Source organism: Erythrobacter sp. CCH5-A1 (genome assembly GCF_001557115.1).
Taxonomy (GTDB): Bacteria; Pseudomonadota; Alphaproteobacteria; order Sphingomonadales; family Sphingomonadaceae; genus Erythrobacter.
In genome coordinates this window covers 1-49,571 of the sequence record NZ_LSKQ01000272.1, presented here as the reverse complement: position 1 = coordinate 49,571, position 49,571 = coordinate 1, and the positions used below count along the sequence as shown (strand labels likewise).

Here is a 49,571-nt window from a genome sequence, read left to right as displayed (position 1 = left end):
TGCGACTAGGCGGCAAAGCCGCCAAGTCTCGCTCCCCTCCCGCTTGCGGGAGGGGTTGGGGTTGGGAATGCGGTCAAGCACCGGCGGTGGCCCGTGCGGCGGCCATCTCTGCGGCCATCCGCAGTGAGGCTGCCATCGCTCCGGGGTCGGCCAGCCCCTGCCCCGCGATGTCGTAGGCGGTGCCGTGGTCGGGCGAGGTGCGGATGATCGGCAGGCCGAGGGTGACGTTGACCCCCTCGTCGAACTCCAATGCCTTGATCGGGATGAGCGCCTGGTCATGGTACATGCACAGTGCCACATCGTAGGTCTGGCGGGCGCGGGGGGTGAACAGGGCGTCGCCGGGGACGGGGCCGGTGGCGGCGATGCCCTCGGCCTGGAGGCTGGCGATGGCAGGGGCGATGATGCGCGCCTCCTCGTCGCCGAACTGGCCGCCCTCGCCCGCGTGGGGGTTGAGCGCGGCGATGGCGAGGCGGGGCTGCGCGATGCCGAAGTCGCGCTTGAGGCCGGCGGCGACGATGCGGGCCTTGTGGGTAATGAGCTCGGCCGAGAGCAGCGTGGGCACCTCGGCGAGCGCGACGTGGACGGTGAGCGGCACGGTGCGCAGGGATGGTCCGGCGAGCATCATCACCGCGTCGCGGTAGGGCCTGCCGCAGGCGTCAGCGAGAAACTCGGTCTGGCCGGGGTAGTCCCAGCCGATCGCGGCGAGCGCGCCCTTGGAGACGGGTGCGGTGACCAGCCCGCTCGCGACGCCCGCCAGCGCGCACTTGGCGGCCAGCTGGAGCGAGGTCAGCGCGAGGCGCGCACCCTCGGGCGAGGGGCGGGCGGGGTGCCACGGCCCGTCGATCAGCGCGAGCACCGGCAGCCCTACGGCGCTGGCGAAGAGCGCCTCGGAAGGGTCGGCGATGGGCACGATCGGGCAGTCGATCCCGAGGCCCTCGGCGCAGGCCCTGAGCAGCTCCGGCCCGCCGACCACGAAGGCCGGCGGGGCACGGCGCTCGGCCCTCAGCCGCGCCCAGGCGCCGAGGATCACCTCGGGGCCGATGCCGGCCGGGTCACCGAGCGATATCGCAAGGGGCGTGGACGATGCGGTCAATTGTACTCGATATAGGCATCGTTGCGCAGGTCGCGCAGCAGACGCTGGGCCTGCTTGTTGACCCGGTCATCCTCGATCTGCTTCATCACCGCCTGGAAGGTCGGCGCTCCCGCATCGGGCGGATCGTCGCGCCCGCACAGCATCAGCACGCGCACGCCTTCCTGCAGCCCGCCGAAGGGCGGGGTGGCCTGACCGATCTGGAGCTGGAGGACGAGGTCGCGCAGCTGCGGCGGCAGGTTCGCCGCCTTGACCTGATCGTTCGCAATCACCTCGGCGCCGATCTTCGCCGCGCCTGCCTCGACATCGGCGCAGCCGCGCAGACTGCCCAGAAACTGGCTGAACTGCTCCACCTTGGCTTCGGCCTCGGCCTGCGTCACCCCGGGCGCGAAGGCGATCGAGATCTGCTTCAGACTGAGCACGGCCTCGGCCGGATCGGCCATCAGGACCTGACGCTTGTTGATGAGGTAGATGATCGAAAAGCCGCCGGGGATCTCGATCGGGCCGTTGAGCTGGCCGGGCTGCATGTTGCGCACCGCCGCGGCAAGCTGCGGCGGCAGCTGCCCGATCCGCACCCAGCCCAGATCGCCGCCGACATAGGCGGTCGAGGCCTCGGAATACTGGCGCGCATAGGCAACGAAGCTTCCGCCCTGCTGCAATTGCTGCATGATCGTCTGCGCGTTCTTGAGCACCGCGGCGCGGTTCTCGGTCGTGGCGGAAAGATAGATTTCGCCGATGCGGTATTCGTCGGTCCCCTTGGCCGCCTTCATCCGCTCGAGCGTTTCGTTGACCTCTTCGGCCGAGACATTAACGCGCGGCATGACGTTGCGGCGCAGGAGGTTGTCCCACGCCACTTCGCCCTCGATCTGGCGCTTGAGCGAGGCTGCCGAGGAACCGATCGATTCCAGATAGGCGTCCATCTTCTTGGGATCGCCGCCGAAATTCTGCGCGGCGAGTTGCTGGTAGGTCTCTTCGACCTCCTCGCGCTTGACCTCGATCTCGTCGGCCTCGGCGGCCTGGATCTTGAGCGTTTCGTCGATCAGGTTGCGCAGCACCTGGACGCGCAGGCGCAGCATCTCCTCTTCGGGGACCGGCGCATCGGAGGCCGCCGTCACCAGCGCGAGACGCTGGTCGATATCGGTGCCGGTGATGACGAAGCCGTTGACGATCGCGGTCGCGGTGCGCTTGTCAGGGTCGGCCTTGCCGAACAGGGTGATATCCGCGGGCAGGCCGAAGGGATTGTCTGCGGTCGGCACGGCGACGGTCTGCGCGCCTGCCGCCATGGGCGCGGCGGCAAGGCCGAGCATGGCCGCACCCGCCAGCGCGGTTCCGGCCCTGGCAAAAAGCGTCTTGGAAAACTGCTTCACACTCACTCGTTCAATCCCGCCTTATGGCTAATGCACCCGGGTGCGGATCGCACCCGGTGCTGCGCCGATGCCCTGCACCGGCTGAATGGAAGCTGAGTCCGTGCCCGATCCCGGTGAGCGCAGCCAGCCTGCCGCCGCGCTCCTTAACGCCATTTGCGCGCCCTGCCAAATCTTGCAGGCGTCTGATCGGGGGTCAGCGGAAACCCAGGTTCCGAAGGGCGAAGAACAGCTGGAAGGCATTGCCGCGCCGCGCATCGCCCGCGTCGATGAAGTCGCGCCGCCAGGTCGCGCCGAATTCGATGCAGTCGTCCGCATAGGCGACCCCCAGCCGGGTGCGGATCGGCTGGAAACCGTCGGGCTGGAACACCGGGTCCTCGTCGCGGTCGGTGAGGTTGAACACCCCCGAGCCGAACACCGACCACCTGCGCCCGATCGCCACGCGCGCGGCGGCGCGCAGCTCCTCGCGGTCGCGCAGGTCTTCCACGGTGGCGATGTCGCGGTTCAGGCGCAGATAGCCGACCTCGACATAGGTCCGGCGCGAGCCGATGGTCGCGTCGACTTCATTGCGGCGGATCGCGAGGTTGTCCTTGTCGAGCCGGAAGCGGTGGGTAAACTGCACGAGATTGCGGAACCGCACCTCGGTGCGGCCGACGAAATCGGTGACGCGCTCCGACAGGCCCGTGCCCTCGGGGAACAGGCCGTCGCGCGGCGCTTCCACCCGGAAGGACTGGCCGATGGTGGTCTTGATCCGCCAGCCGGGGCGCTGAAGCTCCCAGTCGACGCCCCAGGTGACGCGGGTGCCGTCTTCCACCCGGTCATAGCCGGGGAAGCGATTGAGGGCGAAGAGGTTCGAATCCTCGAGATCGATCGCGCGCGCGTCCTCGTTGGGAACGGCGAGGTTGCGAATGCGGGGGCTGGCGACGAGCTGCAGGCGCGGCTTGAAGACCTGCGTGCCGCCGAAAGCCTCGCCCACGAAGGGCCATTCGATGTCGATGGCGGCAGTGGCGATCCCGCGCGTGGTCCAGCCTTCGGTCCCGCGATAGGCGAGGGTCGTGGTGGCGAGCGAATTGTTGGTGTTGTACACATCGCCCCGCACCAGCGCCGTGAAGGTCACGACCTGGCCGAGGCCGGTGAGGCGCTTGAGATCCCACTGCGCGCCCGCGAAGGCCCGCTGGGTGTCCTGCCCCTCGTTGCGCAGCAGCGCGAGGGAGTTCGCCTGGAACATCAGATTGCCGCCCAGCACCGGATCGGCGATCTTCTGGCGGTAATCGATCGCGGGCAGTGCCAGCGGGACCTGCCCCTGATCGGCGTTCAGCCGCAGCGTCTGGGTCGCCCAGCCGGCGATCGAGAAATAGGAATTGTCGGTGATCCGCTCGAGATTGATGGTCGAGCGCAGCCGGTCGTCGCGGCTGATGTCGTAGCGCCTGAGGAAGGTGCGGTCGCTGGCGAGGCGGATCGATCCGGTCAGGCTCCAGTCGGGCGAGAACTGGAAGCGGCCGTTCGTGTCGAGGTATCCGCGCGGGTCGTTGCGTAAGGACTGCCCGCCGGTGAAGTCCGTGGCGCGGTCGGAGAAGGTGGCGTAGCCGGTGACCTGATAGGCCCCCTTTTCGGTGAGGTGCCGCCACTTGGCGCTCGCCATCGGGGCGGTGTTGGAGAAGACATAGGCGCCCAGCGTCAGATCGGCATTGTCGGCCATGCGCCAGTAATATTCGCCCGAAAGCTCGAGCCCGTTGACCTGCGTCAGGCGGACATCGGGCACCAGAAAACCGCTTTCGGACTTGCCGTCAGTTCGTACCGCAAGGCCCGGCATGGGCAGGAGCGGCTGGCCGAACAGCTCAAGCATGGCGCCCTCGAAGCGCACCCGGCTCGCCTTCTGGTCATAGATCACGCGGCGCGCGGTGATGCGCCAGCTGGGGTTCTTCGGGCAGCCCTCCGCATCGGTCACCGCGCAGGCGGTGTAGGCGGCATCGGTCAGCACCGCGACGCCGTTTTCCCCGCGCGTCGCCGAGCGCGCCGCGAGGCGGCCCCCGGCGCGCAGGGCGATGAGGAGCTCGCTCATCGCGCCGGTATCGAATTCCTCGGTGAGCTCGACCTGATCGGTGAACAGCTGGTTGCCGGCCTCGTCCACCAGCCGGATGTTGCCGGTGGCGATGATCTTGCCCGAATTGCGGTCCCACACGACTTCGTCGGCGCGCACCGAGCGGTCTTCCGAGCGCAGGATCACATCGCCGCGCGCGGTGACGGTGTCGGTCTGGTCGTTGTAGCTGAGTTCCCGCGCCTCGAAGTCGATCTGGCGGGGGGCTTCGGTGCTGGCAGAGGGTGCGGTTGCTGTCGAGGGAGGGGCTTCCTGCGCGGCGAGCGGCGCGGCCACGACGGCGAGGGCCAGCCCGAGCGCGATGCGCGACACCGACCCGCGCGCCGGGAAGCGCGGGGCATGGCGCGCGGCCACGCGCGGTGCGTCTTGCAAGCCTCCCGACATGGCCTTGCCTATTGCACCGCTCGCGCTTAATCGCAATCGCCATTGCGCCCCCCTCTGCGCGCGGCCTGCCGCAGCCTCGGGGCGCCCCGACATTTCCCCGCGTCCCGTGTCTTTCGGAGTACCCATGCAGATCCATCTCACCGCCGCCCCGCCCGCCGACATCCGCCTGCATGCGCGGGTGGTGAATCAGGGGCAGGCGCTGGCCGGACTCGATGCCGCGCTGGTCGAGGGCGCGGCCGCGAGCCGCTTCTCGGGCCGCGCGGGCCAGGTGTTCGAGGGCTTTGCCAGCGTCGATGGCGGGGTGAAGCGCATCGCTTTCGCGGGGTTGGGCGAGCCCGGGTCGGCCGACCGCCGCCACCATTGCGAGCGCGCCGGCGCGGCGCTGACCGCCAAGTATCTCGTCTCGGGCGAGACCGCGATGGTGCTCGACCTTGGCGGGGCGGGGCTCTCAGCCGAGGATGCCGCCGCCGTGCTGCTCGCGCTGCGCCTGCGCGCCTGGCGGCATGACGCCTACCGCACCCGCCTTCCCGCCGACAAGCGCCCCTCGCTGGCCGCTGTCCACGTCGTGAACGCGCCCGAGGGTACGGCTGCCGCATGGGAGCGCGAGGCAGCGCTCGCCAAGGGGGTGGAGTTCACCCGCGGCCTCGTTACCGAGCCGGCCAACATCATCTACCCCGAAACCTTCGTCGCCGCCTGCCGCGAGGCTTTCGCAGGCACGGGGGTCGAGATCACCGTGCTCGGCGAGGCGGAAATGAAGGCGCTCGGCATGGGCGCGCTGATCGGCGTCGGGCAGGGCTCGGCACGCGAATCGCAGTTGCTCGCGATCCGCTGGAACGGCGGGGCGGCGGGCGAGAAGCCGACGGTCTTCGTAGGCAAGGGCGTCACCTTCGATACCGGCGGCATCTCGCTGAAGCCGCCGCCGGGGATGGAGGACATGAAGTGGGACATGGGCGGGGCAGGGGCCGTCGCGGGCGCGATGCTGGCGCTCGCCACGCGCAAGGCCAAGGCGAACGTGATCGGCGTCATGGGCCTCGTCGAGAACATGCCTGACGCCGCTGCCCAGCGCCCGGGCGATGTCGTCACCACCATGAGCGGCCAGACGGTCGAGGTGCTCAACACCGACGCGGAAGGCCGGCTGGTGCTGTGCGATGCGCTCCACTGGGCGCAGGAGCAGTATGCGCCCGCCCGCATCGTCGACCTCGCCACGCTCACCGGCGCGATGATCATCAGCCTCGGCAACGAATATGGCGGGATGTTCGCCAATGACGACACGCTCGCCGCGCAGCTTTCGGCCGCGGGTCTTGCGAGCGGCGACAAGCTGTGGCGGATGCCGCTCGGCCCCAATTACGACAAGCTGATCGACTCGCCGATCGCCGACATCAAGAATGTCGGCCCGCGCGAGGCCGGTTCGATCACCGCCGCGCAGTTTCTCCAGCGATTCATCAAGGACGGCACCCCCTGGGCGCACCTCGATATCGCCGGGATGGTCTGGTCGCAGAAGCCCGGCCACACCTGGGAGAAGGGTGCCACGGGCTACGGCGTGCGCCTGCTCGACCAGTTCGTGCGGGATGTGGTCGAGGGCTAAGGGGGGAGACTTCCCATCCCCAAGATGCGGAAAAAGTCGGATTTACCCACGAAAACCTGCCTCGCCTGCGGGCTGCCCTTCGCGTGGCGCAAGAAGTGGGAGCGGGACTGGGACAATGTGAAATATTGTTCCGACCGCTGCCGCAGGACGAAGCCAGCATCATGAAACTCGATTTCTGGCAGGTCACCGACGATCCGGTCGAGAAGGTCGTCGCGCTCATCGCCCGCCGCGCGCTGGGCGAGGGCGAGCGGGTGCTGGTGGTCGCCGCCGATGCCGGGCAGCGCGCAGCCATTTCGAATGCCTTGTGGCAGGCGGGGCCGGAGAGTTTTCTGGCGAACGGCGAGGCCGATGCCCCCGGCGCCGATCGCCAGCCGATCCTGCTCGCGGCCGAACCTGCCGCCGCCAACGGCGCGACCCACGTGATCCTCGCCGACGGCACCTTCCGCGAGACCGAGGGCTTTGCGCGCGTCTTCCTGCTCTTCCCCCCCGATCTTGCCCCGGCAGCGCGGCAGGCGTGGCGCGCGGTCGACGGGCGCGAAGGGCTGGAGCGCGCCTATTTCGCGCAGGAGAACGGTCGCTGGGTCAAGAAGGGCTGAGGGCTTGCGTCCGCCCTCGCGATAGGTGATGTTTCCGCTCGTGATGGCGAGGGGGGACAAGGCGATGAAGCAGGCAGCAATCCTGATGGCAGGCGGCGCGGCGCTGATGCTGGCGGCGTGCGGATCGGAAACCTCGGGCGAGTTCGAAACCGCGGACGGCAAGAACGCCGAATACACCGTCGACAAGGAAACCGGCGAGACCAGCATGACGATCACCGGCAAGGATGGCGAGGCGACCCTGCGCGCCGGCGCGGACGTGCCGGTCAGCCTGCCCGCCGGGTTCACCTTGTTTCCCGGGACCAAGGTCATCAACAATGCGGTGGTCAGCCAGCCCGACGGGCAGGGGACGATGATCACCTTCGAATCCGCCGCCCCTGCCGACGAGGTTGTCGCCCATTACCGCGATGCCGCCAAGGCCGCCGGCTTCGACATCCAGCTCGAGATGAACACCAACGGCACCCAGATGGTCGCCGGCGAGCGCAAGTCGGACAGCGCGACCGTGTCGGTCACCGCCAGTCCGGGCGAGGGTCAGGACGGGGGCGGGAAGGTCACCACCGGCCAGATCATCATCGCCACCAAGAAGGCCGGCTGAGCCCGCCTCGGCGCCGTTTCGGCTCACGCCTGCGCGTCGCACATCGGCGCGCGCGCACGCTTGCCATTTTGCAGCGCAGCAACTAGGGGCGCGGCCAAAGATCCCCCACAACGAAAAAACGTTTACAGGAGCATACCCATGGCGGTCACCCGCACTTTCTCGATCATCAAGCCCGACGCCACCCGCCGCAACCTCACCGGTGCGGTCACCAAGATGCTCGAGGAAGCCGGCCTGCGCGTCGTCGCTTCGAAGCGCATCCACATGACCCGCGAGCAGGCCGAAGGCTTCTACGCCGTCCACAAGGAGCGCCCCTTCTTCGGTGAACTCGTCGAATTCATGATGAGCGAGCCGGTGGTCGTGCAGGTGCTCGAGGGTGAGGACGCCGTGACCCGCAACCGCGACATCATGGGCGCGACCAACCCCGAGAACGCCGAACCCGGCACGATCCGCAAGGAACTGGCGCTGTCGATCGGCGAGAACACCGTCCACGGTTCGGACAGCGAAGAAAACGCCGCGATCGAAATCGCGTTCTTCTTCAAGCCGGAAGAAATCGTCGGCTGATTTCTATCGGCCGAGTCAAGAAAAGGGCCGCTCCCGGCGGGGGCGGCCCTTTTCGTGTGCCGTGGTCAGTCGCCAAAATCGACATAGACGATGCATTCGGTCCACTGGCCCTTGCACTTGCGCCGGCCCGAACCTGTCGTCTCGTTGCGATATCTCCACTGTCCGTAGTAAGCCGATGCAAGCACCGGTCTGCCCGGATTGGCCGCGATCGTGGCGTTGACCCAGGCTTGAGCAACCGGACGGGCAGCGGCGTGCGCACGCTCCGCGCTGTTACAACTCCTGACACCCCTCCATGACGGAATTTGGCCAGCGATATTGGCCTGAACCCTTTCGCTCACCGATGCCGCTTCCGCAGCAGCAGCACTTCCCTCGATCACGACCGCATCTTCGGACATATCGACATCTTCGTCGATAGTGCAGGCCTCTCCTTCGAGTTCGTCGTACTCGGCCTCTTCTCCGGCGAATTCGTTTTGCGTCGTCATTTTGTCTCCCCCACAACAAGTCGAGGCGATTTCAGTAAGAAATTGCGGAGATAAGTTAAAGAGCCGATTTACCCCGCGCCCGCAAACCGCGCCAACTGCGCCGCATGCGCATGGTGGTGGCCGTCCTCGCTCGCGGCCATGACCTTGCGCATCGCCGTGCGCGCCTCCGGGGTGAGCGCAAGGCCGAGATCGGAATAGATGCGCGCGATCGCCGCCTCCCAGTCGGCGTTCAGCGCATCGAAGCAGGCGCGCGCGACGGGGCCCTGCCAGCCTTCCAGCGCCTCGGCCATGCGCGCCTCGCGCAGCGCGATCTTGTGCCGCCAGCGGGCTTCGATCCGCTCGAGACAGCACCTGTCCGACTGCATCGCCATCTGGTTGGCCGCAAGGCTGATCGCGCTCTTGAGCACCGCCTCGTGCTCGCGCTCCGCCAGCACGAGGCGGGCGTCAGGGAACAGCGCGAGGAGCGTCGATAAATCCTCGGCGAAGGCGGGGACTTTTAGAACGCGGGGCTTGTCCGCGAGGCCCCGGTGGGCAGCATCGGTCTGGAGAATGCGCCGGAATTCTCGGTAGATAGGGGCCGCGTTCCGCGCCTCGCTCCACGCCGAATAGGCCGGGATGTGCCACTGCGATTCGTAGATCGAATGGTGGAGCGCGGCGGAGATCCAAGCCAGCTCCTCCTCGACCGCAGCCGGGGCCATGGGGTGGATCGCCTGCATCCACGGGTTGAGCAGCCCGAGCATCGCCAACTCCATCGCCGCCTTCACCCGGTTCATGCCGAACGGCGCGGGGACGGGGTGATAGGCGTCGCAGTAGCGGGTGTGCGCGTGCGCGGGATCGGCGGCGAGCAGGGTGTGGATGCGGGTGGTGCCGCTGCGCATATGGCCGATGATGATGATCGGCGGCGCGAGCGGCGTCTCCAGCAGCTCGGGCCGCTCCAGCCACAGCGCGCCGAAGGCGAGGCGGTTCTTCACCACCCGCGCGAGCTGCCCCCAGGCCATCGCGCGGCCGAGCGGGTTGAGATCGGCTTGCGTCTCGATGCTGGCGATCAGCCGGGCGAGCCGCTCGCGGAAATCGGCAACGTCCTCCTCGCTGCGACTGCCATGCTCCACTGTCTCCGCCCGCGCGCCATAGGGCCTGGCGGCAAGCTCCCACAAGGCATCTGGGCCGAGTTCGGGCGGAGGCAACCACCCGCGCTCCCACGCCTTGCCGAGGAAGGCGTTGGCTCGTTCCGCCAGCGGCCCGCGGGCCAGCAGGTGATCGCGGGTGGGCGGGGCCATCAGAATGCGTCCGCCACGTCCATCAGCCGCGTCAGCCGCTTGGGTGCCGCGCTTCGCCAGCTGCGGGTCAGCCATTCGCCGACCGCGTCCCAGTCCACTCCCGGACGGTTGAGGATGATCCCCACCCACCCGCTCGCGCCGTAATAGGCGGGTTTGAAATAGACCTCGGGCTGATTTTCCACGAGGCTCAGCAACTCATCCATGCCGCCAGTGCGCACCAGCAGCGCGATGTGCGGCGTGCCGTGGTGCTGGTCGGCGAAATAGGCGAAATACTTGCCGGACTTGTCGCCGCCTACGCGGAAGCCCGGGCTGCCGTGGCTCTCGCGCTCGTCGGTTTCGGGGAGGGCGAGGGCGAGGGCACGCACCCGCGCCAGCAGGGCCGCCGGATCGCGCCAGCGGCTGACGTAGTCGGCCACCGCGCGGGGGTAGAGCTGGTGCTCGGCGAATTTGACGCGGGCGGCGAGGCTCTCCGGGGTGCCCTCGGGCGTGATCGGCACCGCGATCTGCGCCAGCACTTCGCCCGAGTCCAGTTCGGGCGTCACCAGATGGACGCTCGTGCCTGCGTGGCTGTCACCCGCTTCGATGGCGCGGGCATGGGTGCCCGTGCCCTTGTAGAGCGGCAGCAGCGAGGGGTGGATGTTGAGCATCCGCCCTGCCCAACGCTCGACGAACCCGTCCGAGAGGATGCGCATATAGCCCGCGAGCACGATATAGTCCGCGCCCGCCTCCAGCACTGCGGCCTCCATCGCGGCGTCGTGCGCTTCGCGGGCCAGGCCCTTGTGGGGCAGGGCGAAGGTCGCGATCCCCTCGGCCTGCGCGAGCGCCAGCCCGTCCGCGTCGGGGTTGTTGGAGGCGACCAGCACCACCTCGTAGGGGCATTCCGGCATGCGGCTGGCATAGACCAGCGCGGCCATGTTGGTGCCCGCGCCCGAGATGAGGACGGCGATTCTGGCTTTCTCAGCCAAGGTGCGTCGCGCTCCAGTCGCTTTTCGCCGCCCATGTCTCGACCGAACCGCGCACGGTGCAGCCCTTCTCGCCCGCTTCGATCCGGCCCACGGGGAAGACCGTCTCGCCCGCCGCCTCAAGCTTGGCAGTGACCTCGGCGACATTCGCCTCGCTCACGGCGAGCACCATGCCGACCCCGCAGTTGAAGGTGCGGGCCATTTCCTCGGGCTCGATATTCCCCTGCGCCTGCAGGAAAGCCATCAGGCGCGGCTGGGGCCACAGGTCGGCATCGACCACCGCGTGGGCGCCATCGGGCAAGATGCGCGGGATGTTCTCGAGCAGCCCGCCGCCGGTGATGTGGGCGAGCGCATTGATGGCGCCAGCGCGGATCAACGGCAGGAGGCTCGCCACATAAATTCGGGTCGGCGCAATCAGCGCGTCGATCAGCAATTGCTCCTGATCGAACAGGGCAGGGCGGTTGAGCTTCCAGCCCTTGTCCGCCGCCAGCCTGCGGACCAGCGAATAGCCGTTGGAGTGGACGCCGGACGACGCAAGTCCCAGCAGCACATCGCCGGGCGCGACCTTGTCCCCCGTCAGCTGCTGCCCACGCTCCACCGCGCCGACGCAGAAGCCCGCGAGGTCGTAGTCGCCGGGCGCATACATCCCCGGCATCTCCGCCGTCTCGCCGCCGATGAGCGCGCAGCCCGCGATCTTGCAGCCCTCGGCGATCCCTGCGATCACCCGCTCGGCGACCCCGTTCTCGAGCTTGCCGGTGGCGAAATAGTCGAGGAAAAACAGGGGCTCCGCGCCCTGCACGATGAGGTCGTTGACGCACATCGCGACGAGATCGATGCCCACAGTGTCATGGCGGTCATGCTCGATTGCCAGCTTCAGCTTGGTGCCCACGCCGTCGTTCGCGGCGACCAGCAGCGGATCGGTGTAGCCTGCCGCCTTGGGGTCGAAAAACCCGCCGAACCCGCCCAGCTCGCTCGTCGCCCCGGGCCGCGCGGTGGCCTTGGCGAGCGGCGCGATCGCCTTCACGAGGCGGTTGCCCGCCGCGATCGACACCCCCGCATCGGCATAGGTGTAGCCCGAGCCCTGCGGCTTGCTCTCGTTTGTCCCCGAAGTCATGCACGCCGCCATAGCTGTTCGCGCTTGGAATTCCACTCGCCATTGGGCAAAGGAGACGCGATTTTCCCCATGAGCGCGTCGCTTTCCCTTCCTGGCCCGGTGGCCGCACCCTCCCGCGCCGCCGGTCGTCGCTGGCTCGCGGGCGTGCTGCTGATGCTCGCAGTGCTCGGCGGCGGATATGCCGTGATCGCGCAGGTCGCGGGCGAGCGCGGGATCGCGCCCACCGCCGCCAGCGCCGACATCGAGGTCAAGGGCATCGCGGTCGACGTCCAGGGCAAAAGCGCCGAGGACGCGCGCACCCAGGGCTGGCGCGAGGCGCAGAGGAAGGCGTGGGAGAAGCTGAAGGGCCCCAAGCTGTCCGACAGCCAGCTCGAAGGCCTCGTCTCGGCGATCGTGATCGAAAAGGAGCGGCTCGGCCCACGGCGCTACATCGCCACGCTGGGCGTGGTGTTCGATCGCCAACGCGCCAGCGGCTTCCTCGGCGGGGCGCAGCAGGCCGCGCGCTCGGCACCGCTGCTGCTGATCCCGGTGCAGGAGAGCGGCGGGGCCTACATCACCTTCGAGCAGCGCAACCCCTGGCAGCGCGCCTGGGCCGAGTTCAACCCGGGCGCGAGCCGGATCGATTACGTGCGCCTCAACGGCGGCGGGGGCGATTCGCTGCTGGTCAATTTCGGCCAGACCGGGCGGCACAGCCGCGGCTGGTGGCGCTCGACGCTCGACCAGTACGGCGCGACCGATGTGCTGATGGCCTTCGCCCGGCTCGACCACCAGTTTCCGGGCGGGCCGGTGAGCGGCACTTTCACCGCGCGCTTCGGGCCGGACAGCCGCCCGCTCGAGACCTTCACTCTCAAGGCCGACAATCCCGAAGCGGTCCCCGCCATGCTCGCCGAGGCGGTGGAGCGGATGGACCAGATCTTCACCGGCGCGCTGGCTTCGGGCAAACTGCGCCCCGATCCGAGCATCAGGCTGGGGGCGGGCGGCGCGATCGATCCGGCGATCCAGCGCCTGATCGAGATCGGCCGCGCCGCGCAGGCGAGGAAGTCGGCCGCGGCGGCTGCGGCGGCGGGCGAGGTGCCGCGGATCGAGGCCCAGCCCGTTACCGGGATCGAGCCGGGCGAGGCTCCGGTGCGCAACATCACCGTCCAGTTCGCGAGCCCTGACGCGGGCGCCTTCGATGCCGCGATCGGCGCGGTGCGCACCACCGGCGGTGTGCGCGGGATCGGCGTCACCAGCACCGCGATCGGCGGCACTTCGGTGATGAGTGTGAGCTTCGCGGGATCGCTCGACGAGCTCGCGGCGGCCCTCGAAGCGCGCGGGTTCAATGTGCGGCGCGGGGCGAACGCGCTCGCCATCAGCCGCTAGGGCCTGCGCGCCGCGATGGGCGAGCCGTCCCAGATAGCCCTTCCCCTGTCCGCCCGCGGCACCGTGCAGCGGATCGTGGTGGGCGAGGCCAACGCCGCGGTGATCGAGGCCTTGCAGCAGCCGGAGCGTTGGCCGTTCCACGTCGCCGTGCTCACCGGGCCCGAGCGCTCGGGCAAGAGCCTGCTCGCACGCTGGGCGGCAGGGCTGCATGGCGATGCCCTCGAGGTCATCGACGATGCACAAGGCATGGACGAGACCGCGCTGTTCCACCGCTGGAACGCCGTCCAGCAGGGCGGCACGCGGGAGGGCGGGGCGCTGCTGCTGGTTGCCGATGCTGGCTCTGAAGGTTGGCAGATCAGGCTCCCGGATCTCGCCTCGCGCATCGGCGGATCGCTTCAACTCGCAATCGGCGCGCCGGACGACGCGATGGCGGGCGAGCTGATCATGGCCCATGCGGAAGGCCGCGGCCTTTCGCTGCCCGAGGGCGCAGCCGACTACCTCGTCCCGCGCACGGTGCGCAGCTTCGCAGCGATCGAGGCGCTGGTGGCGACAATCGACCGCATCTCCCTTGAACGCCAGACGCCCGCCACCATGTCTGTGTGGCGCGCCGCGCTCGAGGCCCTGCACGGGCCCGAACAGCAGCGCCTGCTCTGAAGGTCACGCCGTCACCGATTGCATCGGCGGCGTAATGGTGGGAAAAGCGAGGGGCCATGTTCGAGCGTCTTGTCAGCTATCTGGACTCCGTGCGCGCCCGCGACCCCGCGCCGCGCTCGCGCTGGGAGATCCTGCTCTATCCCGGGGTCTGGGCGCTGGGCTTCCACCGCATCGCGAACTGGCTGTTCGAGGCGCGGATGTATTTCCTCGCGCGGTTCGTGAACCACTTCTCGCGGCTCCTGACCGCGATCGACATTCACCCGGGCGCGCGCATCGGCAAGAACTTCTTCATCGACCACGGCTTCGTAGTGATCGGCGAGACCTGCGAGATCGGCGACAACGTCACGATCTACCAATGCGTCACGCTGGGGGGCACCAACCCGACCAACGGCAAGGGCGGCAAGCGCCACCCGACTTTGCAGGACAATGTCATCATCGGCTCGGGCGCGCAGATCATCGGCCCGATCGTGGTGGGCGAGCGCGCTCGTGTCGGAGCAAACGCGGTGGTGACCGACGATGTGCCCGCCGGTGCGACGATGATCGGCCTCAAGGCCCGCTCGACGCTGGTCCCGGCCGAGGAGTGGATCAAGGAATTCATCCCCTACGGCACGCCCTGCGACGATCCGCCCTGCGACGACAAGGGCCGCCCGCGCGGCGATTGCGTCGAGAAGCTCGAAGCCGAGATGGCGGCGATGCGCGAGGAACTGGCGCTGCTGAAGGCGATGCTCGCCGAGCGCGAGGCTCCGGCTCCGTCGCCCGCGCCTGCGCGGCTACGCAAGAGCGGCACCAAGGACTGAGGGCGGGCATGGCCGCACCACAATCGCCGGGCGGGATGCCCGGACAGGTGGTTCCCTTTCCCGGCCGCAGCGCGGATCAGGTCGGCTTCGAGCGGCCCGAGCTGATGCGCATTCTCGATCTCTACGGCCGGATGGTCGCGGCCGGAGAATGGCGCGACTACGCGATGGACTTCACCCGCCACGCCGCCACCTTCGCCGCCTTCCGCCGCGCTGCCGAGCGCCCGCAGGCGAGGGTGGAGAAACGCCCGGCGCTGCGCGGCAAGCAGGGGATGTGGACGCTGTTCGGCGAACACGGGCAGGTGCTGAAGCGCGGGCATGATCTGGCGAATGTCCTCGCGCCGATGGAGCGGCGGCTGCTGAAGGCGGTCGAGGAGTAAGGGCGGCGAGGTGCGCCGTAGCTTTATGATCGGGAGTGGTTGGTTTTCTGCCTCCCGACCCGCACCGTCACCCCGTGCTTGACACGGGGCTTGGCTTTTCTTCCTCCGCGATCGCTGCGATACTCTGCCGATGGAGAGGGGTGGCTGGGTCTACATCATGGCGAACCGCTATCGCGGGGGCATGTATGTCGGAATGACAGCGGACGCTCTCGCCCGCGTGTATCAGCACCGCGATGGGACGGGGTCTCGCCATGTCAGGGACTTCGGGAAGACCCGCCTCGTTTACGTCGAACACCACGACACCATCGAGGGCGCCATCGCTCGCGAGAAGCTCGTCAAGAAGTGGCGGCGCGAATGGAAGTTTGCGCTGATCGAGGCGGCCAACCCCGATTGGGACGATCTGTGGGAACAATGGTTCGCAGCCGAGGCGGGGCAGAAGTAGCCAGGCCCCGTGTCAAGCACGGGGTGACGAAGAGGGGAACGACCGCTCCGGGGTCGTGTCCCGAATGTCGGCTTTTGGCGAACGACCGGCGATTGCCGCCGTTTTCCTACACGCCCGCAAGTCGCTACAATCCGCCCCGGTTCTTTCCCATCGTTGTGCCCGGCCTGCGAGGCCGTTGGATCGTCAGGGCGCGAAACAAGGCCCCGCTCCCCTGTCCGTCCGCTTCGCGAAAGCGGGCGCAGGCAATTGAACCGATTGAAATATTCGTGAACGTCCAAAGCGGACAGGGTGTCCGCTTTGTCCGCTTCAAAGCGAAGGCCCGCCCCCTTGCGGGGACGGGCCTCCTGAATTCCGGTAGCGGAAAGCCGGATCAGCCGCGCGCCGAGCTCGGCCCGGTGCCGGTGACCTTCTGCATCGCCTTCAGGATGTTGCCCGACTGCTCAGAGCCCGATTGCGGGGCGATGAGGTTGGTGAAGGAGTTGATCTCCTCCCAGCGCGCGGCGAAGCCTTCGAGGGTGCGCTCGCCTTCCGGCAGCCACACGGCGTCGTTCATCACGGTCCACGAGGAGTGGTAGCCGCCCGCACCCGCGCCGACGATGGCGTTGGTCGGCGCGTCCTCGGAGACGAGGAACAGCGCGGCCGGGACCACGTTCTCCGGCGCGAAGAGCTTGAAGGCTTCCTCGGGGAAGAGGTCTTCGGTCATGCGGGTGCCCGCGACCGGCGAGAGGGTGTTGACGCGCACGTTGTACTTCGCGCCTTCCAGCGCCAGCGTCTTGGTGAGGCCTGCAAGGCCGAGCTTGGCCGCGCCGTAGTTCGCTTGGCCGAAATTGCCGAACAGCCCGGTCGAGGAGGCGGTCATCAGGATGCGGCCATAGCCCTGCTCGCGCATCGTCTCCCACGCGGCCTTGGTGGCGAAGGCCGAGCCGGTGAGGTGGACCTTCACGACGAATTCGAAATCGGCGGGCTCCATCTTGGCAAAGGTCTTGTCGCGCAGCACGCCCGCATTGTTGATGAGGACATGGACGCCGCCCCACTTCTGCTTGGCGTCGGCGATCATCTTTTCCATCTGCTCGAATTCGGTGACCGAAGCGCCGTTGGCGATCGCCTCGCCGCCCATCGCCTCGATCTCGGCGACGACCTGCGCGGCGGCGTCCGAGGTGCCGGTGCCGTCACGCGAGCCGCCGAGGTCGTTGACGACGACCTTCGCGCCGCGGCGGGCGAGTTCGAGCGCATAGGCCTTGCCGAGCCCGCCGCCCGCACCGGTGACGATGGCGACCTTGTCCTTGAAGCTGATGGTCATGGGTGTTCTCCTGTCCAAATCTGCGGCGCGCTTTACGCCTGCGTAAAGTGATCTGCGGCGCGCTGCGTGGCACTTTCGCGCGCCCCTTGCAACTGCCGAACTGACAGCGCGCTGTGCCGTAGGGTCAGGCGGGTTTGCGAAGCGCCTCGAGCGCCGGAATCAGGCCCCCAAACGAATCGATCACCGCCGCCGCGCCCATTGCCTCCACCGGTGCGTCGCAATAGCCATAGGCTGCTGCCACGAAGGGCACGCCCGCTTCTTTCGCAGCGCGCGCGTCATAGGTGGAATCGCCGAGGAAGACGAAAGAGCCGCCGCCCAGCACTTCGCGCGCCTTCAAGACCGGCGCAGGGTGGGGCTTGGCGAGGAACTGGCCGTCGGGGCCCTTGCCCATCGAGTCCCCGCCGATGACAGTCTCGAAGGTGTCGATCAGGTCGAGTTGCGTCAGGACATTGCGGGCGAAGGCCTCGAACTTGTTGGTTACCACCGCCATGCGCACGCCCTGCGCGGCCAATGCCGCAAGCGTCTCGCGCACGCCGGGGTAGGGGACGGTGTGGACCGCGTTGTGGGCTTCGTAATAGCCGAGCATCGCCTTGTAGAGCCGCTTGAACTCGGCCTCGGGCAAGCCTCCCTGCGCCTCGACCGCGCGGGCGAGCATGATTTTCGCGCCCCCGCCGATCAGGTCCTTGGAGGTCTCGACCGACACCTCGGCAAAGCCGCCCAGCACCAGCGCATGGTTCACCGCTGCGCCAAGGTCGCGAAAAGTGTCGAGCAGGGTGCCGTCAAGGTCGAAGCCGATGGCGCTGAAGGGGATATCGGTCATGCGCGCGGCGGTGGCGCAAGCTACTTCAATCTGCAAGCATTTGCTGGCAAGCGCGCCTTTCCCTAAGGACATGCGCATGACCACGACGACGACCCACCCCTTCGCCGCCATCATCCTTGCCGCGGGCAAGGGCACCCGCATGAAGAGCGATCTGCACAAGGTGCTCCACACCATCGCGGGCAAGCCGATGCTGCTGCACCTGCTCGATAGCTTGGCCGAGGCCGATCTGGCGCGCACCGTGGTGGTCGCGGGCGACCGGCACGAGCAGCTGGCCAAGGCGCTGGCGGGGCGCGAGGTGACGGTGGCCTTGCAGGAGCCGCAGCTCGGCACGGCGCACGCGGCGCTTCAGGCCAAGGCGGCGCTCGCCGATTTCAGGGGCCTCGTGCTGGTGTGCTTCGGCGATTGCCCAATGGTGCAGGCAGACACCGTGCGTCGCCTGTTCGCCGCGCTCGAGGGCGGGGCCAAGGTCGCGGTGCTCGGCTTCCGCCCGGCCGACCCGCTCGCATATGGACGGATCATTGCGGACGCCGACGGCACCGTGCGCAAGATGGTCGAGTTCAAGGACGCTTCGCCGGAAGAGCGCGCGGTGGGCCTGTGCAACTCCGGGCTCATCGTGGCCCATTCGGACGACATGTGGCCGCTGCTCGAAGGCGTCGGCAACGACAACGCGCAAGGCGAGTATTACCTTCCCGACGTCGCCACCAATGCCATCGCGCACGGCGACCGGGTAGTTGTGATCGAGACCGATGCCGACGAGGTCGCCGGCATCAATAGCCGCGCCGAACTCGCCGCCGCCGAGGCCCGCTGGCAGGCGGCGCGGCGAGTGAGGGCGATGAACGAGGGCGCGACCCTGATCGCTCCCGAGACGGTGTTCTTCGCCCACGACACGGTGCTCGGTCGCGATGTCACCATCGAGCCCAATGTCTTCTTCGGCCCCGGCGTTCGCGTCGCCGATAACGTCCTGATCCGCGCCAACAGCCATATCGAGGGCGCTTCGCTGGCGAGCGGCGTCAAGGTCGGGCCCTTTGCCCGTCTGCGCCCCGGCGCGGTGCTCGAGGAGGACAGCTTCGTCGGCAATTTCGTCGAAGTGAAGAACGCCGTGCTCCACCAAGGCGCCAAGGCGAGCCATCTCACCTATCTCGGCGACGCGACCATCGGCGCGGGTGCCAATATCGGCGCGGGCACCATCACCTGCAATTACGACGGCTATTTCAAATACAGGACCGTGATCGGCGAGCGCGCCTTCATCGGCTCGAACTCGGCGCTGGTCGCGCCGGTCACCATCGGGGCGGATGCCATCGTCGCGGCAGGATCAACCGTCAGCCGCGATGTCGCGCCGGGAGAGCTGCGGATGGTGCGCGCCGAGCAACTGGTGAAGGACGGCTGGGCCGACCGCTTCCACGACACGATGAAGAAGAAGAAGGCGGCGGAGAAGAAGGGGTGAGCGAGGATCTGACCTGCTGGCTGTGCGGGCGCCCCATGGGCGACATCGTCCAGTGGCATCACCCGGTCCCCAAGGCCAAGAAGGGCAAGGTCAAGGTCCCGATCCACCCGATCTGCCACAAGACGATCCACGCCAATTTCACCAACAACGAATTGGCGCGCATCGGCGAGGATGCGGAAAAAATCCGCGAGAACGCCGCAATCGCCAAATTCGTCGCCTGGATCGCGAACAAGCCCGCCGATTTCGACGCGCCGACGCGCTAGGCCGACGAACGCCGGAACGTTGAAACGCTCTGTAACGTAGATAGGGCAGTACCCTCGCGAAGGAGAAAGCCCATGAAAACCGCCCGCTGGATCGCCGCAGGCGCCGGCCTTGCCGCCGTGGGTGCGGCGGCGGCCTATGCCCAGTATCGTCAGACCGAGCAGCCGGACTACACGCTGGTCCGCGCCGACGAAGACTTCGAACTGCGCGATTACCCCGCGCTGGTGGTCGCCGAGGTCAGCAATGCCGGCACCCGCGAAAGCGCCAGCGGGGCGAGCTTCCGGCGCCTTGCCGCCTATATCTTCGCGCAGGACCGGCCCGAGGGCGGCGAGAAGATCGCCATGACCGCGCCGGTGCTGCAGGATGAGACCCGGCCCGGCCAGTGGCGGATGCGCTTCGTGATGCCCGCGAAATACACCCTCGACACGCTCCCGCCCGCGCCGGACGACATCACGCTCACGCAAACGCCCGCGCGGCGGATGGCGGCGGTGCGCTTCTCGGGCAATGCCTCGGGCCGCGACCTTGCCCTTATGGAGGCGCGCCTGCGCGAATGGATGCGCGAGGCGCGCCTAATGCCAGCGGGCGAGGCCGAGTTCGCCTTCTACGATGCGCCGATGATCCCCGGCCCGCTGCGCCGCAACGAGGTGCTGATCCCGGTCGCGGAGCGCTAGGCGTCCTGCATCCCGGTGGTTTCGCCGCCGCCGGTGGCGAGGTAATCCGCCTCCCACTGGTCGAACTCGGCGCGGCTCAGCAGGTAGCGTTCGCGCGCCTCGTGGAAGCTGATCTGGCGCTCGCGGACCGCGCGCACGACTTCGTCCTTGCGGGCCTTGGACCAGTGGACGCGGTGGTGCTTGGGAAGCCGGTTGTAGCTCTTGATCGCATCGGCGATCGAGATGTTGGGATCATAGGCCATCGGTGATGCTCCTCATCATCAAGTCATCGCCCCCGATGGCCTGACTGTTGACGCGGGGCCCTAACCGGACCTTGTCGGACATGGTTACCAGTGCGTTGATGAAACGCTCCGTGCATTGCGCAAGCCGAACCGAGTTCGCGGTGTCGGAGATGCTTACAGGGAGCCGCGTTGCCCCGCGGGTTGACGCGAAAAGGGGCGGCGCCACCCGTGTGACGCCGCCCCTTTCACGTGATGCGAAGAGCCGCCTACTTGGCGGGCCGCCTACTTCCCTGACCTGTCGTCCATCAGGCGCTTCATCAGGTAGATGAATTGGAGCGCCTGGAGCTTGGCGCGCTGGTCGTTGTCGACCCCGCCCGAGTGGCCCCCGGTGGTGTCCTCGAAGTAGTAATAGGGCTGGCCCAGTGCCTTCAGCTTGGCCGCCGCCTTGCGCGCGTGCGCCGGGTGCGTGCGGTCGTCGGCGGTCGAGGCCCACAGGAACGGCTCAGGGTAGTTCACCCCCGCGACGATCTTCTGGTAGGGCGAATAGCCCTCGATCCAGGCGCGCTGCTCGGGGATGCGCGGATCGCCATATTCGCCGATCCACGATGCCCCGCGCCCTATCACGTGATAGCGCAGCATGTCGAACAGCGGGATCTGCACGATCGCTGCGCCGAGCAGGTCGGGACGCTGGGTGAAGAAGGTGCCGACCAGAAGGCCGCCCTGCGAGCCGCCCTGGATGCCGAGATGCTCCGGCTTGGTGAAGCCGCGCTTCACCAGATCCTCGCCCACCGCGATGAAATCATCCCAGGTGCGCTGCTTGTTCTCGCGGATCGCGGTCTGGTGCCATTGCGGCCCGAACTCCCCGCCGCCGCGCAGGTTGGCGAGCACATAGGCGCCGCCCTTTTCGACCCACAGCTTGCCGGTCGAACCGAGATAGGCGGGCAGGCGCGGCACCTGGAAACCGCCATAACCGGTCAGCAGCGTGGCGGTGGAGCCGTCCATCTTCATGCCCTTGGGCTTGACGATGAAATAGGGGATCTTGGTCCCGTCCTTGCTCACCGCCTCGTATTGCTCGACCGTGGAACCGGCGGGGTCGAAGTAGGAGGGCGATGTCTTGAGCACCGCAGGCGCGGCCTTCCCATCGGTGTAGTAGAGCGTCGTCGGCTCGAGGAAGCCACTGACGGTGTACATGATCTGGTCGGTATCGTCCGACGAGGCGGCGATGCCGATGGTGGCATTGTCGGGCAGGTCGACCTGCGTGCTCGCCCACTTGCCGCCCGCAAAGTTGAACTTCAGCACCTTGCCCACGACATTGTCGAGCAGCGCCACATAGAGCCCGCCTGCGGTGACGGTGCTGCCCTGCTTGGTCTGGCGATAGCCCGGAGCCCAGACGAGCGACTTCTTCGCGCCATTGGGGTTCTTCTTCCACTCCTCCAGATCGGCCGCGACGAGGCTGTCGGCGGGGAAGGTGGTGTCGCCCACGGTCCAGTCGACATCGGGCGAGAACAGCATGTGCCCGTCCACGATGCCGACCGGGTTGGCCTTGGCGGGAATGTCGAGCTGGAGCCACTTCCCGTCTTTCCAGACATACCACAGCCGCTCGTGGAAGCTGATGCCGCGATAGGCGATGCGGGCGTGGATCACATGCTTGTTGTCACGCAGCAGCGCCGCACCCGAGGAGACGTCCTTGGCATCGCCGCGGAAGATTTCCTTCGCGTCGGCGATCGGCGTCCCGCGCTTCCATTCGCGGGTGGTGAAGGGGTAGTTGCTCTCGGTCAGCGTGCCTTCGCCGAAGTCGCGGCCGACCAGAAGCGTGTTTTCGTCGACCCACTCGACCCCGCCCTGGCTCTTCTCGGCAAGGACGAAGCCGCCTTCGACGAACTGTTTGGTCCTGGTGTCGAACTCGCGCATGATCGTCGCGTCCTCGCCCCCGTCGGAGAGCGCGATCATGCAGCGGTTCAAGGCGGGCGGCAGGCAGGTCGAGCCCTGATACACCCACTCCTTGCCCTCGGCCTTGGCGAGCGCGTCGACGTCGAGGATGATTTCCCACTCCGGCGTTGCGGTGCGGTAGCTCTCGAGCGTGGTGCGGCGCAGGATCCCCTTGGGGTTCGTCTTGTCCTGCCAGAAGTTGTAGAGCCCGTCGGGGCGGAAGCTGACGAAGGGGATGCGATCATTGCTGTCGAAGATCGCCAGCGCCTCGGCCTTCAGCTGCGCGTAGCGCGGATCGGCCTCGAAGGCGGCCAGCGTGCGGGCGTTTTCCTTGGCGACCCAATCCAGCGCCTCGGGGCTGCGCGCCTCCTCGAGGAAGATGTAGGGATCCTGCTCGGGCCCGGGAATGCCGTCATCGGCAAGGGCAATGGTCGATGTGCTCATGGCAAGTGCCATGGCCAGCGATGATGCGAGTTTCAAGTCAAGTCTCTCCCTGTGACGGATGCTGCACCGGCCTGAAGGGCCGCGCGATGCATCAGAATTGCAGGGAGTTGGCGCGCATGCAAGCGCGCGCGTGGTCAGGGTTGCTTGCGCACCCAGGCATAGATTTCGCGGTGGTGGAGCTCTTCTTTCGCCAGCAGGCGATAATCGCGCGCGACCGCCGCATCGACCTGATCCTTCGCCGCGAAATTCTGCGGGGTCAGCGGCTTTTCGGCGGTGACGATCACTGGCGGGCGGCGCTCGAGGATTCGCCGCACCTCGTCCTCCTGCCGCATCTCCAGCGCGTTCATCTCGAGCGCGTTGTTGAGGTGATCGGGGTAGATCAGCTTGGTCGGCAGGCAGCTGTTGGCGAGGCCGTAAAGCGAGGTCGGCCCGTCGAAGACCAGCAGGCACTTGCCCGCCTTGGCGTCCACATGCGGGGCAATCGCCTCGGCGAGGCGGAAGGTCGCTGCGCGGTTCTGGTGGCTCACCCAGTACTGGTAGGGCACGATCAGCAGGAACACCGCGACGGGCAGCAGCGCGGCGCGGTTGATCCGGTCGCTGGGCTCGCGGTGGAACAGCGGCAGCGCGAGCAGCGCGGTCGCCGGGATCAGCGCGGCGAGGTAGTGGCGGTAGACCGTGGCGGGGAGGTAGGCCGTCGCCACCGCCGCGACCAGCCACAGGATCGCGAACACGTAGTGGCGCGGCAGCCCCTCGGGCCAGACGCGCTGCGCCGCGCGGAAGCCGAGCCAGCTCAGCGAGAGTTGCAGGCCGAGATAGGCGAGCATCAGCGGGTGGACGCGGCCCGTGCTCGCGGGCAGGCGGTCGAAGAAGGAGACGAAATTGGCAAAGACGTAAGCGTCCCAATGCCCCGCCGCCCAATAGCCCGCGCTGACAATCGCGGTCGGCAGGACGCCGAGCACGCCGAACACCGCAGCGAGCGCCGCGAGCCGCCGCAGCTTCATCCCGCGCTGCCATTGGCCCCACAGCGCCCACAACCCGAAGAACAGGCACAGCGGGATCACGGTATATTTGATTTGGAGCGCCAGCCCGCCGATTAGCATGGCGATGAGCGCACGGCCCACGGCGCGCGGGTGCTCGGTTTCGCGCACCAGCACTGCCATCGCGATCATCAGGGGGATGAAGAACACTTCCGAATTGCCCGAATGCGCATCGTTGATCGTGCACAGCACCACGTAGAGCGCGGCTCCCGCGGCCGCGGTCATCCGGTCGGCCTGCGCGCGGGCGAGGTGGAAGATCATCACCGCGCCCGCCAGCGTGAACAGCGCGCCCGCGAACTGATAGGCCTCAGAGCCCGGGCCGCCGATGGCATGGAACGCCGCGAACAGCGCGAACAGGCCCCAGGGCTTCCTGTCCCACAGATCGACGAAGGGCACCGCGCCATGCAGCATCTGGTTGCCGATCAGCGAATAGAGCTGCTCGTCGACGTCCGCATTGGGATCGCCGATCCACGCGCCCCGCACGAAGAAGGTGAGCAGTGCGAGCGCCAGCACAATGGCAAGGTCGCTGCGGGCCATCAGCGACGGGGCAGCGGCAGGGCGGATATCCGAAGACATGAACATGACCGCCGCCTTGCCACGGACATGGTTAATTTTCCGCGAGGGTCGCGGCAAATTCCGCTGGCGGTCAGCCGAGCGCCTTGGTGAGGTAGCGGACGGTCTTGCCGGGCGCGGGGCTTGCCGAGCCTGCCTCGACAAAACCCATTGCCGCGTGAAATGCGTCCGAACCCGGGTTGGGCGGCTGCGAATTGACCTCGCAGGCGACAAGATCATGCCCGACCGCGCGGGCGAGATCGAACAGCTGCGCGTAGAGCTTGCGGGCCAGCCCGAGGCCGCGCGCTGCCTCGTCGACCACGATCCGGTCGACATAGACGAACCGCGCGAAGCGGTCCCTGAACCACAGGAAATTGGGGCTGTCGTAATCGGCGCTCTGGTCGAAGGTGACGAGCAACGCCCTCGCATCCGGCACGTGGAGCGCCGCGAAGGCGCCGGCGACCATGTGCCCGAACCGCTCCGGCTCGAGCCACGAGGTTTCGACCGCACTGCGGTTGTTCAGCGCCAGCAGGCCCTCACGCAGGCCCGGGTCGCTATCGAGCGCCGCGCGGTCGAGCGTGAACCCGATCACGCCTCCCAATTACGCTTCAACGTGTTCGGCAAGGACCGTCAGGCCCTTCTCGTTCACCTCGGCAAAGCCGCCGCGCACCTGGATGATTTCAGGGGTAGTGCCCTCCTTGGCGAAGACCTGCACCGCGCCGTCGCGGATGGTGCTCATGAAGGGCGCGTGGCCCTCGAGCACGCCGAATTCGCCCTCGGTACCGGGGACGACCACCATGTGGACCTGTTCCGAACGAACGAGCTTGGCGGGGGTGACGAGTTCGAAGTGGAGGGGCATTGTCTCTTCCTGATAGCCCTCTCCCCTTCAGGGGAGAGGGTTGGGAGAGGGGAATAGCGCCGGGGCTCGCCCCCTCTCAACTCCGACTAGCGAGCAAGCTCGCAAGTCTGCGTATCTCTCCCCTGAAGGGGAGAGAGCAACAGATTACGCCTCTTCGGCCATCTTCTTGGCCTTCTCGACCGCCTGATCGATCCCGCCAACCATGTAGAAGGCCTGTTCGGGCAGGTGGTCATACTCGCCGTCGACCACCGCCTTGAAGCTCTTCACGGTGTCTTCGAGCTGGACGAAGACGCCCGAAATGCCGGTGAAGACTTCGGCGACGTGGAAGGGCTGCGAGAGGAACTTTTGGATTTTCCGCGCACGGGCCACGGTGAGCTTGTCCTCTTCCGAAAGCTCATCCATGCCCAGAATGGCGATGATGTCCTGCAGGCTCTTGTACTTCTGCAGGATCGCCTGGACACGGCGGGCGGTGTCGTAGTGCTCCTGGCCGACGACGCGCGGTTCGAGCACGCGGCTGGTCGAGTCGAGCGGGTCCACCGCCGGATAGATGCCGAGCTCCGAGATCGCGCGCGACAGGGTGGTGGTCGCGTCAAGGTGCGCGAAGGAGGTCGCGGGCGCAGGGTCGGTCAAGTCGTCCGCGGGGACGTAGATCGCCTGGACCGAGGTGATCGAGCCCTTGGTGGTCGAGGTGATGCGCTCTTGGAGCTTGCCCATGTCGGTCGCGAGCGTCGGCTGGTAGCCCACCGCCGAGGGGATGCGGCCGAGCAGCGCCGACACTTCCGAGCCCGCCTGGGTGAAGCGGAAGATGTTGTCGACGAAGAACAGCACGTCCTGGCCTTCGACGTCGCGGAAATATTCCGCCATCGTCAGGCCCGAGAGCGCGACGCGTGCGCGGGCGCCCGGGGGCTCGTTCATCTGGCCGAACACGAGCGCCACCTTGGAGCCTTCCGACGTCGCATTGCCCTCGGCATCCTTGGCGATGACGCCCGCGTCGAGGAATTCGTGGTAGAGGTCGTTCCCCTCGCGGGTGCGCTCACCCACGCCGGCGAACACCGACACGCCGCCGTGGCCCTTGGCGATGTTGTTGATGAGCTCCTGGATCAGCACGGTCTTGCCGACGCCCGCGCCGCCGAACAGGCCGATCTTGCCGCCCTTGGCGTAGGGCGCGAGGAGGTCGATCACCTTGATGCCGGTGACGAGGATCGCCGCCTCGGTCGACTGGTCGATGAAGGGCGGGGCCTCGGCATGGATCGGGGCGGTCTGCTCGGCGCCGATCGGGCCGCGCTCGTCGATCGCTTCGCCGACGACGTTCATGATGCGGCCGAGCACCTTGGGGCCGACCGGCACCGAGATCTGCGCGCCGGTGTTCACGACTTCGCTGCCGCGGGTCAGGCCCTCGGTCGCGTCCATCGCGATGGTGCGCACGGTGTTCTCGCCAAGGTGCTGGGCGACTTCGAGCACCAGCGTCTTGTCGCCATTCTTGGTTTCGAGCGCGGTGAGGATCGCGGGCAGTTCGCCTTCGAACTGCACGTCGACGACGGCGCCGATGACTTGGCTGATCGTGCCGTTGGTGGTCTGGTTGAGAGCGGCGGTGGCCATGTTTCGTTCCTAGCCTTCAATTAGAGCGCTTCTGCGCCCGCAATGATTTCGATGAGTTCGGTGGTGATCGCGGCCTGGCGGCTGCGGTTGTACTGGATGGTGAGCTTCTGGATCAGCTCGCCCGCGTTGCGCGTGGCGTTGTCCATCGCGGTCATCGAGGCGCCCTGTTCGCTCGCCTCGCGCTCGAGCAGCGCGCCGAACAGCTGGGTGCGTACGTAGCGCGGCAGCAGTTCTTCGAGGATTTCCTCTTCGCCCGGCTCGTAGTCGACGACCGATTCCGCTTCGACCGCATTGGCGGGGGCGGGGACGGGGATCAGCTGGGTGACGGTCGGATCCTGCGCCAGTGCCGACTTGAAGGTCGGGTAGATCAGGTGCGCGACATCGAAGGCGCCGCTATCGAACAGCGCGATCAGCTCGTTCGCGATGGCCTCGGCCTCGGTGAAGCCCGGGGTCTTGACCGTGCTGGTGTCGAAGCCGGCGCCGATCAGCGCGGGGAATTCGCGCTTCAGCGGCGCGCGGCCCTTCTTGCCGACGAGGTAGAATTCGACAGTCTTGCCCTCGGCCAGCAGCTCGCGCGCCTTGGCCTTGGCGGCCTTGACGAGGTTCGAGTTGAGACCACCGCACAGGCCCTTGTCGGTGTTGACCACCACGAGGAGGTGCTTCTGGTTCGCGCCCGTCCCGGCCAGCAGCTTCGGCGCGGCAGAGCCCGAGACCTTGCCCGCCAGCGAGGCCATCACCGCGCTGAGGCGCGTGGCATAGGGCCGCCCGGCCTCGGCCGCAGCCTGGGCACGGCGCAGCTTGGCCGCCGCGACCATCTGCTTGGCCTTGGTGATCTTCTGGGTCGACTTGACCGAGTTGATCCGGCCCTTGAGTTCCTTGAGTGAGGGCACGTCAGGGCGTCCTTACGCGAACTGCTTGGCGAAGGCTTCGAGCGCGGCCTTGGTCTTGTCCGCGACTTCGCCTTCGAACTTCTTCGAGGTGCGGATTTCGGTCAGGACCGAGGCATGCTCGCGGCGCATGTAGTCGAGCATCGCGGCTTCGTACTCGTTCACGCGGTTCACCGGGATCGCGTCGAGGAAGCCGTTGGTACCGGCGTAGATCGACACGGTCTGCTCTTCGAACGGCATCGGCGAGAACTGCTTCTGCTTCAGCAGCTCAGTGAGGCGCGCACCGCGGTTCAGCAGCTTCTGGGTCGCCGCGTCGAGGTCCGAGCCGAACTGTGCGAAGGCCGCCATTTCGCGGTACTGCGCGAGGTCGAGCTTCATCGAGCCCGAGACCTTCTTCATCGCCTTGGTCTGCGCGGCACCACCGACGCGGCTCACCGAGAGGCCGACGTTAATGGCGGGGCGGATGCCCTGGTAGAACAGGCCGGTTTCGAGGAAGATCTGGCCGTCGGTGATCGAGATCACGTTGGTCGGGATGTATGCCGACACGTCGCCCGCCTGGGTCTCGATGATCGGAAGTGCGGTCAGCGAGCCGTGGCCGTTTTCCTCGTTCATCTTCGCCGCGCGCTCGAGCAGGCGGCTGTGGAGGTAGAACACGTCGCCCGGGTAAGCTTCGCGGCCCGGCGGGCGACGCAGCAGCAGCGACATCTGGCGGTAGGCGACGGCCTGCTTGGAAAGGTCGTCATAGACGATCACGGCGTGCATGCCGTTGTCGCGGAAGAATTCGCCCATCGCGCAGCCGGTATAGGGCGCAAGGTACTGGAGCGGGGCGGGCTCCGAAGCGGTCGCGGCAACGACGATGGAATATTCCATCGCGCCGTTTTCTTCGAGCTGCTTGACGATCTGCGCGACGGTAGAACGCTTCTGGCCGACCGCGACATAGACGCAGTAGAGCTTCTTGCCCTCGTCGTCGCCCTGATTGGCTTCCTTCTGGTTGATGAAGGTGTCGATCGCGACGGCGGTCTTGCCGGTCTGGCGGTCACCGATGATCAGCTCGCGCTGGCCGCGGCCAACGGGGACCAGCGCGTCGATCGCCTTGAGGCCGGTCTGGACGGGCTCCGACACGGATTCGCGCGGGATGATGCCCGGCGCCTTCACTTCGACGCGGCTGCGCTTTTCGGCCACGATCGGCCCCTTGCCGTCGATCGGGTTGCCGAGCGCGTCGACCACGCGGCCGAGCAGGCCCTTGCCGACCGGCACGTCGACGATGGTGCCGGTGCGCTTGACGACATCGCCTTCCTTGATCTCGCTGTCCGAGCCGAAGATCACGACGCCGACATTGTCGGCTTCGAGGTTCAAGGCCATGCCCTGCACCCCGTTGGCGAATTCCACCATCTCGCCGGCCTGCACCTTGTCGAGGCCGTGGATGCGGGCGATCCCGTCACCCACCGACAGCACGGTGCCGGTTTCGCTGACTTCGGCCTCGGTGCCGAAATTGGCGATCTGGTCCTTGATGACCTTCGAGATTTCTGCGGCGCGGATTTCCATTTTTCGTGTCCTTTAAGCCTGCATGGCTTTGGCGAGCGAGTTGAGACGGGTGCGGATCGAGGCATCGATGCGCTGCGATCCGATGGTGACGACGAGGCCGCCGAGGAGGTCGGGATCGACCGCGGCGGTGAGCATGACTGTGCGGCCTTCGCGCGCGGTCAGCTTGGTCTTCAAGGCGGCGAGCTGGTCGTCGCTGAGCGGGTGCGCGCTCGTGACGGTCGCGGTCACTTCACCGCGCTGGGCGGCGGCAATCGCCTTGAAGGCGCTGACGATCGCGGGCAGCTTGGCAAGGCGGCGGTTGGCGGCGAGCACGCCGAGGAAATTGGTGGTGAGCGGGCTGAGTTTCAGCTTCTTGGCAACCGCCGCCATTGCCGCGCCCTGGGCGCTGCGGGCAAGCTCGGGGTTGGTGGTCAGCGCGGAAAGATCGGCCGAATCGCGCAGGGCAGCGCCCAGCGTCTCGAGATCCTTCTCGACCGCGGTCACCTTGCCATTCTCGGCAGCCAGATCGAACAGGGCCGAGGCATAGCGTCCAGCCAGGCTAGCCTTGATACCGGCGGAAATATCCACGCGCTTCGTTTCCTCTCGGAAGGGTCAGAGGGTCTTGCTTGAGCCTTGGCTGCAGGACGAGCGCAAGGGCTGCCCGCAAGGCTGGCGCGCGCCTAGCAATTGATTCTGGTTCCTGCAAGCCGCGCAGGCGAGGATTTGTGCAGGTGCGAAGCGGGAGTGTGCGGGTAGGGGCGCTACTTCTTCGCCGTGCAGCTATAGACCAGCCGCTCGTTGGGTTGCTCTGGCAGGCCCGCGATCAGGGCCGATTGCTGTTCGCCCAGCGTCCGGGCCGCGTCGCTCACCCCGCAGGTCGGCGGCGTGTAGGCCGAGCGGGCCGCGCGCGCGGCGGCGAGCGCCTCTTGCCCGAGCAGATAGCGGTCGGTGCGCAGGGTGCGGGTCGCGGGGTCATAGGTGTTGACCGCCACCGCCGCGTCATTCTCGGCGGCAAAGACACGCTGCCATTCGCCCCCTTGCGCAAGACCATATTGCGTGCGCCCGTTGACGCAGCCATCGGCGCGCCATTCGAAGGCGACATCGTCGGTGCGGGCGGCGGTGACGCGGCTGCGCTCGGGGACGAGGGTGCAGATCAGCGCGCCCTCGGCCGCATCGGCGGTCTTGGCCGGGGAATCGGGCTTGCCGTCGCCGCCTTGCGCTTTCTCGACCGCGGCCGCGACCCGGTCCTCGATCTCGGCAAGGCCCGGGCGGGTGAACCACAAGAGCAGCGCTGCCGCGAGTCCCGCTGCCGACAGCGCGCCCGCGATCCGCATTTGCGAGCGCCGCTCGTCCTCGCCGCGCCACACGAAAGCGGCGTAGCCCGCGCCGATGCAGGCGAGCAGCGCGATCAGCGCCAGCGCCATGCGGTTCTCGCGCGCTTCGAGCACCTCCATCTGCGCGGTGAGGCGGGCCTTTTCGCGCACTTCGCGCAAGCTCTCCGAACGCTGCTCGAGCGCGGCGCGGGCCTGGCTCTGCTCGGCCTCGAGCCGCTGGCGTTCCTCGGCATTAAGTTCCGCGATCGAGCGGCAGGGCAGCGCGTTGACCACGGGCTCGACCCCGTTCTTGCGCAGGAAGGGCAGCAATTCGCGCAAGGACACCGCGAAGTAGAACTCCCCGTCGCCGCTCTCGGCATCGGCGCTGAAGGAGTTGACCCCGATCACCCGCCCGCACGGATCGAGCAGCGGCCCGCCCGAATTGCCGCGGGCAATCGGCGCGGTGTGGAGGATCGTGTCGAACTGGCGGCTCGGCCGCTCGCCCGACAGGAACCCGCGCGACTTGACCGGCGGCTGGGCGCGGAAGATGTCCGCCATGTCAAGGCCTTGCGCCAGATCGACATTCATCGGGTAGCCGACCGCCGAAACCTCGCCGAGATTGCTGCTGACGCTCCCCGCCAGCGCCAGCGGGGGCAGGGGCAGCGATCCTGCGGCGATCTCGAGCAGCGCCAGATCGTTCTTCGGAGACACCGCCACCACCCGTGCGAAAGCCCCGCCGCTGCCTTCGGAGGGCACGATGCCGACCCGCAGCGTATCGTCCTGCACCGCCTCGGCCACGACATGCGCATTGGTGACGATCCGCGTCGCCGAGACGGCGAAGCCGGTCCCGTGGGAGACCGGCACGGGCTCGTCCCCGTCCTCGCCGATGATGACCACCCGCACGACCCCGCGCGCGGCGGCGTCGACATCGCCCGGATCGGCCGAGGCGGGGAGGGCGAGCGCCAGCGCGGCGAGCGTCAGGCCCAGAAGCGTCCGGAAGATCATCGGCAGCCGACCAAGCCCTTCAACCATTGAAAAAATCCTTGAATCCGGCGCGTGTGCCATGTGATGCGGTTTATCGAAGCAGAAGGAGGGCGGCAATGATCACGAAACGCAACATATCGGCAGCACTGACCATGCTCGCTCTGGCTGCAACCCCCAGCCTTGGGCGCGCCGAACAGCGCGAGACCTTCAAGCTCGGTGAAACCGCCTTCAGCTATGTTCTGCCCGAGGGCTTCTGCCTCCCGAGCGGAGCCGATGTCGCTGTGGCCGAGGCAGTCGCCGGGCTCGACAAGTCGAGCGTGACCCACGCCAACCTCGATCGCTGCGGCACCTTTGGCGTGGAATACACGCATATCAAGACGCCGATCCGCAACGAACCGGTGAAGATTGCCAAGCCGCTGTTCCTCGCCATTCTCGCGCGGCAGATGCAGACGGCCAGCGGGCAGGCAGCAATGGATGCCGCCGGTCGTCAGGTCGAAGCGAACATGGCCGAGAGCACCGGGAGCCCGGACGCCATCAAGGTGGGAGCCCCCACCTTCGGCGGACTGGACAAGGACTGCGTCTACCTTTTCGTCTATCTCGACGTGCAAGTCGGGTCGGAGATCAAAAAAGGTCTGGCCAGCGGCTGCCTGACCGTGGTGGACCAGCAGTTCTTCACGGTCAATTCCTACGCACTTGTCGAAAGCGGAGTGACCTTCGAAGCGCTCAAGGAGCGCAGCCGGAGTATCGCGGCGAGCCTGGCCCGGGCGCCCGCGCGCTGACGCGACATTGAGCGCAAGCCCGCCGGCTGCGCTCCGGGTGCAATTCGGTCAGAAGCTTCCTTGCAACTACCGGCAAGGGAGCCACACGCCATAACCTACCGCATCAGGGGCCTCGACCCCGTGCTTTTCGCCGACCAGCTCGCGCTCGATGACGCCAGTCTCGCCAGCCGCCGGGCGCGGCGCGAGGTGGCCGGGGAGGGGCGCTTCCCCTGCCGCGTGAGCCTCGAGGATGCGGCGCCGGGCGAAGTGCTGTTGCTCACCAATTACGCCAACCACGCGGTCGAGGGCCCCTACCGCAACGCTTTCGCGATCTATGTCCGCGCCAATGCGACCGAGGCGGCGGAATATGTCGACGCGCTTCCCCCGGTCCTGCGCGGCCAACCGATCGCGCTGCGGGGCTACACGGGGAACGGCGACCTTCACCGCGCAGCGCTGGCGTTGGCCGACGATGTCGACACGCAAGTCCGCGCGTTGCTTGCCGATCCGCAAGTCGCTTACATAGACGCGCACAACGCGATGCATGGCTGCTTTGCCGCGCGCATCGAGCGGCACTTTGGCGAGGAATGTTCCACGTGAAACATTACGAGAACATCACCGACGAGGACCGCTGGCAGGCGATGCTCGCCAAGGACCGGCGGTTCGACGGGGCCTTTGTCACAGGCGTCCACTCGACCGGCATCTATTGCCGCCCGAGCTGCCCCGCGCGCGCGCCGCATCGCAAGAACGTGCGCTTCTACGCCACCCCCGCCGATGCCGAGGCGGCGGGCCTCAGGGCGTGCAAGCGCTGCTCGCCCGGCAGCCAGAGCGCAGAGGAGGCCTGCGTCCTCGCCGCAATCGCCGCGATCCGGGAGCGGGGGGCGATGACGCTCGATGAACTCGCCGACCTCACCGGCTACACGCCCACGCACTTCCAGCGCCTGTTCAAGCGCACCGTCGGCCTCTCGCCGGCCGCCTTCGCCCGCGCCTTGCGCGAGGAGCGGGTGCGCGAGGCGCTTGCGGGCGGGCTCGGGGTGACCGAGGCGCTGGCCGCGGCGGGCTTCAGCGGGCCCGAGCAATTCTACGCGGAAACGAAAGGCAGGATGGGAATGCGCCCGAGCGACTGGACAAGAGGCGGCGCGGGCCGCGTGATCCACTGGGCGGTGCTGCCGACTTCGCTCGGGCCGATGCTGGTCGCCGCGACCGAGGTGGGTGTGTGCTGCCTCGCTTTCGGCGAGGGCGAGGCGGAATTGCGGGCAAGGTTCCCGCGCGCCGAGCTGGTGCCGGCGGGCGATGACTTCCGCGCGCTGTTTGCGCAGGTGGTGGCGGCAGTCGAGCAACCCGGCCCCGGCAGCGCCGCCATCCCGCTCGACGTCCACGGCACCGCCTTCCAGCAGCGCGTCTGGGACGAACTGCGCCGCATCCCGCATGGCGAGACGCGGAGCTATGGCGAACTCGCGGCGGCCTTGGGCAACCCGAAAGCCAGCCGCGCGGTGGGCGGCGCAAACGGGGCGAACCACATCGCGGTGCTGATCCCGTGCCACCGCGTGATCGCGTCAGACGGGTCGCTGGGGGGCTATGCCTATGGGCTGGAGATCAAGGCGGAGTTGCTGCGGCGGGAGGGGGTGTGAAGGATTTGCCGATTTTCGGCTTTGCTTTACAAGCCTCTGCATGATTGACACTCCGCCCGAGCCGCCTGTTGCACAGGAACAGGTGATCGAACGAAAGCTTCTCGACTGCGGGCTGAAGTCAGAGGGCTTCACCGTCCGCTATGAGGATGAACTCCAGAGCATCCAGATCATCATAACCCCTTCTGCGCAAGCAAAGCCCGAACACTTCGTCTGCATCCGCGAGGCGGCGGGCTATGAAATCGTAACCTTCGAAGACACCGAGATGTTCGGCGCCTACTTGCGGGTGATGGAAGACCTGGCTCGCCCGAAGGTGCTTGCCGACGCGGAAATATCGCTCAAGGAGCGGGGGCTTTGGGAGAACTTCCCGAAGCGGAGCGATTATGCCGCCTTCGCAGATTATCTCCGGGCACTGGAAATTCATGCCGGTTTTGCGCCGGGCTCGGTGCTGCAAGCCGAAGCCGACCAGCGGGTGCGACTGGAGCCATCGTCTGCCGAGCTATTCGACCAGGTGAGTTATGAACGCTGGGCAGTTCTGCTTGCGGTGCTCAAGTTCGCTTCTGCCCGTGACGGATTCCCGATAGGCTTCGTCGGCAACGACAAGTATCGCGAGTAGGCTGGCGAGGCCACTGCTCGGGGGCGCGGCGACGGGTGGGCCATTGCCCAACTTCGTCATTGCGAGCCGAAGGCGCGGCAATCCATGGCCTGAGTTTTCCGCCAGCTGGACAGCTCGTCCATAGATTGCCGCGTCGCTACGCTCCTCGCAATGACGAGGGGAGCGATTAGTCCAGCTTCGGCGGCATCCCCGGCTCGCACTTGGCCATCGCGCGCTGATACGCGGGGCGCTCGCCGATCCGCGCGAGGTACGCCTTGAGGTTCGGCAGGTGGTCGATGCCCATCCCGCTCATCGCGCGGCTGGTGGTGAGCTGGAAGCCCATCATGATGTCGGCCGTGGTCAGCTGCGAACCGCCGAAATAGTCCGCCTCGCCGAGGCGCTTCTCGACGATTGCCCAGCCTTTCTGCACGCGGTCGGCGACGAAGAAGGGCAATTCCTGCGCGCCCATGAACTGCGCCACCAGCGCCATCATGCCATTGGTCATGAAGGTCGCGTTGGCCCAGTGGTAGTAGAACAGGTGATCGGCGAAGTCGGGGTGATCCGCGCCCGGCACCAGCGGCGTGTCCGGCGCGTATTTCGCGACGATATAGTCCATGATCGCCCCGCTCTCGCCCAGCACGAAGTCGCCGTCGGTGATCACCGGCGCGATGCCCATCGGGTGTAGCGCCTTGTATTCATCGGGCGCCAGGCGGTTGTCGGTGCGGCGGTTGTAGAGCTTGAGGTCGTAGTCCAGCCCCAGCTCCTCGGCGAGCCAGACGATGCGTTCGGATTGCGACAGGCGCAGGTGGTGGATGGTCAGCATGGCATCGGCTCTCCGTCGATAATTGTCCGGCCAGACCTAGCCAAGGCGACGGCGCTGCGCCATCCCCTTGCGTGAAGAACGACAGGGGAGCCTCGCCGAACATGGACACCGGAACCGCCGCAAAGCCGCCGCTGTGGAAGCGGATCTGGAACTTCCCGCTGGTCGCGATGCTGGCGGCGATCGCAGTGAGCGCGATTGCTCTCGCGATCGCAACGATTGCGGTGAAGGAACTGGGAGCAGACCTGCCCGACGATATCGCGCAGCCGGTGCAGGTGTTCGTGACCATCGCGCTGCTGATCCTAGGCCAGAAGCTGGTGATGCGCCGCTTGGGTGAGCGCAAGCACGACGACCTGCCCTTCGCCGGCGCGGCGCGGGGCCTGGGGCTCGGCGCCGCCGCTGCTTTCGTGCTGTTCAGCGTGATCGTCGGCGTGGCGGCGCTGCTGGGCGCCTACCGGATCGACGGCTGGGGCGGCCTCAGCAACTGGATCTTCGTGCTGTTCGCGGCAGGCTTCAGCGCCGGTTTTTTCGAGGAATTCATCTTCCGCGGCATCCTGTTCCGCTGGATCGAGGAATTCGGCGGCAGCTGGGCGGCGCTGATCGTCACCTCGGCGCTGTTCGGCTTCGTCCACATCACCAACGACAACGCCACATGGTTCTCCTCGGCGGCGATCGCGATCGAGGCGGGGGTGATGCTGGGCGGGGCCTATATGCTGACCCGCAGCCTGTGGGTGCCGATCGGGATCCACTTCGGCTGGAACGTCACGCAGGGGCTCATCTGGGACGTGCCGGTGTCGGGCAATGATGTCGACGGGGTGGTCAACGCGCGGCTGTTGGGCAACGAGCTGATCTCGGGCGGGGCCTTCGGGCTCGAGGCCTCGGTGATCGCTGTGGTGTTGGCGGGCGGCTTCGGGGTGTGGCTGGTCAAGCGCGCGATCGACAAGGGCGAGGTGATGGCCCCCTGGTGGGTGCGCCGCCGCAAAGCCTAATTGCGCGCCCAGCCGGGTTTGGCTGGCTCGAGGGCGTCGAGGAATCGCTCCGCGCTCTCCAGATATTCGCGCTGCTTGGCCTCGCCCATCCTGTCCCACGTGGCGTAGATGCGCCCGATGCGGTGGTTGCTCTCCAGCCGCGCGCGGTTCTTGTCCATGAAGTGCCAGTAGAGGGGCCCAAACGGGCAGGCGTTCGGCCCGGTCTTCTGCGCGACCTTGTAGCGGCAGCCGCCGCAGTAATTGCTCATCTTGTTGATGTAGTTGCCGCTCGCCGCATAGGGCTTGGTCGCGAGGCGGCCGCCATCGGCATAGAGCACCATGCCCGCCACATTGGGCAGCTCGACCCATTCGAAGGCGTCGGCGTAAACCGCGAGATACCAGTCCGCGACCTCGCGCGGATCGATCCCGGCGATCAGGCAGAAATTGCCGAGCACCATCAGCCGCTGGATGTGGTGCGCATGGGCGTCTTCCCGCGTGGTTCGGATGCAATCGGCGAGGCAGCGCATGTCGGTTGTGCCCGTCCAGAAGAACTCGGGCAGCGGCCGGTGCGCGCCCAACTCGTTGGCAGCTGCAAGGCCCGGCATCTGGTGCCAGTAGAACCCGCGCACATATTCGCGCCACCCGATGATCTGGCGGATGAAGCCCTCTACGGAATTGAGCGGAGCCCTGCCCGATTTATAGGCAGCTTCGGCGGCGCGGCACAGTTCGAGCGGATCGAGCAGCCCGATATTGAGGCTGGTCGAGAGCATCGAGTGGTAGAGATCGTCCTCCCCGTGGACCATCGCGTCCTGATAGGGTCCGAACAATTCGAGGCGGCGCGCGAAGAAGGCCTCGGCGGCTTCCAGAGCCTCGGCGCGGGTGACGGGCCAGCCGAAGGGTTCGAGATCGCCGAAATGATCGGCGAAGCGCGCGCCGACGAGAGCGATGACCTCCTGCGTGATCGCGTCGGGGGCGAACTTGGGCGCGGGGGGCGCCTTGAGCCCCGCCTTGGGCGGCTCGCGGTTTTCGGCGTCGAGGTTCCAGACCCCGCCCACGGGCTTGTCGCCCTCCATCAGCAGCCCGGTCTTGCGCCGCATCTCACGGTAGAAATACTCCATCGTGAGGTGCTTGCGCCCCTCGGCGAATTTGCGGAATTCGGCATGGGTGGCCACGAACCTCGTGTCGGGAAGGATCGAGACGGGGCAGGGGAACCGGCCCTCCCACTCCAGCATGGCCTCGTGCACGCGCCACTCGCCGCTTTCGGTGACCCGGATTTCGGACGGGGCGTGGCGCTCTACGGCGCGCGCGACCTCGCCGGTGAAGCTGCCGGTGTTCTCGGGATCATCGAGCCGGATGTAATCGACCTGCCAGCCCTCGGCCCGCAGTTCTTCGGCGAAGTGGCGCATTGCCGAGAAAATGAGCACGATCTTCTGCTTGTGGTGCTTCACATAGGTCGCCTCGTCCCACACCTCCATCATGAGGATGCGGGTTTCGGCGGGGGAGAGCCCTTCGAGGCTGGAGAGATTGCGCGACAGCTGGTCGCCGAGGATCGGCACGAGGATGGGACGGGTCATGCGGGGGATACGCGCTCGGGTACCCGTTGGTTTCGTCAGACGAAGGAGTAGGGGTCGATGTCGATCCCCACGCGCACGCCCGGCGCGAATTGCACGCCCCCGATCCAGTCCCTCAGCATCGCCTGCAAATTCGCGCTGCGCCGTGCGTTGACGAGAAAGCGGTAGCGATAGCGCCCGCGCAGCAATGACAGCGGCGCAGGCGCGGGGCCGAGGATCTGGACGTCGGCATGGCGCGGGCGGACATCGCCGAGGCGCCGGGCGGCCTCGCGCGCTTCCTTTTCGTCCTCGGAGGACAGGATGATCGCTGCCCACCTGCCGAAGGGCGGGGCGCCCGCATCACGGCGGCCTTGGGTTTCGGCTGCGTAGAAGGCATCGCGGTCGCCGTTCGCAAGCGCGGCGATCACGGGGGCGGCGGGGTGGCGGGTCTGGATCAGCACCTCGCCCGGCTTGGCCCCGCGGCCTGCGCGCCCCGCGACCTGCGCGATCTGCGAGAAGGTGCGCTCGCCCGCGCGCAGTTCCCCGCCTTCGAGGCCGAGGTCGGCATCGACCACGCCCACCAGCGTCAGGTCGGGGAAGTGGAAGCCCTTGGTCACCAGCTGCGTGCCGATGATGATGTCGATCGCCTTGGCTTCGGCCTGCGCGATGAAGGCGGCTGCGCGGTCGGGGGTGTTAAGGGTGTCGCTGGTCGCCACCGCGAGCCGCGCTTCGGGGAACAGCTCGGCGACTTCGGCCGCGATCCGTTCCACCCCCGGCCCGCAGGCGACGAGGCAATCGTTCTCGCCGCATTCGGGGCAGGCATCGGGCACCCGCGTCTCGAAGCCGCAATGGTGGCAGGCGAGGCGGGCGGAAAGGCGGTGCTCGACCAGCCATGCGCTGCAGGACGGACATTTGAAGCGGTGCCCGCAATTGCGGCACAGGGTCAGCGGGGCATAGCCGCGGCGGTTGAGGAAGAGGAGCGACTGCTCGCCCTTGTCCAGCCGATCGCGCAAGGCCTCGATCAGCGGCCCGGCGAGCCAGCGCTGGCTGCCGGGCTTCTCCTCGGTGAGGTTTACGAGGCGCACCGTCGGCAGGCTCGCCCCGCCGAAACGGGCGGGGAGGTCTAGCTTCGTGTAGACGCCGATCTCGGCCATGTGCAGGCTCTCGAGCGCGGGGGTGGCGCTAGCGAGGATCACCGGCAGACCCTCGAAGCGGGCGCGCATCACGGCAACGTCGCGGGCGTTGTAGCGCACCCCGTCATCCTGCTTGAAGCTGATCTCGTGCGCCTCGTCGACGACGATGAGGCCGAGCTTCGCATAGGGCAGGAACAGCGCCGAGCGCGCGCCGACCACCACCTGCGCGGTTCCGTCGGCGATCGCCCGCCATGCCCGCCGCCGTTCGGTCGATTTCAGCGAGGAGTGCCACAGCACCGGCTTGGCCCCGAACCGCGCCTCGAAGCGCGCGAGGAAGTTCTCAGTAAGCGCGATTTCGGGGAGCAGAACCAGCACCTGCCGCCCCTGCCGGATCGCCTCGGCGACGGGTTCGAAATAGGTCTCGGTCTTGCCCGATCCGGTCACCCCGTCGAGCAGGAAGGGTGCGAATTTTCCCGCGCGCACGGCCTCGACCAGCGTGCCCGCGACCGCGCCTTGCGCCTCCGACAGCGCGGGCTGGTGGAAGTCGGGATTGGCGGGCGGGTAGGGGCGGTCGATGGCGACGGTCACCGGCTCCAGCAACCCCGCGCCCGCCATCCCGCGCAGCACGCCTTCGGAGACGCCCGCCAACCCGGCGAGTTCGCGCATCGTGCCCTGCTCGCCCGCCAGCTTCTCCAGCGCTGTCCTGCGCTGCGCGGTCAGCCGCCCCGCGCATTCCGCGCCGGTCAGCCGGTATTCGGTCATCGTCGCCGGCCCGCCCAGCGCCCCCCCGCTCGCCAGCGCCATGCGCGCGGTGCTCGCGAGCGGGGCGCAGTAGTAGTCTGCGGTCCATTCGATCAGCCGCCTGAGCGGCGCGGGCAGGGGCGGGACGGAGAGCACCTCGAGAATCGGGCGCAGCCGCTCGAAAGCGATCTCGTCACCCGGCAACCGGCCCTCGTCCCACACGATCCCCATCACCTTGCGCGGGCCCAGCGGGGCCATCACCACCGTGCCGGCAGGCGCGCTCATCCCCTCGGGCAGCCGGTAGTCCAGCGGGCCGAGGGCGGCGTTCAATACAAGCAGGCGAATTCGGTTCATCGCGCAGATATATGGAGAGCGGCATAGGCCAAGGGCAAGCTTGGAGACTGGACCAATGACCGCAATTGTCACGAACCGTTCCGCGACCCGCCGCAGCCTGCTGGCCGGAGCCGCCGGCGCAGGCGCGCTGCTGCTGCTTCCCGCCTGCGCCAGCACGGGCGGCGGGTTCAGTCTGGTCGAAGCGGTGCGGCGGATGCTGCTGCTCGCCACGGAAAATGCCTTCGCGCGCCTCACCGCGCCGGGCGGCTTCTGGGACGAACAGGTCGCACGGCTCGGGCTTGCCGAGACGCTGGGCACCCGCGGCGACGTGCTGACGCGCATCCTCACCTCGCAATTGGTCAAGGACCGGCTCGAGGAGCGTTTCGCGAGCCTTGCGATCGACGCGAGCTTTCGCGCTGCGCCCGTGGTGACCGACGCGATCCGGGTTATCGGTTTCGAGAACGCGCTTGCGCTGGTACGCGGCGGGCCGGATGCGGCGAGCCTCTACCTGCGCCAGGAACTCGGCACGGCGCTGCTCGATGCGGTGGTGCCGGAACTTGGCGATGCACTGCGCGTCAGCCGCGATCCGGTGCTCGGCCAGGCGCTCAATGCGCTCACCGGTGTCGATGTTGCGGGCGTTGCCGACCGCTTCGGCCGTCAGATCGACGATGCCATCTGGGGCGAGATCGGCCGCGAGGAAGCTGCGATCCGCGCCAATCCGGAGGCTACCCGCGATCCGGTGCTGATCGGGGTGTTCGGGCTCGGCGCGCGGATCTAGAATCGGCCTGATCAAAACCTGTAAGTCAGCACCGTCTGCGGCACGTGGGTGGTGCGCGCGGGCAAGTCTCCGCGCGGGAAGACCAGCAGCCAGTAATTCGCGCCGACCTCCAGCCGCTTGCTGATCCGGTAGGCGATGCCCGCCTGCGCCCGCCATTGCTCGGTCGAGGCGCCTTGCCCGTCCTCGCGTCCCTGCAGCAGCCCGAGCCATTCGCCGCCCACACTCGCGCGCCAGCCATCCCCGAGCGGCTGGTTGTACTGTACGCGCTGGCGCAGCCGCAGCTCGACCCGGTCCGCGCCGTCGAAGAAGCGTTCTTCCAGTCGCGTGCGCAATTCGAAGCGGCCCTGGGTGAAGATCACCTGCTGGTGCGGGCGCAGCTCGGTTGCGCCGCCCGCCTCGAACACCGCCGCGCCGACGCCAAGGCGTACGCCCTCGGCCACGGTCTGCTCCACCGTCACGCGGATCGTCTGCTGCTCGCCCCCGCGCGCGTCCTCGCGCCATCGCTGGGTGGCGTCGATGGTGAGCCGCGTGTCCTCATCGAGATCGCCGGTCAGGTTGAAGAACTGCCACAATTGCACGTCTTCGTCCTGCGCCGATGCTTTGGACGGTTGCCAAGCGCACGCGAGGGCGGCAAGCAGCGTCGCACATTGAACGGGAAGGCGCGTCATGTGCCCGCCCTAAAGCGGCGCTCGGCCGCTGCCTATCGAATAAATCTGGAGTCCATCTCATGAAATTCTTCGTCGACACCGCCGAGATCGAGGCGATCCGCGAGCTTGCCGCCACCGGTCTGCTCGACGGGGTGACCACCAATCCCTCGCTGATCGCCAAGTCGGGGCGCGATTTCAAGGAAGTGACCAAGGAGATATGCGGGATCGTCGACGGCCCCGTCAGTGCCGAGGTGGTCGCGCTCGACCACGCCACGATGATGAAGGAGGCCGAGGTTCTCCGGAAGATCGCCGACAATGTCTGCATCAAGGTGCCGCTGACGGTTGACGGTCTCAAGACTTGCAAGGCGCTCTCGTCCGAGGGGACGATGGTCAACGTCACGCTGTGCTTCTCGGCCAACCAGGCGCTGCTGGCGGCCAAGGCGGGGGCAAGCTTCATCTCGCCCTTCGTCGGGCGGCACGATGACAACGGCTTTGACGGGATGGACCTCATCGAGGACATCCGCCTGATCTACGACAACTATAATTTTGCTACCGAAATCCTCGTCGCGAGCGTGCGCCACACCACCCACGTCTTGCAGGCGGCAAAGATCGGCGCCGACGTGATGACCGCGCCGCCTGCGGTGATCCATGCCCTCTTCAAGCATGTTCTCACCGACAAGGGGATCGAGGGCTTCATGGCCGACTGGGCCAAGACGGGGCAGTCGATCCTCTAAGGCCCTCGCCTTTTTGCCACTTCCGCGCGCCATATTAGTTGCTAAAGAAAACGGATAATGGCTGACCAGTCCCCGCTCGATCTGTTCAAGCAGGCGCTCACCGGAGCGTCGCGGGCGATTGCGCGCGATGCGGAGGTCGAGGTCGCGTGGAGCGCGGATGTGCCGGGCAGCGCGGGCAACCGCTTCCGCGTGCCGCTGCCGGGGCGCGATCTTCCGCAAGATCAGGTGCGCGAGGCGCGCGGCTTTGCGGACAGCTTCGCCCTGAAGCTGCGCCATCACGACGCCGCGCTCCACGCCAAGGCCGCGCCGCCCGAACCCATCGCGCGCGCCTGCTATGACGCGATCGAGCAGGTCCGCTACGAGGCGCTGGGTGCCAACCGCTTCGGCGGCATTCGCGCCAATCTCGACGCCGCCACGGAAATGCGCACTGCGGGCGACAAGATCGTGCGCGCGCAGAACTCCGCCGAAGTGCCCCTGCAGACCGCGCTCGCGCTGCTGGTGCGCGAGGCGCTGACGGGCGAGGCGGTGCCGGCCAAGGCGCAGGGCGGGATCGAGCTGGTGCGCGACTTCCTCGAGGAGAAGGTTGGCGGGGACTTCGCCGGGCTCGCCGAGAAAATCGCTGATCAGGAGGCCTTCCAGAAACTCGCACTCGAAATGCTGCGCGAGCTCGATCTGACGCGCCCGACCGAGGCCCCCGACGAAAGCGACTCCGACGACGCGGATGACGACGACGCCCCCAGCGACGATGATCAGGGTGACGACGACAACCAGGGCGAGGGCGATCCGCAGTCGGCCGAAATGGCCGGCGACATGGCCGAGGGCGAGGGCGAAGGGGAGGAATCCTCCGACACCCAGACCGACAGCGACATGGCCGAGGGCGAGCCCTCCGACGACAGCGACGCCGCAAATGCCCCCGTGCGCCCCAACCGCCCGCAGGCCGAAGTGCCCGCCAGCGTCGACTACAAGGCCTTCACCACCCGCTTCGACGAGGAAGTCGCCGCGCCCGACCTGTGCGATTCCGAGGAGCTCGACCGCCTGCGCGCCTATCTCGACAGCCAGCTGACGGGCCTTCAGGGCGTGGTGACGCGCCTCGCCAACCGCTTGCAGCGCCGGTTGATGGCGCAGCAAAACCGAAGCTGGGACTTCGACCAGGAAGAGGGCGTGCTCGATGCTGCGCGTCTTGCCCGCGTGATCATCTCGCCCGGAACCGCACTGTCCTACAAGGTCGAGCGCGATGTCGAGTTCAAGGACACGATCGTCACGCTGCTAATCGACAATTCGGGCTCGATGCGCGGGCGGCCGATCTCCATCGCCGCAATCAGCGCGGACATTCTGGCGCGCACGCTGGAGCGCTGCGGGGTCAAGACCGAGATCCTCGGCTTCACCACCCGCGCGTGGAAGGGCGGGCAATCCAGAGAGGCATGGCTCGCCGATGGCAAGCCGCAGAACCCCGGCCGCCTCAACGATCTCAGGCACATAATCTACAAACAGGCCGACGAACCCTGGCGCCGCGCGCGCCGCAATCTCGGGCTGATGATGCGCGAGGGGCTGCTCAAGGAAAACATCGACGGCGAGGCGCTGATCTGGGCGCACAGCCGCCTGCTGTACCGCCCCGAGGAACGCCGCATCCTGATGGTGATCAGCGACGGCGCGCCGGTGGACGATTCGACTTTGTCGGTGAACTCGGCAGGCTACCTCGAGGCGCACCTGCGCGGCGTGATCGAGTGGATCGAGAAGGTCTCGCCCGTCCAGCTGGTCGCGATCGGCATCGGCCACGATGTCACGCGGTATTATCGCCGCGCGGTGACGATCATGGATGTGGAACAGCTCGGCGGCACGATCATGGAGCAGCTCGCGGAACTGTTCGAGGACGAGAAGGGCGTGAAGGGGCGGTGATAAAGGCTGAGGCGGAAAAAGCGGTGCGGCAGATGTGCCGCGAATGGGCGAAAGAGCGCGGCATCGCGAGAGCAGATTTTGCGACCGCAAGTTTCATCGACTTCTGGCAATGGGCCCAGTCAAACTATTCGTCTTACCTGAGGTTTAGGACGACCACGAGCGTCATATACGACGTCGAAATGTGGTTTGAGGACGAGATGGGTCAAAAGGGATTCAACTAGATATGAACGTCACCGAAGCCGTCATCACCCGCCGCTCGATCCGCGCCTTTCTCGACAAGCCGGTTGATCTCGAGACCCTCACCCGCGTGATGGACAAGGCGCGCTGGGCAGCCTCGGGTTGCAACTACCAGCCGTGGGAGGCGAGCATCGTCACCGGCCAGCCCTTGAAGGACTTGCAGGCCAAGATGATCGCCGAGGGGCCCAAGGCGGCCGAGTATGACTGGGCGGCTCCCGGCACCGAGGAAGCTTACAAGAAGCGCCTCGATGCGGTCTCGGCGGGGATGTTCGGCGCGATGGGGATTGCGCGCGATGACGGCGCGGGGCGCATGGCGGCGATGGGTCGCAACACCACCAGCTTCGATGCGCCCGCGGTGCTGTTCGTCTATTTCCCGCGCCTGATGAAGGAGCCGCAGTGGTCGGATGTCGGCATGTGGCTCCAGACCGTCGCGCTGCTGCTGCGCGAGGAGGGGCTCGACTCCTGCTTCCAGGAATACATGGCGATCTTCGCGCACACCATCCGCGACTTCCTCGGCCTCGATCACGAGCGCTACATGTTCTTCTGCGGCATGGCGATCGGGTACCGCGACCCCGAGGCTCCGGTGAACAACTTCGCCCGCGAGCGCGTGCCGCTGGACGAGCATGTGAAGTTCATCGGGTTCTGACGTCTCCCGCCACCCCGACGAAAGCCGGGGTCGCTGGCCGCACGCGATCCCGGCTTGCGCCGGGATGACGGAATAGGGCAAAGGCCCCGCCCATGAACGACGCTGCCCCTTTGAAACTGTTCAACTCGCTCACCCGTCAATCGGAGGTGTTCGAGCCCGTCCACGCAGGGGAAGCGCGCGTCTACACCTGCGGGCCGACGGTCTACAACTACCCCCACATCGGCAATATGCGCGCCTATGTGTTTGCCGACGTGCTGGGGCGCACGCTGAGCTGGAAGGGGCTGAAGCTCACCCACGTCATCAACATCACCGATGTCGGCCACCTCACCGACGATGCCGACGCGGGCGAGGACAAGATGGAGAAGGTGGCGGCGGCGCAGGCGCAGTCCATCTGGGACATCGCCGAGCACTACAAGCAGGCCTATTGGGCCGATGTGCGCGCATTGAACATCCGCCAGCCGGCGCAGTGGACGGTCGCGACCGACTACGTCCCGCAGATGATCGAATTTGCCAAGGGCATCGCGGACAAGCACTGCTACGAGCTCGAGAGCGGGCTCTATTTCGATGTCTCGACCGTGGCGGACTATGGCCGTCTGGCGCGTGCCCAGACCGAGGAGGGCGAAGGCCGGATCGAGGCGGTCGAGGGCAAGCGCGACGCCGCCGATTTCGCGATCTGGCGCAAGACCCCGCCCGGCGAGAGCCGCCAGATGGAGTGGGACTCGCCCTGGGGCAAAGGCGCACCGGGTTGGCATCTCGAATGCTCGGTGATGAGCGGCGAGGTGCTGGGCTTTCCCTTCGACATCCACACCGGCGGGATCGACCACCGCGAAATCCACCACCCCAACGAAATTGCGCAGAACCAGGCCCATTGCTGCACCAACGGGCTCGACGACCCGAGGAATTCGGGCGCCAAGATCTGGATGCACAACAATTTTCTGGTGGAACGTTCGGGCAAGATGTCGAAATCCTCGGGCGAGTTCCTGCGGCTGCAATTGCTGATCGACCGGGGCTACCACCCGCTCGCTTACCGGCTGATGTGCCTGCAGGCGCATTATCGGAGCGAGCTGGAGTTCTCGTGGGAAGGCCTCGGCGCGGCGCTGACGCGGCTGAAGCGGATGGTGATGGCGGTCGGCGCCTTGGCAGATGTTCCCGCCCAGCCCGAGGCCGAGCATCCGAAGTTCGCGCCCGTGCTGGCCAAATTCGACGAAGCGATGGCGGACGATCTGAACACCCCCATCGCTCTGACTGCTCTCGAAGAGGCGCTGGCGACGAAGAAGGTCGATGCCGGGATCAAGCGGGCCGTGATCGAGGATATGGACGCCGTGCTTGGGCTTGGCCTGTTCGGCCTCACCCGCGCCGACCTGCGCATCCGCCCGAAATCCGCAACCATCACCGAGGCCGAAATCGAAGCCGCGCTCGCCCGCCGCAAGGAGGCGCGCGCGGCCAAGGATTTTGCCGCCTCGGACGCTATCCGCGATGAACTCGCCGCACAGGGCGTCGAGGTGATGGACGGCGATCCGCTCGGGTGGGAGTGGAAGCTGGGATGAGTATTCCCCTCCCGCTTGCGGGAGGGGTCAGGGGTGGGCAAGAAGCCAAAAACACCGCTCGCGGACAGGCCCACCCCCGGTCCCTCCCGCACGCGGGAGGGGAGACTAAAGCATGACCATCCTAGCCATCTCAGGCCTGATCCGCCCGATGCTCGAAAGCCGTTTGCCGGAAGGCCTCGACGTGCGCTGGTTCATGTCCGCAGAGGAAGCCATCGACGCGGTCGCCGAGGCCGAGATCGGGTGGTTCGACATGAACGACAAGGAAGCCATGGCCGCAACGCTGGTCGCGGCGAAGAAGCTGAAGTGGCTCAATTCGATCTACGCGGGCCTCGATTTCCTCCCTATGGACGTGCTGATCGAGCGCGGGATCACCGTCACCAACGGGGCCGGGATCAACGCCATAACCATTGCCGAATATGTGGTGATGGGGATGCTCACCACCGCCAAGGGCTATCGCGAGGTGGTGCGCGCGCAGGACCGGCACGAGTGGTTGTTCGACAGCCCCGGCAAGCGCGAACTGGCGGGGTCAAAGGCGTTGCTCTTGGGCTATGGCGCGATCGGCAAGCTGATCAAGCCGCGGCTCGAAGCCTTCGATGTCGAAGTCACCGTGGTGCGCCGCTCCGGCGGGGAGGGCACGCTCAGCCCCGACGAATGGCGCGCGCATCTCGATAAATTCGACTGGGTGATCCTCGCCGTTCCCGCCACGCCCGAGACCGACGGGATGATCGGAGCGGAAGAACTTGCCGCGATGAAATCCGACTGCGTCATCGTCAACATCGCGCGCGGCGCTGTGATCGACCAGCCGGCGCTGGTTGCGGCGCTTAAGACGAAGCAGATCGGCGGCGCCTTCCTCGATGTCACCACGCCCGAGCCGCTTCCGGCGGACCACGTGCTGTGGACGCTTCCCAACGCCCACATCTCGATGCACCTGTCGGGCCGCGCGCAGGACAAGATGTTCGTCCGCTCGGGCGAGCGTTTCCTCGACAATCTCGCGCGTTACCTGCGCGGTGAACCCGTCGCCCCGGTGTTCGACCCGCGCCTCGGATACTGAACGCCCACCCGGCCGATCGAATCGCGCTGGCGATCTGGCGCTTTTCTGCAATACTCCGGGCGGCAAACCGCCCATCACGGGGCGGTCACACGCACGCGCTATCGCCGGGGGGAACGGCATGGCGCGCGCGTTTGCCAGACGGGGGGCTGCGCCGTGCGCAAGGGGGGAACACACATGAGCGAGACCAAGAAGGCATCGGACCTGTTCATCGAATGCCTCGAGGCCGAGGGCGTCGAATACATCTTCGGCGTGCCGGGCGAGGAGAACCTCGATTTCCTCGAGAGCCTTTCGCATTCGTCCAAGATCAAGCTGATCCTCACCCGCCACGAACAGGGCGCGGGCTTCATGGCGGCGACCTATGGCCGCCACACCGGCAAGACCGGGGTGTTCCTCGCGACCCTCGGCCCCGGGGCGACCAACATGGTCACCGCGGTCGCCTATTCGCAGCTCGGCGGAATGCCGACGCTGGCCATCACCGGGCAGAAGCCGATCAAGAAATCCAAGCAGGGCCGCTTCCAGATCCTCGATGTCGTGGCGATGATGAGCCCGATCACCAAATACGCCCACCAGCTGGCGAGCGCCGACAACATCCCCAGCCGCGTGCGCGAGGCGATCCGCCTGGCCGAGGAGGAAAAGCCCGGCGCGGTGCACCTCGAATTCCCCGAGGACATCGCCGAGGAACACACCACCAGCCGGCCGCTCGCCGCCAGCCTCGCGCGCCGCCCGAGCGCGGAGGCCAAGGCGGTGCGCCAGGCGGTGCTCGCGCTCGAACAGGCCAAGGCGCCGATCCTCGTCATCGGTGCGGGCGCCAACCGCAAGATGACCGGGCGGATGCTGCGCCAGTTCGTCGACAAGACCGGCATTCCTTTCGTCACCACGCAGATGGGCAAGGGCGTGATCGACGAGCGCCACCCGCTGTTCCTCGGCTGCGCGGCGCTTTCGGCGGGCGATTTCGTCCACCGCGCGATCCAGGACGCCGATTGCATCGTCAATATCGGCCATGACGTGATCGAAAAGCCGCCCTTCTTCATGCGCAACGACGGCGAGGGCGCGGTGGGATCGGACAGCCCACCCACGGTGATCCACGTCTCGACCCGCACCGCCGAAGTCGATCCGGTCTACTTCCCGCAAGTGGAGGTGATCGGCGACATCGCCAACGCGATCTGGCAGATCAAGGAAGACATCGTTCCGCAGGGCCGCTGGAATTTCAAGCGGATGCTCGAGTATCGCGCGGCCGAGGTCGCCCATACCGACAGCCTCGCCGCCGACACCCGCTTCCCGATCTTCCCGCCGCATCTGGTCGCGCAGGTGCGCGGCGCCATGCCCGAGGACGGGATCATCTGCCTCGACAACGGGGTCTACAAGATCTGGTTCGCGCGCGGCTATACGGCATACCTGCCCAACACGGTCCTGCTCGACAATGCGCTGGCCACCATGGGCGCGGGGCTGCCGAGCGCGATGATGAGCGCGATGCTCTATCCCGAGCGCAAGGTGATGGCGATCTGCGGCGACGGCGGGTTCATGATGAACAGCCAGGAGATGGAGACCGCGGTGCGCCTCGGCCTCAATCTCACCGTGCTGATCCTGCGCGACGATGCCTACGGGATGATCCGCTGGAAGCAGGCCAACATGGGCTTTGCGGATTTCGGCCTCACCTATGGCAACCCGGATTTCGTCCAGTACGCCGAAAGCTATGGCGCGATCGGCCACCGGGTGACTTCGAGCGAGCACCTCACCGACCTGCTCCAGCACTGCCTCGCCACGCCGGGGGTGCATCTCATCGACTGCCCGGTTGACTATACCGAGAACGACCAGATCCTGAACAAGGATATCAAGCGGCTGAGCGCGGAATTGTAATCTTGTCCCCCTCCCGCTTGCGGGAGGGGGACAAGATTACAATTCCGCGCTCAGCCGCTTGATATCCTTGTTC

The 49,571-nt window shown here is 67.1% G+C and carries 48 protein-coding genes; 25 read left to right on the top strand and 23 right to left on the bottom strand.

All coding sequences use genetic code 11. From position 1 onward, the window contains the following. Positions 1 to 73: 73 nt before the first annotated feature. The 3 genes from pdxA to AX708_RS17325 all read right to left on the bottom strand — a co-directional run bounded on the left by pdxA (position 74) and on the right by AX708_RS17325 (position 4,936). Entirely contained in the window at positions 74 to 1,093 is a 1,020-nt protein-coding gene (gene pdxA / locus AX708_RS17335) for a 4-hydroxythreonine-4-phosphate dehydrogenase PdxA (RefSeq protein ID WP_066528603.1), read from the bottom strand. Then, complete coding sequence (locus AX708_RS17330) at positions 1,090 to 2,457, bottom strand: peptidylprolyl isomerase (protein WP_066528601.1); 1,368 nt, start codon at positions 2,455 to 2,457, stop codon at positions 1,090 to 1,092. The genes pdxA and AX708_RS17330 overlap by 4 nt, the downstream gene beginning before the upstream one ends. A 193-nt stretch (positions 2,458 to 2,650) precedes the next feature. Continuing rightward, positions 2,651 to 4,936 carry an LPS-assembly protein LptD gene (locus AX708_RS17325; protein WP_066528599.1) on the bottom strand — a complete coding sequence of 762 codons (2,286 nt, stop codon included), beginning with the start codon at positions 4,934 to 4,936 and terminating at the stop codon, positions 2,651 to 2,653. 124 nt (positions 4,937 to 5,060) lie between these two features. Between AX708_RS17325 and AX708_RS17320 the strand changes: the two genes are divergently transcribed. From AX708_RS17320 to ndk, 5 genes are all read left to right on the top strand, one after another. Beyond that, positions 5,061 to 6,521, top strand: coding sequence for a leucyl aminopeptidase (locus AX708_RS17320; protein ID WP_066528597.1), 1,461 nt, complete (start codon positions 5,061 to 5,063; stop codon positions 6,519 to 6,521). A gap of 24 nt (positions 6,522 to 6,545) precedes the next feature. Further along, positions 6,546 to 6,686, top strand: a complete 141-nt coding sequence (locus tag AX708_RS20105) for a DUF2256 domain-containing protein (RefSeq protein ID WP_082745529.1) — start codon at positions 6,546 to 6,548, stop codon at positions 6,684 to 6,686. Then, positions 6,683 to 7,117: a DNA polymerase III subunit chi gene (locus AX708_RS17315; protein ID WP_066528592.1), complete on the top strand. Its 435-nt coding sequence runs from the start codon at positions 6,683 to 6,685 to the stop codon at positions 7,115 to 7,117. Before AX708_RS20105 ends, AX708_RS17315 begins: the two co-directional genes overlap by 4 nt. Positions 7,118 to 7,142: 25 nt before the next feature. Next, the gene (locus AX708_RS17310) at positions 7,143 to 7,709 is read left to right on the top strand and encodes a hypothetical protein (protein ID WP_156443356.1); all 567 of its coding nucleotides are present in this window, start codon (positions 7,143 to 7,145) and stop codon (positions 7,707 to 7,709) included. A gap of 138 nt (positions 7,710 to 7,847) precedes the next feature. Beyond that, entirely contained in the window at positions 7,848 to 8,270 is a 423-nt protein-coding gene (gene ndk / locus AX708_RS17305) for a nucleoside-diphosphate kinase (protein ID WP_017665770.1), read from the top strand. 65 nt (positions 8,271 to 8,335) lie between these two features. On the opposite strand, the gene AX708_RS17300 is transcribed toward ndk, so the two are convergent. From AX708_RS17300 to purM, 4 genes are all read right to left on the bottom strand, one after another. Beyond that, on the bottom strand, positions 8,336 to 8,752 hold the full coding sequence (locus AX708_RS17300; protein WP_066528588.1) for a hypothetical protein: 417 nt from the start codon (positions 8,750 to 8,752) through the stop codon (positions 8,336 to 8,338). A 68-nt stretch (positions 8,753 to 8,820) separates the two neighbouring features. After that, a complete protein-coding gene (locus tag AX708_RS17295) occupies positions 8,821 to 10,029 on the bottom strand; it encodes a sulfotransferase (RefSeq protein ID WP_066528586.1) in 1,209 nt (402 codons plus the stop codon). Next, a complete protein-coding gene (purN, locus tag AX708_RS17290) occupies positions 10,029 to 10,994 on the bottom strand; it encodes a phosphoribosylglycinamide formyltransferase (protein WP_082745528.1) in 966 nt (321 codons plus the stop codon). The genes AX708_RS17295 and purN overlap by 1 nt, the downstream gene beginning before the upstream one ends. Then, positions 10,987 to 12,105, bottom strand: coding sequence for a phosphoribosylformylglycinamidine cyclo-ligase (gene purM / locus AX708_RS17285; protein ID WP_066528631.1), 1,119 nt, complete (start codon positions 12,103 to 12,105; stop codon positions 10,987 to 10,989). Before purM ends, purN begins: the two co-directional genes overlap by 8 nt. A gap of 99 nt (positions 12,106 to 12,204) precedes the next feature. On the opposite strand from purM, the gene AX708_RS17280 reads away from it, so the two are divergent. From AX708_RS17280 to AX708_RS17260, 5 genes are all read left to right on the top strand, one after another. Continuing rightward, positions 12,205 to 13,467 (top strand): hypothetical protein, encoded by a 1,263-nt coding sequence (locus AX708_RS17280; protein WP_197426023.1) that lies wholly within the window; start codon positions 12,205 to 12,207, stop codon positions 13,465 to 13,467. 15 nt (positions 13,468 to 13,482) lie between these two features. Next, on the top strand, positions 13,483 to 14,121 hold the full coding sequence (locus AX708_RS17275) for an ATPase (RefSeq protein ID WP_066528584.1): 639 nt from the start codon (positions 13,483 to 13,485) through the stop codon (positions 14,119 to 14,121). A 56-nt stretch (positions 14,122 to 14,177) separates the two neighbouring features. Next, positions 14,178 to 14,918 carry a serine O-acetyltransferase EpsC gene (gene epsC / locus AX708_RS17270; RefSeq protein WP_066528583.1) on the top strand — a complete coding sequence of 247 codons (741 nt, stop codon included), beginning with the start codon at positions 14,178 to 14,180 and terminating at the stop codon, positions 14,916 to 14,918. Between the two features lie 8 nt (positions 14,919 to 14,926). Further along, positions 14,927 to 15,295, top strand: a complete 369-nt coding sequence (locus AX708_RS17265) for a DUF2794 domain-containing protein (RefSeq protein ID WP_066528581.1) — start codon at positions 14,927 to 14,929, stop codon at positions 15,293 to 15,295. Positions 15,296 to 15,425: 130 nt separating this feature from the next. Continuing rightward, a complete protein-coding gene (locus AX708_RS17260) occupies positions 15,426 to 15,737 on the top strand; it encodes a GIY-YIG nuclease family protein (RefSeq protein WP_066528573.1) in 312 nt (103 codons plus the stop codon). A 370-nt stretch (positions 15,738 to 16,107) separates the two neighbouring features. Here the strand turns inward: AX708_RS17260 and AX708_RS17255 are convergent, their stop codons facing one another. Both AX708_RS17255 and AX708_RS17250 read right to left on the bottom strand, forming a co-directional pair. Beyond that, positions 16,108 to 17,037 carry an SDR family NAD(P)-dependent oxidoreductase gene (locus tag AX708_RS17255; RefSeq protein WP_066528570.1) on the bottom strand — a complete coding sequence of 310 codons (930 nt, stop codon included), beginning with the start codon at positions 17,035 to 17,037 and terminating at the stop codon, positions 16,108 to 16,110. A gap of 124 nt (positions 17,038 to 17,161) precedes the next feature. After that, positions 17,162 to 17,857 carry an HAD-IA family hydrolase gene (locus AX708_RS17250; protein ID WP_066528561.1) on the bottom strand — a complete coding sequence of 232 codons (696 nt, stop codon included), beginning with the start codon at positions 17,855 to 17,857 and terminating at the stop codon, positions 17,162 to 17,164. A gap of 70 nt (positions 17,858 to 17,927) precedes the next feature. On the opposite strand from AX708_RS17250, the gene glmU reads away from it, so the two are divergent. The 3 genes from glmU to AX708_RS17235 all read left to right on the top strand — a co-directional run bounded on the left by glmU (position 17,928) and on the right by AX708_RS17235 (position 20,233). Continuing rightward, positions 17,928 to 19,301 carry a bifunctional UDP-N-acetylglucosamine diphosphorylase/glucosamine-1-phosphate N-acetyltransferase GlmU gene (glmU, locus tag AX708_RS17245; protein WP_082745527.1) on the top strand — a complete coding sequence of 458 codons (1,374 nt, stop codon included), beginning with the start codon at positions 17,928 to 17,930 and terminating at the stop codon, positions 19,299 to 19,301. A 35-nt stretch (positions 19,302 to 19,336) separates the two neighbouring features. Further along, a complete protein-coding gene (locus tag AX708_RS17240; protein ID WP_066528626.1) occupies positions 19,337 to 19,564 on the top strand; it encodes an HNH endonuclease in 228 nt (75 codons plus the stop codon). Positions 19,565 to 19,636: 72 nt separating this feature from the next. Further along, positions 19,637 to 20,233 carry a heme-binding protein gene (locus AX708_RS17235; protein ID WP_066528559.1) on the top strand — a complete coding sequence of 199 codons (597 nt, stop codon included), beginning with the start codon at positions 19,637 to 19,639 and terminating at the stop codon, positions 20,231 to 20,233. On the opposite strand, the gene AX708_RS17230 is transcribed toward AX708_RS17235, so the two are convergent. The 10 genes from AX708_RS17230 to AX708_RS17180 all read right to left on the bottom strand — a co-directional run bounded on the left by AX708_RS17230 (position 20,230) and on the right by AX708_RS17180 (position 31,630). Continuing rightward, a complete protein-coding gene (locus AX708_RS17230; protein WP_066528556.1) occupies positions 20,230 to 20,475 on the bottom strand; it encodes a DUF1153 domain-containing protein in 246 nt (81 codons plus the stop codon). The genes AX708_RS17235 and AX708_RS17230 overlap by 4 nt on opposite strands. 261 nt (positions 20,476 to 20,736) lie before the next feature. Continuing rightward, positions 20,737 to 22,827: a prolyl oligopeptidase family protein gene (locus tag AX708_RS17220; RefSeq protein ID WP_066528554.1), complete on the bottom strand. Its 2,091-nt coding sequence runs from the start codon at positions 22,825 to 22,827 to the stop codon at positions 20,737 to 20,739. 134 nt (positions 22,828 to 22,961) lie between these two features. Then, a complete protein-coding gene (locus tag AX708_RS17215; protein WP_066528552.1) occupies positions 22,962 to 24,446 on the bottom strand; it encodes a glycosyltransferase family 39 protein in 1,485 nt (494 codons plus the stop codon). A gap of 64 nt (positions 24,447 to 24,510) precedes the next feature. Further along, positions 24,511 to 25,008 carry a GNAT family N-acetyltransferase gene (locus AX708_RS17210; RefSeq protein ID WP_066528623.1) on the bottom strand — a complete coding sequence of 166 codons (498 nt, stop codon included), beginning with the start codon at positions 25,006 to 25,008 and terminating at the stop codon, positions 24,511 to 24,513. A gap of 9 nt (positions 25,009 to 25,017) precedes the next feature. Beyond that, on the bottom strand, positions 25,018 to 25,275 hold the full coding sequence (locus AX708_RS17205) for an ATP synthase F1 subunit epsilon (protein ID WP_066528551.1): 258 nt from the start codon (positions 25,273 to 25,275) through the stop codon (positions 25,018 to 25,020). Between the two features lie 144 nt (positions 25,276 to 25,419). Beyond that, the gene (gene atpD / locus AX708_RS17200) at positions 25,420 to 26,874 is read right to left on the bottom strand and encodes a F0F1 ATP synthase subunit beta (protein WP_066528549.1); all 1,455 of its coding nucleotides are present in this window, start codon (positions 26,872 to 26,874) and stop codon (positions 25,420 to 25,422) included. 20 nt (positions 26,875 to 26,894) lie between these two features. Further along, the gene (locus tag AX708_RS17195) at positions 26,895 to 27,764 is read right to left on the bottom strand and encodes a F0F1 ATP synthase subunit gamma (RefSeq protein ID WP_066528546.1); all 870 of its coding nucleotides are present in this window, start codon (positions 27,762 to 27,764) and stop codon (positions 26,895 to 26,897) included. Positions 27,765 to 27,776: 12 nt separating this feature from the next. Beyond that, positions 27,777 to 29,306, bottom strand: a complete 1,530-nt coding sequence (atpA, locus tag AX708_RS17190) for a F0F1 ATP synthase subunit alpha (protein ID WP_066528539.1) — start codon at positions 29,304 to 29,306, stop codon at positions 27,777 to 27,779. A gap of 12 nt (positions 29,307 to 29,318) precedes the next feature. After that, positions 29,319 to 29,873, bottom strand: coding sequence for a F0F1 ATP synthase subunit delta (locus AX708_RS17185; protein ID WP_066528535.1), 555 nt, complete (start codon positions 29,871 to 29,873; stop codon positions 29,319 to 29,321). Between the two features lie 173 nt (positions 29,874 to 30,046). Further along, positions 30,047 to 31,630: a serine protease gene (locus AX708_RS17180; protein ID WP_082745526.1), complete on the bottom strand. Its 1,584-nt coding sequence runs from the start codon at positions 31,628 to 31,630 to the stop codon at positions 30,047 to 30,049. Between the two features lie 68 nt (positions 31,631 to 31,698). On the opposite strand from AX708_RS17180, the gene AX708_RS17175 reads away from it, so the two are divergent. The 4 genes from AX708_RS17175 (at position 31,699) to AX708_RS17160 (ending at position 34,581) form a co-directional block, all read left to right on the top strand. Next, positions 31,699 to 32,361, top strand: coding sequence for a hypothetical protein (locus tag AX708_RS17175; protein WP_066528527.1), 663 nt, complete (start codon positions 31,699 to 31,701; stop codon positions 32,359 to 32,361). A 120-nt stretch (positions 32,362 to 32,481) separates the two neighbouring features. Then, positions 32,482 to 32,937 carry a DUF1203 domain-containing protein gene (locus tag AX708_RS17170; protein WP_197426021.1) on the top strand — a complete coding sequence of 152 codons (456 nt, stop codon included), beginning with the start codon at positions 32,482 to 32,484 and terminating at the stop codon, positions 32,935 to 32,937. Continuing rightward, on the top strand, positions 32,925 to 33,968 hold the full coding sequence (locus AX708_RS17165) for a bifunctional transcriptional activator/DNA repair enzyme AdaA (protein WP_066528525.1): 1,044 nt from the start codon (positions 32,925 to 32,927) through the stop codon (positions 33,966 to 33,968). The genes AX708_RS17170 and AX708_RS17165 overlap by 13 nt, the downstream gene beginning before the upstream one ends. 40 nt (positions 33,969 to 34,008) lie before the next feature. After that, positions 34,009 to 34,581 (top strand): hypothetical protein, encoded by a 573-nt coding sequence (locus AX708_RS17160; protein ID WP_066528523.1) that lies wholly within the window; start codon positions 34,009 to 34,011, stop codon positions 34,579 to 34,581. Positions 34,582 to 34,747: 166 nt separating this feature from the next. Here the strand turns inward: AX708_RS17160 and AX708_RS17155 are convergent, their stop codons facing one another. Next, a complete protein-coding gene (locus tag AX708_RS17155) occupies positions 34,748 to 35,383 on the bottom strand; it encodes a glutathione S-transferase family protein (protein ID WP_066528522.1) in 636 nt (211 codons plus the stop codon). Between the two features lie 101 nt (positions 35,384 to 35,484). Here AX708_RS17155 and AX708_RS17150 point away from each other — a divergent pair, with 101 nt between their 5' ends. Further along, positions 35,485 to 36,369 carry a CPBP family intramembrane glutamic endopeptidase gene (locus AX708_RS17150; protein ID WP_082745525.1) on the top strand — a complete coding sequence of 295 codons (885 nt, stop codon included), beginning with the start codon at positions 35,485 to 35,487 and terminating at the stop codon, positions 36,367 to 36,369. On the opposite strand, the gene AX708_RS17145 is transcribed toward AX708_RS17150, so the two are convergent. Beyond that, entirely contained in the window at positions 36,366 to 37,922 is a 1,557-nt protein-coding gene (locus AX708_RS17145) for a cryptochrome/photolyase family protein (RefSeq protein WP_066528519.1), read from the bottom strand. The genes AX708_RS17150 and AX708_RS17145 overlap by 4 nt on opposite strands. 35 nt (positions 37,923 to 37,957) lie before the next feature. Next, complete coding sequence (locus AX708_RS17140) at positions 37,958 to 40,126, bottom strand: primosomal protein N' (protein WP_066528517.1); 2,169 nt, start codon at positions 40,124 to 40,126, stop codon at positions 37,958 to 37,960. A 55-nt stretch (positions 40,127 to 40,181) separates the two neighbouring features. Between AX708_RS17140 and AX708_RS17135 the strand changes: the two genes are divergently transcribed. Beyond that, positions 40,182 to 40,883 (top strand): DUF4197 domain-containing protein, encoded by a 702-nt coding sequence (locus tag AX708_RS17135; protein ID WP_066528515.1) that lies wholly within the window; start codon positions 40,182 to 40,184, stop codon positions 40,881 to 40,883. A gap of 11 nt (positions 40,884 to 40,894) precedes the next feature. On the opposite strand, the gene AX708_RS17130 is transcribed toward AX708_RS17135, so the two are convergent. Continuing rightward, the gene (locus AX708_RS17130) at positions 40,895 to 41,551 is read right to left on the bottom strand and encodes a DUF2490 domain-containing protein (protein ID WP_082745524.1); all 657 of its coding nucleotides are present in this window, start codon (positions 41,549 to 41,551) and stop codon (positions 40,895 to 40,897) included. Between the two features lie 59 nt (positions 41,552 to 41,610). Between AX708_RS17130 and fsa the strand changes: the two genes are divergently transcribed. The 6 genes from fsa (at position 41,611) to AX708_RS17095 (ending at position 49,498) form a co-directional block, all read left to right on the top strand. After that, positions 41,611 to 42,264 (top strand): fructose-6-phosphate aldolase, encoded by a 654-nt coding sequence (gene fsa / locus AX708_RS17125; protein ID WP_066528512.1) that lies wholly within the window; start codon positions 41,611 to 41,613, stop codon positions 42,262 to 42,264. Between the two features lie 57 nt (positions 42,265 to 42,321). After that, positions 42,322 to 44,160 (top strand): cobaltochelatase subunit CobT, encoded by a 1,839-nt coding sequence (gene cobT, locus AX708_RS17120; RefSeq protein ID WP_066528510.1) that lies wholly within the window; start codon positions 42,322 to 42,324, stop codon positions 44,158 to 44,160. A 223-nt stretch (positions 44,161 to 44,383) separates the two neighbouring features. After that, positions 44,384 to 45,043, top strand: coding sequence for a nitroreductase (locus tag AX708_RS17110; protein ID WP_066528502.1), 660 nt, complete (start codon positions 44,384 to 44,386; stop codon positions 45,041 to 45,043). A 92-nt stretch (positions 45,044 to 45,135) separates the two neighbouring features. Beyond that, positions 45,136 to 46,590, top strand: a complete 1,455-nt coding sequence (gene cysS, locus AX708_RS17105) for a cysteine--tRNA ligase (RefSeq protein ID WP_066528500.1) — start codon at positions 45,136 to 45,138, stop codon at positions 46,588 to 46,590. Between the two features lie 112 nt (positions 46,591 to 46,702). Then, the gene (locus AX708_RS17100; protein WP_066528498.1) at positions 46,703 to 47,641 is read left to right on the top strand and encodes a D-2-hydroxyacid dehydrogenase; all 939 of its coding nucleotides are present in this window, start codon (positions 46,703 to 46,705) and stop codon (positions 47,639 to 47,641) included. A gap of 174 nt (positions 47,642 to 47,815) precedes the next feature. Further along, entirely contained in the window at positions 47,816 to 49,498 is a 1,683-nt protein-coding gene (locus AX708_RS17095) for an acetolactate synthase large subunit (RefSeq protein WP_066528612.1), read from the top strand. Positions 49,499 to 49,571: the final 73 nt, after the last annotated feature.

Bases quoted from the DNA above. Each gene is read 5' to 3' on its own strand.
- atpD (WP_066528549.1), bottom strand. From the start codon at position 26,874: ATGGCCACCGCCGCTCTCAACCAGACCACCAACGGCACGATCAGCCAA.
- AX708_RS17130 (WP_082745524.1), bottom strand. From the start codon at position 41,551: ATGACGCGCCTTCCCGTTCAATGTGCGACGCTGCTTGCCGCCCTCGCG.
- AX708_RS17300 (WP_066528588.1), bottom strand. From the start codon at position 8,752: ATGACGACGCAAAACGAATTCGCCGGAGAAGAGGCCGAGTACGACGAA.
- AX708_RS17255 (WP_066528570.1), bottom strand. From the start codon at position 17,037: ATGACCATCAGCTTCAAGGACAAGGTCGCCATCGTCACCGGTGCGGGC.
- AX708_RS17165 (WP_066528525.1), top strand. From the start codon at position 32,925: ATGTTCCACGTGAAACATTACGAGAACATCACCGACGAGGACCGCTGG.
- AX708_RS17295 (WP_066528586.1), bottom strand. From the start codon at position 10,029: ATGGCCCCGCCCACCCGCGATCACCTGCTGGCCCGCGGGCCGCTGGCG.
- AX708_RS17275 (WP_066528584.1), top strand. From the start codon at position 13,483: ATGGGCGAGCCGTCCCAGATAGCCCTTCCCCTGTCCGCCCGCGGCACC.
- ndk (WP_017665770.1), top strand. From the start codon at position 7,848: ATGGCGGTCACCCGCACTTTCTCGATCATCAAGCCCGACGCCACCCGC.
- AX708_RS17160 (WP_066528523.1), top strand. From the start codon at position 34,009: ATGATTGACACTCCGCCCGAGCCGCCTGTTGCACAGGAACAGGTGATC.
- AX708_RS17265 (WP_066528581.1), top strand. From the start codon at position 14,927: ATGGCCGCACCACAATCGCCGGGCGGGATGCCCGGACAGGTGGTTCCC.
- AX708_RS17100 (WP_066528498.1), top strand. From the start codon at position 46,703: ATGACCATCCTAGCCATCTCAGGCCTGATCCGCCCGATGCTCGAAAGC.
- AX708_RS17240 (WP_066528626.1), top strand. From the start codon at position 19,337: ATGGGCGACATCGTCCAGTGGCATCACCCGGTCCCCAAGGCCAAGAAG.
- cysS (WP_066528500.1), top strand. From the start codon at position 45,136: ATGAACGACGCTGCCCCTTTGAAACTGTTCAACTCGCTCACCCGTCAA.
- AX708_RS17110 (WP_066528502.1), top strand. From the start codon at position 44,384: ATGAACGTCACCGAAGCCGTCATCACCCGCCGCTCGATCCGCGCCTTT.
- AX708_RS17175 (WP_066528527.1), top strand. From the start codon at position 31,699: ATGATCACGAAACGCAACATATCGGCAGCACTGACCATGCTCGCTCTG.
- AX708_RS17095 (WP_066528612.1), top strand. From the start codon at position 47,816: ATGAGCGAGACCAAGAAGGCATCGGACCTGTTCATCGAATGCCTCGAG.
- AX708_RS17320 (WP_066528597.1), top strand. From the start codon at position 5,061: ATGCAGATCCATCTCACCGCCGCCCCGCCCGCCGACATCCGCCTGCAT.
- AX708_RS17250 (WP_066528561.1), bottom strand. From the start codon at position 17,857: ATGACCGATATCCCCTTCAGCGCCATCGGCTTCGACCTTGACGGCACC.
- epsC (WP_066528583.1), top strand. From the start codon at position 14,178: ATGTTCGAGCGTCTTGTCAGCTATCTGGACTCCGTGCGCGCCCGCGAC.
- cobT (WP_066528510.1), top strand. From the start codon at position 42,322: ATGGCTGACCAGTCCCCGCTCGATCTGTTCAAGCAGGCGCTCACCGGA.
- AX708_RS17315 (WP_066528592.1), top strand. From the start codon at position 6,683: ATGAAACTCGATTTCTGGCAGGTCACCGACGATCCGGTCGAGAAGGTC.
- purM (WP_066528631.1), bottom strand. From the start codon at position 12,105: ATGACTTCGGGGACAAACGAGAGCAAGCCGCAGGGCTCGGGCTACACC.
- glmU (WP_082745527.1), top strand. From the start codon at position 17,928: ATGCGCATGACCACGACGACGACCCACCCCTTCGCCGCCATCATCCTT.
- AX708_RS17220 (WP_066528554.1), bottom strand. From the start codon at position 22,827: ATGAGCACATCGACCATTGCCCTTGCCGATGACGGCATTCCCGGGCCC.
- AX708_RS17260 (WP_066528573.1), top strand. From the start codon at position 15,426: ATGGAGAGGGGTGGCTGGGTCTACATCATGGCGAACCGCTATCGCGGG.
- AX708_RS17205 (WP_066528551.1), bottom strand. From the start codon at position 25,275: ATGCCCCTCCACTTCGAACTCGTCACCCCCGCCAAGCTCGTTCGTTCG.
- AX708_RS17135 (WP_066528515.1), top strand. From the start codon at position 40,182: ATGACCGCAATTGTCACGAACCGTTCCGCGACCCGCCGCAGCCTGCTG.
- AX708_RS17215 (WP_066528552.1), bottom strand. From the start codon at position 24,446: ATGTTCATGTCTTCGGATATCCGCCCTGCCGCTGCCCCGTCGCTGATG.
- AX708_RS17145 (WP_066528519.1), bottom strand. From the start codon at position 37,922: ATGACCCGTCCCATCCTCGTGCCGATCCTCGGCGACCAGCTGTCGCGC.
- AX708_RS17155 (WP_066528522.1), bottom strand. From the start codon at position 35,383: ATGCTGACCATCCACCACCTGCGCCTGTCGCAATCCGAACGCATCGTC.
- AX708_RS17235 (WP_066528559.1), top strand. From the start codon at position 19,637: ATGAAAACCGCCCGCTGGATCGCCGCAGGCGCCGGCCTTGCCGCCGTG.
- AX708_RS20105 (WP_082745529.1), top strand. From the start codon at position 6,546: ATGCGGAAAAAGTCGGATTTACCCACGAAAACCTGCCTCGCCTGCGGG.
- AX708_RS17140 (WP_066528517.1), bottom strand. From the start codon at position 40,126: ATGAACCGAATTCGCCTGCTTGTATTGAACGCCGCCCTCGGCCCGCTG.
- fsa (WP_066528512.1), top strand. From the start codon at position 41,611: ATGAAATTCTTCGTCGACACCGCCGAGATCGAGGCGATCCGCGAGCTT.
- AX708_RS17230 (WP_066528556.1), bottom strand. From the start codon at position 20,475: ATGGCCTATGATCCCAACATCTCGATCGCCGATGCGATCAAGAGCTAC.
- AX708_RS17150 (WP_082745525.1), top strand. From the start codon at position 35,485: ATGGACACCGGAACCGCCGCAAAGCCGCCGCTGTGGAAGCGGATCTGG.
- atpA (WP_066528539.1), bottom strand. From the start codon at position 29,306: ATGGAAATCCGCGCCGCAGAAATCTCGAAGGTCATCAAGGACCAGATC.
- AX708_RS17325 (WP_066528599.1), bottom strand. From the start codon at position 4,936: ATGTCGGGAGGCTTGCAAGACGCACCGCGCGTGGCCGCGCGCCATGCC.
- AX708_RS17180 (WP_082745526.1), bottom strand. From the start codon at position 31,630: ATGGTTGAAGGGCTTGGTCGGCTGCCGATGATCTTCCGGACGCTTCTG.